Genomic DNA, 56,165 nt, shown 5'->3' on the forward strand with positions numbered 1-56,165 from the left:
GACGCCTCGCACGCACCGTCTTCAACCACCTCACCAACGACCATCACAGCCGACCTACAACCAGCCTCCCGGCTGCGGCTTGACATAGGAGAAACCCATGGACAACCCTCTCGGTGAGTTTCTCCGCGCCCGCCGTGAACAGGTCCAGCCGGAGGAGGTCGGAATCCGGCGCGTCGGGCTGCGGCGGGTGCCGGGGCTGCGGCGCGAAGAGGTCGCAATGCTGGCCGGTATCAGCTCGGACTACTACCTGCGGCTGGAGCAGGGCCGCGACCGCAACCCCTCGGTCCAGGTCCTCGACGCGCTGGCCGAGGTACTGCGCCTGGACGCGGACACCACGGACTACCTGATCGGACTGGCCCAGGAGCGGTCGCACAACGCGCCGAAGCCCAAGCCGGCCGAGGTGCCGGACAGCATCCTGGAGCTGATCGACGGCTGGCCGAACAACCCGGCGTACGTGCAGAACAAGTACACCGACGTACTCGCGGTCAACGCCCTGGCGACGGCACTGACGCCGAACTACCGGGTCGGGGCGAACCTGCTCCGCGCGATCTTCCTCGATCCAGCCGAACGGCAGCTCCGCCGTGACTGGGAGAACCTCACCGAGGACGGCGTCGCGGCCCTTCGTGCCGAGGTCGGAGCGGACGTCGACGACCCGCGGCTGATGGAGCTGGTCGGAGAGCTGTCCGTCCGGAGTGCGCGGTTCCGGCAGTTGTGGGCGCGGCACGACGTACGGCCGCGGCGTGGTCGCCTCAAACCGCTCAACCACCCGGAGGTCGGCAACATCGACCTCCGGTCCGACAAGCTGCCGATTCCTGGCACGGACGGCCTGACGCTGGTCGTCTTCCACGCGGTTCCCGGAAGCCCCGATGCGGAGAAGCTGGCCCTGCTGGGCAGCCTGACAGCGCCTCAGCCGACCAGAGAGTTGTAGAGCTTCACGGTGCGGTCGGCGACCGCGTCCCAGCCGAACTGGGAGACGGCACGTTCGCGACCGGCCTTGCCCATCGCCTCGGCCTTGGCCGGGTTGTCGACCAGGTCATTGATCCCCGCGGCCAGGTCGCGCTCGAACGTGTCGATGTCGTTCTCGTCATACCGGACCAGCGTCCCGGTCACGCCGTCGTCGACCACCTCGGGGATACCGCCGACCGCGCTGGCGACGACGGCGGTCTCGCACGCCATCGCCTCCAGGTTGACGATGCCGAGCGGCTCGTAGATCGACGGGCAGCAGAACGCGAGCGCGTGCGTCAGCACCTGCCGGACCTCCTCGCGCGGCAGCATCTCGGAGACCACGAACACGCCGTCACGGGCGGCCTTGAGGTCGTCGATGAGCGCGTCGGTCTCCGCCTTCAGCTCGACCGTGTCGGCCGCGCCGGCGAGCAGGACCAATTGGACCGATGGGTCCAGTCGCAGCCCGGCCCGCAGCAGGTGCGGGACGCCCTTCTGCCGGGTGATCCGGCCGACGAAGGTCACGTACGGGCGGTTCAGGTCGACCCCGAGGCGCTCGAGTACGTGCGTACCCGGGTCCGGGCGGTAGAAGTCGGCGTCGATCCCGTTCGAGATCACGTGAACCTTGGCCGGGTCGATGGACGGGTAGCAGTCCAGTACGTCGTCTCGCATCCCGCGGCTCACCGCGACCACGGCGTCGGCCGCCTCGTACGCCGTACGCTCGGCCCAACTGGAGAGCCGGTAGCCGCCGCCGAGCTGCTCCGCCTTCCACGGGCGGCGCGGCTCCAGCGAGTGGGCCGTCACGACGTGCGGGACGTCGTACAGGAGCTTGGCCCAGTGGCCGGCCATGTTGGCGTACCAGGTGTGGGAGTGGACGACCTGCGCGTCGCCGACCGCGGCGGTCATGGTGAGGTCGGTGGAGAGGATCCGCAGCGCCGCGTTGGCCGTCGGGATGCGTGGATCGTCCTCGGAGTGTGCGGTCGCGCCGAGGCGTGGCTCGCCCATGCAGTGCACGTCCACGTCGATCAGCCGGCGCAGCTCGCCGACCAGGAAGTCCACGTGCACCCCCGCCCCGCCGTACACGTCCGGAGGAAACTCACGCGTCAGGATGGCGACCTTCATAGCTCCCGACCCTAGGACATTACGCCACGTGTGTCGGTACCCAGAAGCGGAGCTTTCCGTGTCGTTCGTCCTCCAGTTCGCCGCCGGCGGACTCGATCACGCGGCGGGAGGCGACGTTGTCGGTGTCGCAGGTGAGCAGGGCCGGGTCGATGCCCAGGCCGGCCGCGACCGGGAGGGACTGGGCCAGCATCTGGGTCGCGTAACCCCGCCGCCGCGCCGACGGGCGTACGACGTACCCGATGTGGCCGCCGAGCTCCGTGAGGGCCGGGGTGAGCCGGTGGCGGATCGCCAGCCGGCCGAGCCACTCGTCTCCGTCGACGAACCAGAGCGTGGTCTGGTGCACGATGTCCGGCGGCAGGGCGGTGTCCGGCTCCGCATCCCGCTTGACCGCCTCGACCAGCCGGGCGAACTCGGCCGGGTCCTCCGCCTGCTCGCGGCTCCAGTTCTGCTCGCCGTCGCCGTACGCGTGCACCCCCATCCAGTGGTCGTCGTCCGGCCCCAGTTCGTCCCAGGCAGCAAGGAACGAACGGTGAACGGCAACGGTAGGTTCAGTGAGCATCGGCATCTTTACAGTGTCGCGACACCCGCAACGGCTTATGCAGCGGGGCGTCCCGGACTAAGGTGCGGACATGGCAAAGGCGCCCAGAGTTCTCGGAATCGTGCTGGCCGGTGGCGAGGGCAAGCGGTTGATGCCGCTGACGGCGGACCGGGCCAAACCGGCCGTGCCGTTCGGGGGCAGTTATCGCTTGATCGACTTCGTGCTGTCCAACCTGGTCAATGCCGGGTATCGCAACCTGTTCGTGCTGACGCAGTACAAGTCGCACTCGCTGGACCGGCACGTCACCATCACCTGGCGGATGTCCACCCTGCTCGGCAACTTCGTCAGTTGCGTGCCCGCCCAGCAGCGGCTCGGCCCGCAGTGGTACCAGGGCAGCGCGGACGCGATCTACCAGTCGATGAACCTGATCGACGACTTCAAGCCCGACATCATCGTGGTGTTCGGTGCCGACCACGTGTACCGGATGGACGCCTCCCAGATGGTCGCGGCGCATATCGAGCGCGGCAACGGCGTGACCGTGGCCGGGATCCGGGTGCCGCGGGTCGAGGCGACCGAGTTCGGCGTGATCAAGACCGCCGCGAACGGGCACACGATCGAGGAGTTCCTGGAGAAGCCGGCCGACCCGCCGGGGCTGCCCGACTCGCCGGACGAGACGTTCGCCTCGATGGGCAACTACGTCTTCAGCGCCGACGTGCTGGTCGACGCGCTCCGCAAGGACGCGGCCAACCCGGCCTCCCGGCACGACATGGGCGGCGACATCGTCCCGATGCTGGTTGCCGAGGGCAAGGCCGGGGTCTACGACTTCAAGGAGAACGACGTCCCCGGCGCGCTGGACCGCGATCGCTCGTACTGGCGTGACGTCGGCTCGCTGGACTCCTACCACGAGGCGCACATGGACCTGGTGTCGATCCAGCCGGTGTTCAACCTCTACAACAACGACTGGCCGATCTTCACCTCGCACCCGCAGCTGCCGGGCGCGAAGTTCACCGACAACGCGACCGTCGGCGAGTCGATCGTCTGCCAGGGCTCGATCGTCTCCGGCGCCTGTGTGGACCATTCGGTGATCGGCTCGAACGTGATCGTCAGCTCGGGCGCCACGATCGAGCGCTCGGTGATCATGGACAACTGCAAGATCGGCGCGAACGTGGTGCTGAAGAACGTCATCCTGGACAAGAACGTGGTCGTCCCGGACGGCGTCGAGATCGGCGTCGACCCGGACCTCGACCGCGAGCGCGGCTTCACCGTGTCCAAGGGCGGCGTCACCGTGCTCGGCAAGGGTCACCTGATCGAGCCGGGTCGCGGCGAGACGGCCGGCGAGGCCACCAAGGTCGCCGAGTCTGCCGAGGTCGCGGATGCCGGGGCCGCGGGTGCCGGGGTCGCCGAGTCTGCCGAGGCGAAGGGCGAGGTCGCCGAGGCGTGAGCGAGGCCGAGGCTCTGGAGCTCGATGCCGGAGATCCTGGGCATCGGGAGCTCTTCGACGTACCGCCTGCGCAGGGCGGCGACTATCCGGAGGTCGCGTACTTCGCGGGCAACTCGCTCGGGCTGCGGCCGCGCGCGACCCGGACCGAGCTGCTCGAGGACCTCGATGCGTGGGCTGCCCTGGGCGTCGAGGGGCATCTGGACGCCGCGCGCCCGTGGCTGCCGTACCACGAACTGTTGACCGGGCCCGCTGCTCGGCTGGTCGGTGCGCTGCCCAGCGAGACCGTGGTGATGAACTCGCTCACGGTCAATCTGCACCTGCTGATGGTCTCGTTCTACCGCCCGACCCGTTCGCGGCACCGGATCGTGATCGAGGACTCGGCCTTCCCGTCGGACAGTTACGCCGTACGCTCGCAGGCTCGTTTCCACGGGTACGACGCCGAGGACGCGATCATCCGCCTCCGGCCGCGACCGGGCGAGGACTGCCTGCGTACGGCGGACGTGGTCGAGCAGCTCGGTGGTGACGTCGCGTTGGTTCTCCTCGGCGGCGTCAACTACCTGACCGGTGAGCTGATGGACATCCCGACGATCACCGCGGCCGGGCATGCGGCGGGTGCTGTGGTGGGCTGGGATCTCGCGCACGCGGCCGGGAACGTGCCGCTGTCGTTGCATGACTGGGACGTCGATTTCGCCGCTTGGTGCTCTTACAAGTACCTGAACTCGGGGCCGGGTGCGCTGGCCGGGGCCTTCGTTCACGAGCGGCATCTGGGTGGCGATGTGCCGCGGTTCGAGGGGTGGTGGAGCACGGAGGCGGCGACGCGGTTCGAGATGCGGCCGGAGTCGCGGCCGCCGGTGTCGGCGGACGCGTGGCAGGTGTCGAATCCGCCGATCTTCTCGATGAGCCCGGTGCGGACGTCGCTGGAGATCTTCGACAAGATCGGCATCGGGGTGTTGCGCGAGCGCAGTGTGCGGCTGACGTCGTACCTGGCTGGTTTGCTGTCCGCGCTTCCGCTGCGGGTGATCACGCCGTCGGATCCTGCGCGGCGGGGTGCGCAGTTGTCGCTGCGGATCGAGGGCTTGAAGGCCGGGGAGCTGGCTTCGCGACTGCGGTTCGAGTACGGCGTGATCGCCGACGCCCGGGAACCCGACGTACTGCGGCTCGCGCCGGTGCCGCTGTATTCGACGTACCACGACTGCTGGCGTGCGGCGACCGCGCTGGCCGAGGCGGTGCCGGCGTCATGAAGGTCGCGATCGTCGGAGCAGGGCTGACCGGGAGCCTGCTCGCGTGTTTCCTGGCCCGTCGTGGGCTGTCGGTTTCGGTGTACGAGCGGCGGGCGGATCCGCGGGTCGGGCAGGTCGAGCGCGGGCGGTCGATCAACCTGGCGATCTCGGAGCGCGGGCTGGACGCGTTGCGGCGGATCGGGCTGGTCGACCAGGTGATGGCGGACGCGCTGCCGATGAAGGGGCGGATGATCCATCCGGTCTCGGGGCCGCTGGATTTTCAGCCGTACGCGGCCTCCGGTGATCGGGCGATCAACTCGATCAGCCGGAGTGCGCTGAACAACGCGCTGCTCTCCGCGGCGTCGGCCGCGCCTGGGGTGTCGGTGGTCTTCGAGCATCGGCTGGTGGAGCTGGACTCCGCGTCCGGGCGAATGGTGTTCGCGACGCCGTCGGGGAAGGTGTCGGTGTCGGCGGACGTGGTGCTGGGCGCCGACGGAGCCGGGTCCGCCGTACGGGAGCAATTGCTTGCCGAGGGCATCGTTGCCGAGGACGTCGATTTCCTTGACTACGGCTACAAAGAGCTCTCGATCCCTGCTGTGGATGGGGAATTCGCGTTGGATCCAGGCGCGTTGCACATCTGGCCGCGGGGTACGTCGATGATGATCGCGTTGCCCAACCCGGACAAGTCCTTTACTTGCACGCTTTTCTGGCCTGCCGGATCTTTCGATGCTCTGACAACCGGAGCAGAGGTCTCTGCCTACTTTGCCGAGCACTATCCAGATTTGTTGCCGTTGGCGCCGGATTTGGTGGACGACTACCTGAACAACCCGGTCGGCGTACTGGGCACCGTGCACACGTTGCCGTGGCAGGCGCATGGGCGGACGGCGCTGCTCGGGGACGCCGCCCATGCGATCGTCCCGTTCTACGGGCAGGGCGCGAACTGCGCCTTCGAGGACGTGGTCGAGCTGGATCGATGCCTGGACGACACCGGCGGCTCGTGGGCCCGGGCGCTGCGGCTGTTCGAGGCGCGCCGGCGGGAGAACACCGAGGCGATCGCGGAGATGGCGCTGGCCAACTTCGTCGAGATGCGGGACAAGGTCGCGTCGCCGGTCTTCCGGCTGACCAAGCAGATCGAGCACTTTCTGGAGCGCCTGCTGCCGGGGACCTACGTTTCGCGCTATGAGCTGGTGTCGTTTTCCACGACGCCGTACGCCGAAGTCCAGCGCCGGGTACGTCGCCAGCATCAGGCACTCGGGGCATCGGTAGCGGCCGCGGCCTGCGTACTCGCCGCCGCTTGGCGGGTTTGGAGGCGGCCATGAGCCTTTGGACACCGGAGCTGCTGACCGGGCAACCGCGCTCGGTCGGGTTGTTGCGCAACTTCGTCGACGGCTCGTTCGTCTCGGGCCAGTCGACCTTCGCGAAGCTGAGCCCGGTGACGGGTGAGCAGATCTTCGACGTGTGTGAGGCGTCCGCTGAGACTGTCGACGCGGCGGTGCAGGCTGCTCGGGCGGCGTTGAAGGGCCCGTGGGGCCGGATGAGCGAGCAGGAGCGGGCCGTCGTACTGCGGCGGGTCGCGGACGTGCTCGAGCGGCGGTTCGACGACCTGGTGGCAGCCGAGGTCGGTGACACCGGCAAGTCGATCAGCCAGGCGCGGACGCTCGACATCCCGCGCGGTGCGGCCAACTTCCGGGCTTTCGCGGACTTCGCGACGACCGCGTCGACGGAGTCCTACACGACGGTCCTGCCGGATGGCCGCCGGGCGCTGAACTACGCCGTACGCAAGCCCGTCGGTGTGGTCGCGATCATCGTCCCGTGGAACCTGCCGCTGCTGTTGCTGACCTGGAAAGTCGCCCCGGCGCTTGCCTGCGGCAACGCTGTCGTGGTGAAGCCGTCCGAGGAAACCCCGGCATCGGCGACAGTCTTGGCCGAGGTGATGGCTGAGGCCGGCGTACCGCCTGGGGTCTTCAACCTGGTCCACGGCTTCGGCCCGTCGTCGGCGGGGGAGTACCTCACCCGGCATCCAGGGGTCGACGCGATCACGTTCACGGGCGAATCCGCCACGGGTACGGCGATCGCGAAGGCGGCCGCGGATCGGGTCAAGGCGCTGTCCTTCGAGCTCGGCGGGAAGAACGCCGGTCTGATCTTCGCCGACTGCTCGTTGGACGCCGCGGTCGAGGGATCGGTGCGGTCGGTCTTCACCAACGGTGGGCAGGTCTGCCTGTGCACCGAACGCCTCTACGTCGAGCGGCCGATCTTCGACGAATTCTGCGCTCGCTTGTCCCAGCGCGCCTCGGAGCTGACCTACGGCTGGCCCGCCGACGAGGCGACGATGAACATGCCGCTGATCTCGAAGCAGCACCGCGACAAAGTTCTCTCGTACTACGACCTGGCCCGGCGCGAAGGTGCTGACGTCCTGACCGGTGGCGGCGTACCGTCTTTTGGCGACGCCCGCGACGGCGGTTGCTACGTGCAACCAACCGTGGTGACTGCTCTTGCTGCGGACGCGCGTACGAACACCGAAGAGATCTTCGGCCCGATCTGCCACATTGCCCCCTTCGACACCGAAGAGGAAGCGTTTGCCCTGGCCAACAACTCCGACTACGGCCTCGCCGCCACCGTCTGGACCCGCGACGTCAGCCGAGCCCACCGCGCCGGCACCGCCCTCGACGTAGGCATCGTCTGGATCAACACCTGGTTCCTCCGCGACCTCCGCACCCCCTTCGGCGGCATGAAACTCTCCGGCGTAGGCCGCGAAGGCGGCAGACACTCCCTGGACTTCTACTCCGAACCCACCAACGTCTGCGTGGAGCTGACATGACCGTGGTGCCTGGGAAGGCGGTGCCGCGGGGGCGGTTTCCGCATGTGAAGGTGGCGGGTGGGTTTGCGTTTGTGTCGGGGACGTCCAGCCGACGGGTGGACAACTCGATCGCGGGGGCTTCGGTGGATTCGCTGGGGACCGTCTCGTTGGATATTCGGGAGCAGACTCGGGCGGTGCTGGAGAATATTCGGGACATTCTCGGGGCGGTGGGGGCTGGGCTCGAGGATTTGGTCAGTGTGACGACGTACCTGGTGTCGATGAACGACTTCGGGGGCTATAACGAGGTATATGCCGAGTTTTTCGACGAGTCAGGGCCGGCTCGGACGACTGTCGCAGTACATCAGCTGCCGCATCCCCAGCTGCTGATCGAGATACAGGCCGTAGCGGCGATCCCGCAAAGGAGTCAGTGATGGTCAACTTGGAGTCGACGAACTTTCCGGAGTGGATCGAGGAGAACAAGCATCTGCTGAAGCCGCCGGTCGGCAACAAGCAGATGTTCCCGACCGGGGACGACTTCATCACCATGGTGGTCGGCGGGCCGAACCAGCGCACCGACTTCCACGTCGACCCGTACGAGGAGTTCTTCTACCAGATCAAGGGCACCATGCACGTCGACGTGATGACTGACGACGGGCCGGCCCGGGTGGACATCAACGAGGGCGAGATGTGGGTGCTGCCGCGGAACATGCCGCACTCGCCGCAGCGCGACGCCGACTCGATCGGCCTGGTGATCGAACGAGTCCGCGAGCAGGGCACGCTGGAGAAGTTCCGCTGGTACTGCGCCAACTGCAACGGCGTCGTGCACGAGGTCGAGCTCCAGGTGACCGACATCGTCGCCGACCTGCCACCGGTGTTCAACGCCTTCTACGAAAGCGAAGAAGCGCGGACCTGCCCCAAGTGCGGCACGGTGCACCCCGGCAAGGCCTCATGACCGTTGCCATTTGATGGGTTCACCCACCAAATGGTGGGTTCGCCCCCTGCATGCGGGCGGGGAACCCACAACGAGGTGGGTGAACCAACCAAACGGCGCGGTGGTGGGAGGGGTGGCGGATGACGGTTGATGTTCACACGCACCTGGTGCCGAAGGGCTGGCCGGATCTCTCGGTAGCGTGCGGCGGCTCCGGCTGGCCGTGGCTGCGGATCGACTCCGAGCGGTCCGCCATGATCATGGTCGGCGTGGCGGAGTTCCGCCCCATCGGCCCGCAGACGTGGGATCCGGCCGTGCGGCGTGCCGACATGGATGCCGACGGCATCGATCTCCAGGTGGTGTCTCCGACACCGGTGTTCTTTGGGTACGAGCGACCGGCGGACCAGGCGGTGAAGGTCGCGCGCATCTTCAACGATCTCACCCTGGCGACGCTTGCCGGTGACAACCGTTTCGTCCCGTTCTGCCAGGTTCCACTGCAGGATCCGGACGCCGCGTGTGCCGAGCTCGATCGTTGCCTGGCCGCCGGACACGTCGGTGTCGAGATCGGCAACCATGTCGGCGACAAGGACCTCGACGACGCCGGCATCGTTGCTTTCCTCAACCACTGTGCGGAGACCGGTACGCCGGTTCTCGTGCATCCGTGGGACATGCCGGGCGGTCCGCGGCTGGACCGCTGGATGGCCCGCTGGCTGACCGGGATGCCGGCCGAGACGCATTTGTCGCTGCTGGCAATGATCCTCGGCGGTGCGTTCGACGCGCTGCCGCGGTCTTTGCGGATCTGTTTCGCCCATGGAGGCGGGAGTTTCGCGTTCTGGCTGGGCCGGCTGGAGAACGCCTGGCACCGGCGTGGGGACGTCGTACGTGGTTGCTCTGAGCATCCACCGTCGTACTATCTGGATCGGTTCCTCGTCGACACGGTGGTGTTCGGATCTGCATCTTTACGGCTACTTGTGGATACCTTGGGGGAAGACCGCGTTCTGGTCGGCAGTGACTATCCCTATCCACTGGGTGAACGGCCGGTCGGGGAGGTGGTACGGAAGGCCGGCTTCCTGACCGCGGACCAGCAGCACAAGCTGCTGGAGACCAACGCCTTGCATTTTCTTGGTTCGGCGCAGCCTCGGGAGGTCTGATGAAGGAAGACCGATCGGTACTTTCGCGCGAAGCGCGTGAGCCTGACGAGGAACTCCGGTACGGCGACCATCCGGATCAGGTGATCGACTACTGGCACGCCAAGGAGTACCGGCCGCTGGTGGTCTTCATCCACGGCGGGTTCTGGCGGCCGGAGTTCGACCGGATGCACGCCCGGCCGCTCGGTGAGGCACTGTCCGACCTCGGCTGGCCGGTCCTGTCGCTGGAGTACCGCCGCGAGCCCGGCGACCCGGACGCCACCACCGACGACATCCGTACGGCGATCGACCGGCTGCCCGACCTGGCCGACGTCCACGCGGGCTACGTACTGATGGGCCACTCCGCGGGCGGCCAGCTTGCCCTCTGGGCGGCCACGACGCTCAACCCGGTCCGTCTGCGTGGAGTGATCGCGCTGGCGCCGGTCGCCGACCTGCTGATGGCGGACCGGCTGGGTCTCGACGAGGGCGCCGTACAGGACTTCATCGGCAGTGGCGTCCGCAACGACCTGGACCCGGTCCACCTCCCCGCCTCGATCGCCCCGGTGTCTCTCGTCCACGGCACCGCCGACACTCGCGTCCCCATCACCGTCACCGAGTCCTACTTCTCCGCCCACCCCACCGCCCGCCTCCACCGAGTAGAAGGCGCCGCCCACTTCGACCTCATAGACCCCGAATCCGAAGCCTGGCACGACGTCACTGCCGAACTCACCCGCCTGACGAGCTGACCGGGGCTTGGCACACCGACTCGGGGGTTTGACCAGGTAATAGCCTGTGCCGCGTCCCCAGGAGTTGTGTCAGGTCGGACCCGCGGCGCGTTCAGGCCAGGCGTTTGGCGGCGGTGAGGAGGCCTTCGGAGGTGGGGAGGAGGGCGGAGACGAGGTTGTCGTCGTCGCGGACGGCGCGGATGAGGTCGCGCAAGGCGGTGGTGTCGGGGTCGCGGTGGGCCGGGTCGGCGACGCGGCCGCCGGTGAGGATGCCGGCGAAGGCGACGACGCCGCCGGGCCGGAGCAGGCGGAGGGCCTCGTGCAGGTACGCCGTGTTCTCGCGCCGATCGGCGTCGCAGAACACCAGGTCGTAGTGGCCGTCGGTCAGCCGGGTGACGACGTCCAGCCCAGCGCCGGCGATCAGGCGGAACCGGTTCGATGGGACGCCGGCGTCGAGGAACGTCTTGCGGGCCAGCCGCTGGTTCTCCGCGTCGATGTCGACCGTGGTCAGGGTGCCGTCGGCGCGCATGCCGCGCAGCAGCGCCAGCCCGGAGACGCCGGTGCCGGTGCCGATCTCGACCACCGCCTTCGCGCTCGCGCTGGCGGCGAGCAGGCTCAGCGCGGCGGCCGCACCGGGTCCGATCGCGGCGATGCCGCTGTCCTGGGCGCTCGCCCGCGCACCGGTGACGACTTCGTCCTCACCGGTGTAGTCCTCGGCGTACGCCCAGGACGTCGGGTCGATGCCGGTGGCGATGATGCCCTCCCAGGTTTCTGGCCATGGTTGTGCCGCTGCGCTACTCATGCTGATCCGAAGCCTAGCGGCACGAAGTCCCGTTCCCGTGTCTCCCGCGCCGGGACTGCGCACTCTTGCTCATAACTACGCCCCAAGGATCAGATATGATCGTCTTCAGCAGGCAAGACTGATCTCTCGAGAGGAGGTACGCGAATGTGCGGTGCTGCAGGCTCACGCGCGAATGACGTCGATGCCGGCTTCCTTGAAGATGCCCAGCTGGGACTCGTCGGCCTGGGCGTCGGTGACGAGCGTGTCGATCTCGCTCAGCTCGCAGATCCGGGCGAACGCGCGCTGCCCGAGCTTGGACGAGTCGGCGACCACGACGACCTTGGCGGCCCGGCTGACGATCAGCTGGTTGATGTTCGCCTCGCCCTCGTGGTGCGCGGTGGCGCCGGTCTCGTCGATCCCGTCGACGCCGATGAACGCGATGTCCAGCGACAGGTCGGCCAGGATCCGGTGCGACAGGGGCCCGATCATCTCGTACGACTGCGGCCGGGCGACGCCGCCGGTGAGCACCATCTTGACGTGCGGCCGGACGATCAGCTCGTTGGCGATGTTCAGCGCGTTGGTGACGAGGGTGAACGCGGGCTCGCCGTGCTCGGCGGACAGCTCCGGGCGGGTCGCCAGCGTCCGCGCCACCTCGGAGATGGTGGTGCCGCCGTTCATGCCGATCACCATGCCGCGCCGGACCAGGGTGGCCGCGGCCTGCGCGATCCGCTGCTTTTCCGACGCGAAACGCGCAGTCTTGTAGCGCAGCGGCAGGTCGTACGACACCGCGTTGGCGACCGCGCCGCCGCGGGTCCGGGTGAGGAGCTGTTGTTTGCCCAGGTGGTCCAGGTCGCGCCGGATCGTCGCCGCGGACACGTGCAACTGCTCGGCGAGCTCGTCGACGTCGATGGCGCCTTTCTCGGCGAGCGACTCGAGCAAGGTGTTCAGGCGTTCATAACGCTTCACCCGGGGCTCCTCCTTCACACAATCGGTCAGCCGGATGGCGGCTGGTTGGCACCATTCGATCACGTTCGAGCAGTTTCGACCACGACAAGTGCGGAGACGACATGACCCAGACGCCATACGTGAGTACTGAGATCGCCACTCAGCCAGCCCTCTGGCGACAGGTCGCGGACCGTTTCGCGCAGTACGGTGGCGCATTGCCGAAGCCCGGTCAACGGGTCGCGGCGGTGGGCTGCGGCACGTCCTGGTTCATGGCGATGGCGTACGCCGCTCTGCGCGAGGACCTCGGCCAGGGCGAGACCGACGCGTTCGCCGGCTCGGAGTTCCCGGCCGGACGCCCGTACGACGTCGTAGTCGTGATCAGCAGGTCCGGTACGACGACCGAGGTGCTGGAGCTGATCCGCCGTACGGACCTCCCGACCGTCGCGATCACCGCTACGGCGGACTCGCCGATCGTCGAGCTCGCCGACCAGACCATCCTGCTGGACTTCGCCGACGAGCAGTCCGTCGTACAGACGCGCTTCGCCACAACCACCCTGGCGCTGCTCCGCGCGTCGCTGGGGGAGGACCTCCAGCAGGCCGCCGCGGACGCGGAGACCGCGCTGACCATCGACGTAGACGAGCTGTCCAAGCTGGAGCAGGTCACGTACGTCGGCACGCGGTGGACCGTCGGCCTGGCGCACGAGGCGGCCCTCAAGCAGCGTGAGGCCGCGTCAGCGTGGACGGAGGCGTACCCGGCGATGGACTACCGGCACGGCCCGATCGCGATCGCCCAGCCCGGCCGCGGCGTCTGGGTCTTCGGCGAGCCCCCGGCGGGCCTGCTCGACGACGTCACCGCCACCGGCGCCACGATCATCCACCACCCCGCCATCGACCCGATGGCCTCCCTCGTGGTCGCCCAGCGCGTCGCCGTCGCCAAGTCCCTGGCCCTAGGTCTCAACCCCGACCAGCCCCGCAGCCTCACCCGCTCCGTCATCCTCGACTGACTGACGTCTGCTCAGCAGTAGATGGTGCTGAACAGCGAAATGAGGGTGGTGGCTGGGTCGGCGCTCGGCAATGGGTTGTACGACAGGGTGGCCTGGATCTCGCTTCCGTGCAGTGAATAAGTCGTGTAGCCGAGCAATTCGCCGCTGTGACCCTCGACGGTCTTGCCGCACGGCAGATGGAACCGCTGGAGTCCGAGGCCATAGTCGAAGAGCGAGGTCGCTGGGACATAACCCCGCATCTCGGCGAGCGCAGCGGGGCTGATCAATCGGCCGCCCAGGAGGGCGTCGAAGAACTGGTTCAGGTCGCGGGTGGTCGAGATCATCTCACCCGCGGCCCAGTCCAGCGACGGATTCATCAGCGTGGCATCGGCCAGCTTGCCGTCGACTTCCGCGTACCCGCGGGCATGTGGCCTGGGCAGACCGGGGCGGTCGCCGGGGACGCTCGTCTGGCTGAGGCCGAGAGGCAGCAGGATCCGTCGCGCGATCTCGGCGCCGTACGAGTGATCGGTGAGCCGTTCGATCAGGAGTCCCGCGATCACGTAGTTGGTGTTCGAGTAGTGCCATCCCTGACCTGGGGAGAAGTACGGCGGATGGCTGAAGGCGACGGCCAGTAGTTCCCCGGGCTCGAAGTGGCGGAACCGTTCGGTGCCGCGCCAGCGGTTGGTCGAATAGCCGGCGTCGTGCGCGTAGTCGTAGATGCCGCTCTGGTGGTTGAGGACCTGACGGACCGTGATGTTCTCGCCGTTCGGCACCTGGCCTGGAAGGTGGCGATCGATCGGGTCGTCGAGTGACAGCCGTCCCTCATCGACCAACTGGAGCACGACCGTGGCGACGAACGTCTTGGTGACGCTGCCGATCCGGAAGTACCCGGACGGCACGGCGTCGCCCGCGGCATCGCTCTGCCGGCCCTCGGAATCGTCGACGGCGAGCAGAGCGGCGGACGCGGCGCGGTCGCTGACGAGCTGGTCCAGCTGAGCCGACGGGAAATTGGTGCCGGAGGCAAACATCAGGGTGGCGAGGGTGGCGCTCAGAATCTTCATGCGGTGACCGTATGTGCCGGACAAGCCCCACCAACATCAGGTTTTCCACCGAATCCACTTCGGGATAACCCCACCTCCGCAGGTGTCAAAGGCGTGCTGCGGTGATGGGAGCGTCGACGGTCCAGCCCAGGGCTGTGTAGAGGGCGCGCCCGTCCTCCGTTGCCACGAGTACGCCGGTTGTCGCGCCGGCGTGCTGGGCTGCGGCTGACAGGGCGCTCATAACGGTCCTGCCCAACCCGCGGCGGCGGTGCTGCGGGTGGGTCTCGATCTGGTCGAACATGGCGGAGTCACCGGTCAGCGCCGCCTTGCCTCGAGCCGCCACGGTGCCATCGGCGGCTCTCACGGTGGCGTCGATGACGCTGCCTTGTCGCACTATCTCCACTTCACGCGACGAAGGTGTGGCTGGAGTCAGGGCGGCGGTGGTCATGAGGTACTCCAGCTGCTGGACCTGCCAAGGCTTGTCCAGAGGCACCTCGCCTCGGATCTTCAGCCAGGTGTGCGGCTGGTGCTGCCGGCTCACGAGGTCGGCGTCGTACTGGTGGAGGACGTAGCGCACGAGGTGACCCGGGAGGCCTACGTCGATGCGGTAGCCGGCGGGGATCCGCACCGGAGCGGCGGTGTTGCGGGAGATGGTCCAGCCGTGGACCCAGGCTTCAAGCATGTGCGGGAACCTTTGTGGGGATAGCGCCGAGTGCGGCGGCGGTGAGGAGGGTTAGGGCTACGACCAGTAGGGCCTTATCAGTGCCTATCAGCGGGACGAGGAGGCCGGCGGTGGCTTGGGATAGGGCTGAGGTGCCTACTCGGAGGCTGGCGGCGATGGTGCTCACCCGGCCCTGCAGGGACTCGGGGCTGTACTGCTGGCGGGCGGCGAACATGGCGGGGAGCATCGGGCCCTCGGCGAGGCCGGTGGCGGCCGCGAGCAGCAGGAGTACGACGAAGCTTGTGGCGAGCGGCCAGGTGGTCATGGCGAGGCCGGATGCGCCTGCGGCGACGATGACGACGTACTCGGGGCGCCAGCGGGTTTGGAGGCGGCCGAGCAGGAGAGCTGTGGTGACGCTGCCGATCTCCAGGGCAGTCCAGAGGTAGCCGGCTGCGGACTTCGGCATGCCTACCGAGGCCATGTGCAGGGGCAGTGTGATCAGCAGGATGCCGGACGCGCCCATGACCATCGTGGTCGTGACCGTGGATGCCCGCAGCCTCGGCGTACGGGCGAGGTGAGCCAGACCGCCGAGGACCGATGGCAGGAACGGCTCTGCGGCGGCCTGCGTCGGTGGCAGCGCGGGGAGACGAGAGATGGCCAGGACGCTGAGTGTGGCGGCTACGGCGATGACTACCGCGGCCGCTTCCACGGAGACTGTCGCGGCGATGGTCGCCGCGGCAGCTGGGCCAGTGATCGTGGCTGCACCGAAGCTCGCCGCCTCGAAGGAGTTGGCGCGCGCCAACTGAGCCTTAGGCACCAGACTCGGCAGCATGCTCGTGAAGCCGCCGCTCACCATCGGCAGAGTCGCTCCGGCTACGGCGGCGAGCGCTGGAGTCATCCAGTGCGCACTGTGGCCGACCACGGCCAGCAGACTGAGCATGACCACGCCCAGCACCGCCTGGTTGAGTGCGAGCGCGGTACGGCGGTACGGCGTCCTGTCCAGCCAAGCGCCGAGCAACGGTCCGGTGACAACCGCCGGCAGTGCGTACGCGGCTCCGGTGACGCCTGCCAGCGCTGGACTGTCCGTACGCTCCAGCACAAGCAAGACGACCGTGAACGCGACCATCTCGTCAGCAAGTCTGGCCAGGGTCGCTGCCAGGTAATAGCTGAACACCTACGCCTCCCTGTAACGCAAAAAGTCTAGTTACGCGTTACACTAACAAATGCGTTACGCAGAGGAGATGTTGTGGAGATTCAAACGCCAGACCGGCAGGTTCGACTCGCGGTCGACCTGGTCAACACGCGGACGCTCGAGCCCGAGCAGTTGACGACACCCGGTGACGTCCGTGCGTTCCTGCTCGAGCATGGTGAGTCCGAGCCGATCACGCTGGACGAGAACGACCTGGCCGCCGTCCATGCTGTCCGGGAACGGATCCGGCCCGTCTTCCACGCCGACCCTGCCGAGGCTGCACGCCTCCTCAACGAACTGCTCGCCGAGTACGCCGTACGCCCGTACTTGTCTGATCACGACGGGTCGCCGTGGCATCTGCACGTGGCGAAGCCGGGCGCCTCGTGGGCCGACTGGCTGGCGGCGACGACCGCGCTCGGGTTGGCGAGCTTCGCGGCCGGCCATGGCTTCAAAGCCCTCGGCTCTTGTGCGGCCGTGGATTGCGAGCGCGTGTACGTGAATCCGGCCGAGCGGCGGCCGCGGAAGTTCTGTACGCCGACCTGCGCCAGCCGGACCCGGGTGGCGAACTATCGAGCCCGGCGACCCTGAGGTCTAACGGCTCGATCTGGGCCGGTGACAGCCTGCAGATCGGCATGACGGCCGGTGCACCCGGTGAGGCGGCCAGAACGCAGGAGATCGGCGCCGCACTGACCGACGCGGGCACCGTGGACACCTGGCGTTGGTCACCCGTGGACCTTGCCGGTACGCCGCCTGGCGTCCAGGCCAAGGTGGTTCGTGATGCGACTGCCCACACCACGACGTACGAGATCGCCATTCCGTGGACAACGCTGGGTTTGGCGCCGGATGACCGGCTGCTGTCGAGCACTGTGGTGATCAACGAGAACGACGGCACGGGACGCCAGGGCTGGCTGACCTGGGGTACCGGTGTGGCGGAGGCCAAGAACCCAGCCGGATTCAACTGTCCGGCTGGACCCGGTGGCGGCTGCAGCTGCTGTCGCTGCGAAGCCCAGGGCGTGAGCGTCTAGGATCGACCGCGTCCCCGGAAAAGGAGCAGTCGCGTGAGTCACACAGTGGTCGCGGAGCTGGTGGCGAACGTGCTGAAGATCACTGCCAAGGCCGGGGACACGGTCGGTCCGGATGACACGCTGGTCATCCTGGAGTCGATGAAGATGGAGATCCCGGTGCTAGCCGAGGTGGCCGGCACGATCGTGGAGCTGAAGGTCACCGAGGGTGAGGTCGTCCGCGACGGCGATCCCATCGCGGTGATCGAGGAGAAGTAGGAATCAACGAAAGTGGCTGTCAGCGCGTCTAGTCCTTGGGAGGCCCCGTGGAATGTCACGGCCGGGAACTTCAGGTCGGGGCGCCGCGTTGAGCCGTCGTACGAGCAACTCAGGGTAGAACCCGGGTGTTCCCGACGTGCGCAGAGGACGGTGACCGCGGCACCATGGCCTTCACGCTCATTGCCGAGAGGACCCAGGGAGGCGTTGCCGTGAAGCCGGCCGACATCTCCATGGCGCCTGCCCTGCAGCCGGTGCCGGACCCGCTGCCGTCCTGGGACGAGATCGTCCGTACCCATTCCGCCCGCGTCTACCGGCTCGCGTACCGGCTGACCGGCAACAAGCACGACGCCGAGGATCTGACCCAGGAGGTCTTCGTCCGGGTCTTCCGCTCGCTGTCGTCGTACACGCCCGGCACCTTCGAGGGCTGGCTGTACCGGATCACCACCAACCTGTTCCTGGACGGCGCCCGCCGCCGGCAGCGGATCCGGTTCGACGGCCTGCCCGAGGACGCGCACGACCGGCTGCCGGCCAAGGGCGAGGGCCCGGCCGAGAAGCTGGACTCCGACCAGTTCGACCATGACGTGCAGGACGCGCTCGACGCGCTCCCCGAGGACTTCCGCGCCGCCGTGGTCCTCTGCGACATCGAGGGCATGACGTACGACGAGATCGCCGACGTACTGGATGTGAAGCTCGGGACCGTCCGGAGCCGGATCCACCGGGGCCGGTCGATGCTGCGCAAGCACCTCGAGCACCGCGCGCCACGGAGTGGCCAGACCAGGGTCGGTGGTCCGCCGGTCGACGGAGCGTTGGGTGGTGACTTCCGGTGACGCTGCAGCACCCCATGGACAAGCTCAGCGCCGTCGTCGACGGCGAGCTGGACCACGACTCCCGGGACAAGGTGCTGAGCCACCTGGTCGGTTGCGACTCATGCCGGGCCGAGGTGGACGCCCAGCGTCGCCTGAAGGCCCGGATGGCCGCTCTGGAGCCGCAGGAGCCTTCCAGTGACCTGATGCAGCGTCTGATGGGCGTCTCGTCGTTCTCGCCGGAGCCGCGTGAAGAGATCCGCCCGGTGCTCACACCGGCCGTCTCGCTCTTCCCACAGCGATCCGCGTTCCCAGCCGGGCGGACCGGTGCCAGCCGGCCTGGTGCTCCCCGGACCACTCGATCGCGCCGTCGTACCGGCGTACTGGGTGCGGCTGGTTCCGCTGCGGCCGTTGCGTCACTGCTCGGCACTGCCTTCGTCGTGGGCGACCCGTCGCGGCAGGAGCAGCCGCCGGTGCTGCAGCCGCCGGTGGCGAGCTTCTCGTCCGACCACGCCAGTACGACGAGCGGAGCGCCGTTCAGCGACCCGGTCGCGCTGCTGAACTCCTTCAACGGGGCTGGGTACGCCGGGCTGGGCCCGACGCTGCAGCCGGTGGCCCTGACGGGACGCTGACGCGTGAGCCTCTCCCGGCTCGCCGTACTGGTCAGCACAGCACTGATCGGCTTCGGCATGCCCACGCCTGCCTTCGCGGCCCAGCATTTCGCGGTCCAGAACGAGGACTCGCCGTCGGCGATCAGCTGGCTGCAGAAGGCCGCCGCCGCGCCGGACCGGATCTCGTACCACGGCACGCAGATCATCACCGCCTGGGGACCGCAGGGCGCCAGCTCGGCCATGCTCGACATCGTCCACGCGGCTTCACAGGGGTCGGAGATCAGCGTGGTCGGCTCGTCGTCCTCACCAGGCGCTAAGTCGTTTGTGCAGCGGGCTGCGCATTCTGGTGACTCTGTGGACGGTGGGCCGCTGGCGCTGCTGCGGGCGACGTACCAGCTCGTCTACAAGTGCTGCACGGACACCATCGGGCGGGCCGCCGTACTCGTCGAGGCGCTCCGGGACGACCAGACGCTGGCGGCGCGGTTCTGGATCGACAAGGCGACCGGTCTGCTGCTGCAGCGGCAGCTGTTCAGCGCCGACGGCAAGACGATGGTCCGGGCGACAGTCTTCACCGAGCTGGAGATCGAGGACTCGGAGTTCATCGGTCACCTCCCGCCGACGACACCGAGCGCAGTCGAGTCGCTCGGCCTGGGCAAGGTCGACAACCTCCGCTCGGAAGGCTGGGTCTGCAGTCCGCAGCTGCCCGCGTCGCTGAAGCTGTACGACGTCCACCAGGACACCACCAACGGGTCGCTGCAGTTCTCGTACTCCGACGGGTTGTTCAACGTCTCACTGTTCGAACAGCGTGGTGCGCTGGACCCGGCCGCTGTCGCCGGGTTCACCACCACCCAGACGCCGGGTGTCTACCTGCGGTACGGGATGCCGTCGTACGTCGTCTGGTCGTCCGGCGGGATCGTCTACACGCTGATCGGCGACCTGCCGCCGGACATGCTCGGGCAGGTGGTCGGCTCGTTCCCGCACGACATCCCGGTCAAGCTCACCGCGATCCAGCGGATGGGCGCCGGGCTGGCCAAAATCGCGACGTGGCTCACTCCGATGGGTGCGCTGTCCTCGAAGCTGGGATAATCAAAGGTGGCAGTGCCTCCCGGGACCCGTGACGGGCTGCCGACCGACGACCACGACGACGACGTGAGGCGGGCACCGTGACCAGCGACGACGCCGAGCCGACAGTACCGACCCCCCAGGCAGAACCCACCACCCCTCTGCCCACGGCCCCCGGCTCCCCGCCCCCCACCAACGCTGACCCCACAAGCCCCAACCCCCTCGCCCCCTCCGCTGACGCACTGGGCGCTGGCCCAGCCAGCTCGACGGACCCCCTGGGTGCCCCCGGCACCACCTCCTCCAGCCCGGGCGGCACGCTCGACGCTCCCTCCTCTCCCAGCGCCCCCGGCGCAGACTCCTCTCCCGGCGCCGTAGGCGCCGGTTCTTCGCCGTTGACGGCGTTGGTGCCGCCTGCGGTGGGAGCGGGTGCGGCGCCTCTGCCTACGCCGGGGAGTGACGCGGCGTACCGGCAGCAGACGGGTGGGAGGTCGACCAGTCAGCGGAGCTTCGGGAAGCCGGAGGACCCTGGGTTCCGGCCGGTGTACCAAGGACAAGCCTGGCCGACCCAGCGCCCGGCGTACCAGCCGAGCTACACCCCGCCCCCGCCGCTCGACTGGCACCAGCAGCAGGCCCGCGCGTACACCCCGGCCCCGCCGCCGAAGTCCAACCGCATCATCGCCATCGCAGCGGCTGTCGCCCTGATCGTCGGCCTGCTCGCCGGCGTCGGCGCGGCCGTCGGCGTCGTAGCCCTGCACGACGACAACCCGGTCGCCGAACCATCCGGCCCACCGATCGGCAACGGCACCGACCCGCGGATCCGCAGTGGCTCGGTTTCCGCCGTCGCCGCGACTCTGCTGCCGAGCGTCGTACAGCTGAAGGTCGAAGGCGCCGACAACTCGAACGCGACCGGTTCCGGCTTCGTCATCGACACCTCCGGCCACATCCTGACCAACAACCACGTCGTGTCCGCGGCGGCGACCGGCGGTTCGATCCAGGTCGTCACCCAGAAGGGCAAGACTGCGACCGCACGGCTGGTCGGCCGCTCCCCGGTGTACGACCTGGCCGTCGTACAGGTGGTCGGTCTGGACGCGCCCGCGGTGCAGTTCGGGCGCTCGGACCTGGCGGTCGTCGGCCAGGACGTGGTCGCGATCGGTTCGCCGCTCGGCCTTGCCGGCACCGTCACCTCCGGCATCGTGTCGGCCAAGAACCGCCCGGTCATCGCCGGCGGCGAGGGCGAGACGTCGTTCATCAACGCGCTGCAGACCGACGCCGCGATCAACCCGGGCAACTCCGGCGGCCCACTGGTCGACATGAACGCCCGCGTGATCGGCGTGAACTCCGCGATCGCGACCGTCCGCGGCAGCGAGGAAGGCCAGAGCGGCAACATCGGCCTCGGGTTCGCGATCCCGATCGACCAGGCCCGGCGTACGGCGCAGCAGCTGATCGCGACCGGCAAAGCGTCGTACCCGGTGATCGGTGCCGAGGTGGACATGCAGTTCGAGGGCGGCGCCCGGGTCAGCAAGGTGACCACCGGCTCGCCGGCGGCGCGCGCGGGGATCCGGATCGGCGACGTGATCACCTCGATCGACAGCCAGCAGGTGGACTCCGCGGAGGCGCTGATCGTCGCCATCCGCACCCACCAGCCCGGCGAGCATGTCCGCCTCGCCTACGAACGCGGCGGCCGCTCCCGCGAGGTAACCCTCACCCTCGGCCAGCAAATCGGCTAACGCAGTACGCCACCACCCGGCGGCACCAAGCACCACCGCCGCCACCCAGCGGCACCAAGCACCACCGCCGCCACCCAGCACTACCGCCGCCTCGGCGGCAGACGCAGTACGACGGAAGGCTCGCCGGCCGGCGGGCGTCCAGGAATGGCTGACCCGGCAGGCGGGCTGACCACCGGCGGGCTACCCTGGTCGCCGAACGAGGAAAGGTGGGGACATGTTCGGCATCGGGCCACTCGAGCTGGTGGTGATCGCGATCGTCGCCGTGCTCGTCTTCGGTCCGGACCGGTTGCCAGAGTTCGCCCGTACGGCGGGCCGGCTGCTGCGCCAGGTCCGTCAGATGGTCAGCAACGCGCAGAACGACCTGCGCAACGAGCTCGGCCCGGAGTTCGCCGACCTCGAACTGCAGGACCTCAACCCGCGGAACTTCGTCCGCAAACACCTGCTCGAGGGCACCGACGACTACGACGACAAGCCCGTCACCGACCCCGACTTCATGGACTCCACCCCCGAACGCCTCCCCGCCGGCCAGCGAGCCCCCTTCGACCCAGAATCCACCTAACCCCAGCCAAGCCGCAGGTCGATGCGCGTGGCTGGTGGTCGGTGCCGCCGACTCCACCTGACCGCAGCTGTGCTGCGGGTGGAGGTGCGGACTTGGCCCTGCGCGATTGCTGGAGGCTTTTGCGCATGACTTGGGAGGGTTTCTGGCGCTATCCCAGGAAACCCTCCCAGCTGACTCGCAGCACGAGTCCGCGAACTTGTTGGTCGGGCGGGTGGGAGCCGACGAGTGCCTGCGCCCGGCTGGGGGCTCAGGGGGTTAGGTCGGTGGGGAGTAGGTCGTAGGTGACTCGGGCGTCCAGGTGGGTGGCCAGGGGGAAGGCTTCGCGTTCGGTGCCGGCGTGTTGGAAGCCGGCTGATTCGGCGACTCGGCGGGCGGCTTGGTTGGTGGCGGCGGTGCGGATGAGCAGGCGGTGGCCGCCGTACCCGTCGGGCGAGAAGAACCAGTCGGCGACGCGGCGGATGGCTTCCGTCATCAGGCCGCGGCCCTGCGCATCCGGGTGGACCCAGTAGCCGAGTTCGCCCGCTTCGCCGTACCCGAGGTTGAAGAGGGTGAGGTTGCCGAGGCCGAGGTCCGTCTCGGCGTCGGCGAGGCACCAGTTGTAGCGGTGGCCGGCGGCCGCCTGCTCGGCCATGTCCTTCAGCCAGAAGCGGGCGTCCTCGGCCGTGAACGGCTGCGGGATGAACGGCAGGAAGTGCGCGGTCGCCTGATTGGTCCGGGCGGTCGTGATCCGCGAGATCTCGTCGTCCCGCCAGGTCCGTAGCCGGAGCCGCGGAGTCTCCAGCACCGGATGGTCGAACCACGGCCGCCGCGGCTTCCGCTCGTCGTCCGGCCCGATCCAGCCGGTCCAGGCGTCGACCCGGCGGCCATGTTCCTCGCCGAAGCCGGGAATGGCTTCGCCCATCCGGAAGCCGGTAGCCCATGCCACCCGTCTCGACGGCCAGTTGCCGACACGCGCCCACCAGTGCACGACATGGAAACCGCACTCGCCGAACCCGAAGTCGAGCGCCAACCGGACCGCGCGTGAGGCGACGCCCGCGCCACGGGCGCGGGAGGCCAGGCCGTAGTGGATGGAGGCGTTGCCGTGCGGATCCGGCTCGAGGCCGACGGTTCCGGCGTACTGACCCTGGTATTCGATCACGAAGACGAGTCGCGTCCCGATCTTCCAGGCTTCGTGGATTCCGTAGGTGATCCAGCGGCGCGCGTCGTCGGCGTCGAACCTGCGGTCCGGATCCTCGCGATGGCGCTCGAGCTGACCTGGTACGTCGTCGGGCCGTGGGGCGCGCAGCGTCACCACGCCGTCGGTCAGGACCGGATGCTCAGGAGGAATCGGCACCCTGCCAAGTCAACACCAGCTGACGGCCACCTTCAGCCGGTTTACCGGCCGACGGGGGAGAGACCGAGTTGACGGCCGAGGAGGCCGCGGGGGCGGCCGCCGAGCTTCGCCGCGATCTTGTCGAGGACCTGCGCGGCAGGAGTGTCCGGGTCCGTCATGATCAGCGGCGTACCGAGGTCGCCGCCGCTGCGGAGGCGCTCGTCCAGCGGGACCTCGCCCAGCAGCGGGATCTTGTAACCGAGCCGCGCCGACAGCGTCTCCGCCACGCGCGCACCGCCGCCGCTGCCGAAGATCTCGATCCGGTGCTCCGGACCGCAGTGCGGGCACGGCAGGAAGGACATGTTCTCGACCACGCCGGCCACCCGCTGGTGCACCATCTGCGCCATCGTCCCGGCCCGCTCGGCCACCTCGGCGGCGGCCTCCTGCGGAGTCGTCACCACGATCACCTCGGCGCTGGTCAGCCGCTGGCCGACCGAGATCGCGATGTCACCGGTGCCGGGCGGCAGGTCGAGCAGCAGTACGTCGAGGTCGCCCCAGTACACGTCCGCCAGCATCTGCACCAGCGCGCGGTCCAGGATCGGGCCGCGCCAGGCGACCACCTGGTCCCGCTTCGGCTTCAGCATGCCGATCGAGATCACCTTCACGCCGTGCGCGGGCACCGGCATGATCATGTCGTCCACCGCGGTCGGCCGCTGGTCCGCGACGCCGAACATGGCCGGCACCGAGTGCCCGTAGATGTCCGCGTCCAGTACGCCGACCGACAATCCCTGCCGCGCCATCGCGACCGCGAGGTTCACCGTCACCGACGACTTGCCCACACCGCCCTTGCCGGACGCGATCGCGAACACCTTGGTCAGCGAGTCCGGCCGCGAGAACGGGATCTCCTTCTCCGCCACGCCGCCGCGCAACTGCGTCTGCAGGGCAGCCCGCTGCTCGGCCGACATCACGCCGAGGTCGATCTCGACCCCGGTGACGCCGTCCAGCTTGCTGACCGCGGCCGTGGTGTCGCGCCGCAGGGTGTCCTTCATCGGGCAGCCCGCGACGGTCAGCAGAATCCGTACGGCGACCACGCCGTCTTCGCGTACGACGACGGACTCGACCATGCCCAGGTCCGTGATCGGCTTCTTGATCTCCGGATCCAGCACACCACCGAGCGCTGTGGTCACCTGATCAGCAGTGGGAGCCATACCCCAAGGCTACGTGCTCCCGAAGACACCGCCGACCACGGTCCGTGTGACCTACCTCCAGGAAGGCAGGCCTTACCCAGCCCAAGGTCGACAGGAGTGAGTGCTTGAGGAAGAAGTAATTATTGGGAATTTGTTGCTCGGGCTCTATATTTACTCTGTAGATGTTGACTACAGGTGATGAGGAGCCCCGGAGTTCCGCGATGAATGTTGCTCACAGCGCGCCGCACCCTGCCGGCCGCCTCCAGTTTGTCACCTCGACCAATCGTGCGTCGCTGTCCCGGATGCACAAGTCAGGACGAGCGATCCGGCTCGCGCCCGGTCTGTATGCCATCGATGCGACGCTGCCGCCCGAGAAGGTCGCTTATCATCACCGGTTCGCGGTGGCGGCTCACACGTGGCCTGGTGCGGTGATCTGCGACCGATCGGCGCTGAGCGGAGGCGAACCGGTCGAGGGCTGGTTGTTCCTCTGTCATCCCGAGCCACCGCGCACGGCTGACCTGTCACTGCCGGGGCTCACTCTGTCGGTCCGGGTTGGACCTGGCGCCTTGCCGGGCGACATGCCGATGCCCGAAGGTCTATCGCTGTCAGGACCGGCGCGAGGGTTGATCGAGAATGCTGTGACCCGTGGCCGGCCGCGTGAAGGCAAGCCCGCCAGGTACGCCGGACTCCGCATGGTGGAGGACCGGATGGATGAGGAGGCCCGGGTCGGCGGTGCCGGCCGCGTCAGCCGTCTGCTTGCCCAGTTGGATGTCATCTCGGGGCACTTCGGAACGCGTCACGTCGAGGACGTCCGCTCGCGGCTGGCGGCCTTGCTCGGCACGACCGCGAACGCGCCGCTGACATCGTCGCGGCTCGCGGCCCGGTTGGCCGGCGAGCCGTACGACGAACACCGCCTGCATCTGCTCGAACGTCTGGTCGGCTACCTGCAGACTGTCCCGCCGGTGCCCAGGCCTGCCGTCGGTGGCGAGGGTCGCTGGGAGTGGTTGGCCTTCTTCGAGTCCTACTTCTCGAACTTCATCGAGGGCACGCAGTTCGGCGTGGAAGAGGCTCGCCGGATCGCCATCGACGGCGAGGTGCCGGTGGCCAGGCCGCAGGACGCACATGATGTTGCCGCGACGTACCGGATCGCCTCGGATCCGGTTCTCTCACAGACGGCCCCGGTCTCAGGCGACCATCTGCTGGAGTTGTTGGTCGAGAGACACTCGACTCTGATGGCCACCCGCGATGACAAACGTCCGGGTCAGTTCAAGCTGCTACCGAACTACGCCGGTGGATACGCCTTCGTCGCGCCAGAGATGGTGCGGGGCACCCTGTTGCGAGGCTTCGACGCGATTGCGGCCGTGACCGATCCCTTCCAGCGTGCTGTTGCGGTCATGCTGCTCCTGACCGAGGTTCATCCCTTCGACGACGGTAACGGCCGGATTGCCCGGCTGTTTGCGAACGCTGAACTGGCTACGGCTGGGCAGGTGCGGATCGTCATCCCGACGGTTTACCGCAACAACTACCTGGCGGGTCTTGTCGGAGTCAGCAATGGCGCTGGTGACGGTCAGACCCTGGTCTCAGTGCTGGACTTCGCTCAGCGCTGGACGGCATTGATCGACTGGAGTAGCTACGAGGCTGCTGACGCCGATCTGCGTAGCGCCAACGCATACCTCGATTCCGGCGTCGCAGAATCAAGCGGCATCAGGCTCCGTTTGCCTGGCTGATCACAGCCCCGGGGCGCCGTACACCGGGAACCAGCGGCTCAGGTCCGGCTCGAAGCGCAGGTCGGAGCCGATGATCGACTTGATCTGGAGCTCTGTCGCGTTGTCACGGCGTTCGGGGCCTGCGGGGACGAAGGGGTACCAGCTGCCACGCTTGTACAGATAGATGAGCCCGAGGGACTTGCTGCCATTGCTGAAGGCCACCAGTGTGCAGAGCAAGGCGGAGCCGAAGCCGTGGTCGACGAGCGAGGTGTTGACCGCATGCAGGTCGGTCACCAGCTCCTCGAGGTCGGTGTTGTCCCGGACCAGCCAGGTGAAGCCGTAGCTGTCCGTCGTACTGGTGAATTTGCCGTTGTCGAGCGCCAGCAGCTGGTCGACCTCCTCGCGCAGTGCCGAGAAGCCGCCGCCTTCGGCCGCCTTGAAGCAGACCGAGCCGCTGCCGGTTGCGCGGTAGCCCGCGGCTGTCTCCAAGGTGATCGCGGCCGACGGCAGCGAGAAGAGCTGATCGAGGTTCGGCGGGACGGCTTTGCTCCGCCCGAGCAAGATGTCGAGAAGGCCCATGCGTCTAAGCTTGCTCGCCCAGCTCGCGGGAGAGCACACCGAGGCGGTCGAGTCGCTTCTCCAGCGGCGGGTGGGTTGAGAAGAGCGATGAGAGCGAGACGCCCTTGCCCGAGATGGCCGGCGCGAAGAAGAAGGCGTTGAACGCCTCCGCCTGCCGCAGGTCGCGCGACGGTATTCGCGCGATGTCCCCACTGATCTTGGTCAGCGCCGACGCCAACGCCGATGGTCGCCCGGTCAGCATCGCGCCGGCCCGGTCCGCGGCGAGTTCCCGATACCGGGACAGTGCCCGCGTCAGCAGGAACGAGATCGCGTAGACGGCAGCCGACACCAGGACGATCGTCAGCACGATCACCGCGGTGTTCTGATCCCGGCCGCGGCCGCCGCCCAGGCCGCCGTACAGGCCGAAGCGGGTGATCAGTCCGGCGAGGACGCCGAGGAACGACGCGATGGTCATCACGGCGACATCGCGGTGGGCGACGTGGGACAGCTCGTGCGCGAGCACCCCTTCGAGCTCGTCGGTGTCCAGCCGGCGGAGGATCCCGGTCGTCACGCAGACGACCGCCTTGTCGGGGTTACGCCCGGTCGCGAACGCGTTGGGCAGGTCGACGTCGGCGATCGCGACCCTGGGTTTGGGCATGTCGGCCAGCGCGCAGAGCCGGTCGATCACACCGTGGAGCTGTGGCGCCTCTTCCGGACTCACGATGCGGCCGCGCATGGCGTAGAGCGCGATCCGGTCAGAGAACCAGTACTGCGCGAACAGCATGCCGCCGGCAATCACGACGGCCAGTACGGCGCTCTTCGTCAACGCGATCAGCAGCGCGACGAAGCCGACGTACAGCAAGCCCAGCAGGAAGCTCGTGACCACCATCCGGCTGGTCAGCCCGCGGTCCGGCTTGAACCGACTCTTCATGAGCACTCACCTCTGCTAGCGAGAGTAGCTCGGCGCAAAAGGCTTCAGAGGGCGTGTGGGGACTCTGCACACGCCCTCTCAAACCCGGTCGTCTTCACGATCCAGATCGGCCAGCAGCGACCGCAGTTCGGAGCGGAGGAAGTCGCGGGTGGCGACCTCGCCGACGGCCATCCGGAGCGAGGCCATCTCGCGGGCCAGGAACTCCATGTCGGCGCGGGACCGGGCGTCGACGTCGCGGTCGCGCTCGTACTGGACCCGGTCGCGGGCCTCCTGCCGGTTCTGCGCCAGCAGGATGAGAGGAGCGGCGTACGACGCCTGCAGGCTGAGCGCCAGGGTCAGGAAGATGAACGGGTACTCGTCGAACCGCAGGTGCGCCGGCGCGAAAATGTTCCAGCCGACCCAGAACAGGATCGTCGCGGTCATGTAGACCAGGAACTTCCCAGTCCCTAGGAACCGGGCGATCCGCTCGGACAGCCGCCCGAACGCATCCGCGTCGTACGTCGGCCGCAGTACGAACGTCCGGCGCAGATCCCGCGGGATGTCCAGCCGGGCGGCGGTACTGCGGAGCAGCCGGCGCGGATCGGTGGTACTGCGAAGGCGGCGGTCGTCGGAGCTTCGGTCGTCACGGGGCATCGCGATCCACCTCCTGCTGTTCGGATTCGCGCCAGTCTTCGGGGAGCAGGTGGTCGAGCACGTCGTCCACCGTCACCGCACCGAGCAGCCGGCCCTCGTCGTCGAGCACCGGTGCGGCCACCAGGTTGTAGGTGGCCAGGTACTTGCTCACGGCCTGCAGTCCGTCGTCCGGCCGCAGCCCGTCCAGGTCCGTGTCCAGTACGGCGGACACCAGCTCCGATGGCGGCTCTCGCAGCAGCCGCTGGATGTGGCCGACACCGATGAACCGACCGGTCGGAGTCTCCAGCGGCGGTCGGCAGACATAGATCATCGCGGCCAGCGCAGGACTCAGCTCAGCGTTGCGGACATGAGCGAGCGCATCAGCCACGGTGGCGTCGGCCGGCAGGATCACCGGCTCGGACGTCATCAGTCCACCGGCAGTCCGCTCCTCGTACGTCAGCAGGCGCCGTACGTCCTCAGCCTCGTCCGGCTCCATCAGCGTCAGCAGCCGCTCGGCCGTCTCAGTAGGCAGCTCGGCGATCAGGTCGGCCGCGTCGTCCGGTGACATCTCCTCGAGCACGTCAGCCGCGCGCTCGGTGTCGAGAGCGGCCAGGATCTCCACCTGGTCGTCCTCAGGCAGCTCCTCCAGTACGTCGGCCAGTCGCTCGTCGGCCAGCCCAGCAGCGATCTCCTTACGCCGCTTGGGCGACAGGTCATGCAGTACGCCGGCCAGGTCGGCGGGCTTCATCGACTCGAACGCAGCCAGCAGGTGTGCAGCGCCCTGTCCCTCCTCCTGCTGGGCGAAGCCGCTCACGTCGACCCAGTCGAGCACATGCGACTGCCCACGCCGGCGGAACCGCTTGGCGCCCTCACGGACTGCCACCTTCGACAGCACCCAGTCCCGCGTCCGCCACTGCTCCATAGCCATGTCGAACACCACTGCGGTCGCACCTGTCTCCCGGATGGTGACAGTGCGATCCAGCATCTCGCCGAGCACCAGTACCTCGGTGGCCCGCTGCTCGAAGCGGCGCATGTTCACCAGGCCGGTAGTGATCACGTGCCCGGCGTCCACAGACGTCACTCTGGTCATCGGGAGGAAGATCCGCCGCCGAGTGAACACCTCCACGACCAGCCCGAGCACCCGCGGTGGCTGGGTGTCCTGCCGGAGCATCACCACGACGTCACGGACCTTGCCGACCTGATCCCCGTTCGGGTCATACACCGGGAGACCAGCCAGCCGGGCCACATAGACGCGCGACGGTGATCCGCTCATGCTCGAAGGCTAACCCGCCAGCGCACTAACGGTAGGCAGGCACTCAGCTCAGGCGCTTACGGCGGCGGATCGGGCGGTGCAGAGTGATGGGCGGCTTGCCTCGTGTGGTGGCTTTGGTCGGGATCGGCGCTTCGGCCCGCGGAGTCGCGTCGTACCGGCCGGCTGCCTCGGTGATCTCCCCAGTGGGCTCCAGCACGAGCAGGTCCGCCTCTGACTTCCACCGCTCGAGCTGCGTGTCCAGTCCGGCCGCGTTGAGCCGCTCAGTCCGCAGTACCTGGGCTGCGGCCGTCCACTCCTCGCTGTCCGGCTCCAGCCGCCGTACGGTCGCCTTCCAGCTCGCCAGCCGGTTGGTCGCAGGTTTGGCCGGTACGACGACCTCCGCAGCACCAGCAGTGGCCAGACCGGGCAGTGGCTGCTCTGCACTGTCAGCCGCATCCGCGAGTACGACGTACTTGCCGTCAACTGTCGCGAACCAGGCCGGAGCGGGCCGACCGCCGTTCCACGACAGCCAGACCAGTCCGGCCTTCTTCATGACACCGGCGATCCCGTCGGCAGCATCCGCAGCGTCGTTGGTGGTCACGGCTCCAAGACTGTCACACCCAGCGCACGGATCCCGGCCTGTGCACCAGCCTGGAAGCGGGTACGTGCACCCGCGCCTACGGCCTCACCGCCCGCTGACGACCGACCTTGAGAAGCCACCGACCATGTCCGCGGCACCGAAATGGTCGGTGGGCGCTCAAGGTGGTGAATCCGGACACACTTGGTAGGGAAGTGAGCCGGGTCACCGGGGGGTGGAGGGTTTCGCCGTACTCTGCCGAGTGACCGGCCGGTAACCCGAAAGGACACACGTGATGGCGGAGCAGGTCTTGCGGAGCAGGCGGTCTTGTCTGGCTACCCCGGGGTCGAACCCGCGGTTCCTGGCGAAGGCGAAGGGGCTCGACGCGGACCAGGTGTTCCTCGACCTGGAGGACTCGGTCGCCCCGATCGCCAAGGTGGACGCGCGCAAGAACATCGTCGCCGCGCTGAACGAGGGCGGCTGGGGCACCAAGCTCCGGGTCGTCCGGGTGAACGACTGGACCACCGAGTGGACCTACGCCGACGTGATCGAGGTGGTCTCCGGCGCGGGCGCCAACCTCGACTGCATCATGCTGCCGAAGGTGCAGACCGCCGAGCAGGTCGTCGCGCTCGACCTGCTGCTCAGCCAACTGGAGAAGGTGCACGGGCTGGAGCCCGGCCGGATCGGCATCGAGGCGCAGATCGAGAACGCGCTCGGCCTGACCAACGTGAACGCGATCGCCACCGCCTCGCCGCGGGTGGAGACGATCATCTTCGGCCCGGCCGACTTCATGGCATCGATCAACATGAAGTCCCTGGTGGTCGGCGAGCAGCCGCCCGGGTACGACGTCGGCGACGCCTACCACTACATCTTGATGCAGATCCTGATGGCGGCCCGGGCGCACGGCAAGCAGGCGATCGACGGGCCGTACCTGCAGATCAAGGACGTCGACGGCTTCCGCCGCGTCGCCGGCCGGTCGGCGGCGCTCGGCTTCGACGGCAAGTGGGTGCTGCACCCGGACCAGATCGCCGCGGCGAACGAGGTGTACTCGCCGCGCCAGGAGGACTACGACCACTCCGAGAACATCCTCGACGCCTACGACCACTACACGTCCGCGGCCGGCGGCGCCCGCGGCGCGGTGATGCTCGGCGACGAGATGATCGACGAGGCCTCCCGCAAGATGGCCCTCGTCATCTCCGCCAAGGGCCGCGCCGCCGGCATGACCCGTACGGACGTCTGGCAGCCGCCGGCTGAATGAGCAGCTGCCAGCTGACTGAGCTGCCTCGGCTGACTGCGCAGCCGCCGGCTGACTACTCGGGTGGCGGCACCTGCGCCATGATCGCGAGCAGATGACCATCGGGGTCGGGGAAGAACGCCATCCATTCCTCGACCCCGTCGTCATGCTTGTGGATCAGGTGTGGCGCGTTCTCGAACTCCACGCCCCGCCCGCGGAGTTCGTCGTACGCGACGTTGATGTCGTCGACCTTGAAGTACAGGCAGGACGGATCGCCGCCGGCGGACTCCTCCAGGGCGCTCAGGAACAGTCGCGTCCCGCCGCAGTCGAAGAACGCCAGATCCCCGAAGGTGTAGAGATGCGGCAGGCCGAGGACCTTGCCGTAGAAGTCCACCGCGGTCTGGATGTCGCTGACCGACCGGGCGATCTGACCGATCACCCCGAGCTGTACTGCCATCGCCGGACCTCCCTGTCGTCTGAGCAAGCTGTCCGCGGGCACACCACGCCAGGTCCGCAGCTCGGCCCGGCGTTCCAGGCCGAGCTTCAGCAACGCGTTGGCGACGTGGAACTTGACCGCGTCGACGCTGACCCCGCGCCGCTGCGCGATCACCCGGTTCGGCATCCCGTGCCGCACCATGTCGACCACCTGCCACTCGGCCGGCGTCAGTACGTCGGGATGCCGGGGCCGTCCGCGTGTACCCACACCCTCAAGCTAGCGCCGGCAGGCCCGAATTACCCTCCCCCGAGCCCGAGCCTCAGTGCACCCAGACCTTGTAGATGTGGATGGGCTTCGCCGGCGGGCCGTCCTGGTCCGGGTCGGCGATGCCGGCGGCGACCATCCGGTCGAAGGTGGACATCCCGGCGATGACCTGGCCGAGCACGGTGTAGTTCGGCGCGATGTTGGCATGCGAGTGGACGACGAAGAACTCGCTGCCGTTGGTGCCCGGCCCTTGGTTGCCGTAAGCAACCGTCCCGCGCGGATAGGTCTCCTTGCCCGTGACCTCGTCGGGGAACTTGTACCCCGGGCCACCCTCCTCCTGCCGGTAGATGTCACCGCACTGGAGCACGCCCAGCCGGGCGGAGTTCGTCAGCCGGAAGCACTGAGTGAAGTCGTAGAACCGGCTCTTCACCAGGTGCACGAAGTTGTGCACACCACAGGGTGCGTTCGAACGGTCCATCCGTACGACGAACGGGCCGTAGTTGGTGACGAAGTACACGTCGACCGTGCCTTTGGCGCGGGCGACCGGCGACGGGATCCGCACCGGCTTCGCCGCCGGGTTCTCCGGCGTCGGCGTGAACTCGCACCGCACAACCGGCCGGACGGGTGCGGCAGACGCGGTGGTTGTGGTCAGGGGTGTGATGAGCAGGGTGGCCACCATCAGGGCGGTGATTGGTCGCTTCATGCGCTCACCGTAGTACTCCGATCGCGCTGTGCAGAGGTTTGCCAAGTATTTGGGCAGGAACTCGCTCTCAAACGCCTGGATTGCCTAGGGTGGGCCGGTCCAAGCGGAAGGTGTGAGGTGTGAACGGCGAGTTACTCGCAGGTCGCTACCGGCTGTTGACCCTGCTGGGTCGGGGTGGCGCGGGTGAGGTGTGGCAGGCCGAGGACACCGTGCTCGCCCGGCAGGTGGCGGTGAAGCTGCTCCGCCGGATCGAGGGCGACACGCTCGACGCGGTCGAGCGGTTCCGGGCCGAAGCTCAGTCCGCCGCTCGGCTGATGCACCCGAACGTGGTCGCGACGTACGACGTGGGCGCCGAGGGCGAGCACGTGTTCCTGGTGATGGAGCTCGTGAAGGGCCCGGACCTCCAGCAGCTGATGCGCAGCTCCGGCCTGCCGAGCGCCACCCTGGTCGCCGACATCGCCACTCAGAGCGCCCGCGGTCTGGAGGCTGCACACGCGGCCGGCATCATCCACCGCGACGTGAAGCCCGGCAATCTGCTGCTCGCCCCGGACGGGACAGTCAAGATCACTGACTTCGGCATCGCCAAGGGCGTCGACACAGAAGCCACCGCCGTCGGAGTCCTCCTGGGTACGGCGTCCTACGTCTCACCGGAGCAGGTCCGCGGCGAGGCCGCCACCCCGGCCAGCGACTGGTACTCCTTCGGCTGTGTCCTCTACGAACTGCTCACAGGCGCTCCGCCTTTCACGGGCCCGACTACTGAGTCGGTCATGCGCCAGCACCTGGACGCCGTACCGCAGCCGATCCAGCGTGCCGACGTAGGCCCCGCGCTGTCCGGCCTGGTGCTGCAGCTGCTGGCCAAGAACCCTCAGGATCGCCCGTCCTCGGCCGCCGAGGTCTCCGCCCAGCTGATCGAGCCGTCGGTCGACAACAGCACGCAGGTGCTGCCCTTCGTACCGGCTGCAGTCCCAATGGCCGTTGGGAACTGGGAAGAAGAGGAGCCTGCCGAGCAGACCGGCACACACCGAGCTGAGCGGAAGGGGTTCCCGTTCGCGAAGGTGATCGTGGCGATGGCAGTGGTGCTGGCCGCCGTCATCGGTGGCCTCCTGCTCCGGGAGAGCGTGTCGAACGAGCCGCCCGCCCAAGCGGGAGGTACGCCGTCCGCACCGGTTGCCAAGGTGACCGCGACGCCCAAGCCCAAGCCCACTCCCACGCCGTCGAAGACGCCCAAGAAGTCGTCCCCGACACCGACGAAGACCAGTCAGGCCTCGCAGCTGGTCAGCCCGCAGACGCTGCAGGTGCTGGCCCAGCTCGTCCGGCAGACCGGAGGCGATCGCAAAGGCAGCCGAGCTCCCCGTGAAGCTGCCCGCGACCTGGACCAGGCGGCCCAGGCCCTGTCCGAGGGCGACACCGAGTCCGCGGCCGAGAACTTCTACGACGCTCGCAAGCGGCTCGCCGAGGCACAGCAGAACCACCGCTGGCAGAGCACCCCGCAGATCTCCGGCATGTTCGCCGCCATCAGTCAGGTCCTGCCCCGCCCCGACTCAGGGGAGTGAGGCACGCGACCTCCGCCAGGTGGTCGGTGTCACAGCGGGTGTCCCCCTCGTGCGGGGATGCTGAGAACCGCGATACTCGCGGGTAAGGCATCTCGACCCAAGGAGCCGGACGATGAGCAGGTTGCAGCAGACCGAGGGGCTGACCGATATCCAGGAGGAGATCCTGAAGACGGTCCGCGCGTTCGTCGAGTCGGAGATCCTGCCGGTCGCGACCGAGTTGGAGCATCGCGACGAGTACCCGACCGAGATCGTCGAGGGCCTGAAGGAACTCGGCCTGTTCGGCCTGATGATCCCCGAGGAGTACGGCGGTCTGGGCGAGTCGCTGCTCACCTACGCGCTGTGTGTCGAGGAGATCGCCCGCGGCTGGATGAGCGTGTCCGGCATCATCAACACGCACTTCATCGTCGCCTACATGCTCCTGCAGCACGGCACCGACGAGCAGAAGCAGAAGTACCTGCCACGGATGGCGACCGGCGAGGTGCGTGGCGCGTTCTCGATGTCGGAGCCCGGCTGCGGATCCGACGTCGCCGCGATCAAAACGAAGGCAACAAAGGACGGCGACGCCTACGTCATCAACGGCCAGAAGATGTGGCTGACCAACGGCGGCTCCAGCAACCTGGTCGCCGTACTGGTCAAAACCGATGAAGGCGCGGACTCGGTCTACAAGAACATGACGACTTTCCTGGTGGAGAAGGAGCCCGGGTTCGGCGAGGTCGACAAGGGTCTGAGTGTGCCGGGCAAGATCGAGAAGATGGGTTACAAGGGCGTCGACACGACGGAGCTGGTGTTCGACGGTTACCGGATCGACGCGGGCCAGATCCTCGGCGGCGTGCCGGGCAAGGGTTTCTACCAGATGATGGACGGTGTCGAGGTCGGCCGGGTGAACGTGGCCGCGCGCGGGTGCGGGGTGGCGCGGCGGGCGTTCGAGCTGGGCATTTCCTATGCGCAGCAGCGGGAGACGTTCGGGAAGAAGATCGCGGACCATCAGGCGGTGCTGTTCCGGCTGGCCGACATGGCGGTGAAGGTCGAGGCTGCGCACGAGCTGATGGTGAAGGCTGCGCGGAAGAAGGACTCCGGCTCCCGCAACGACTTCGAGGCCGGTGTGGCGAAGTATCTGGCCAGCGAGTACTGCCACCAGGTCGTGGAGGACTCGTTCCGCATCCACGGCGGCTACGGCTTCTCCAAGGAGTACGAGATCGAGCGCCTTTACCGTGAGGCGCCGATGCTGCTGATCGGCGAGGGTACGGCGGACATCCAGCGGATGATCATCGGCCGCCGGCTGCTGGAGGACTACAAGCTCTAGGCCGGCCGGCACACTGTGGCCGACGGGCGGGGCGGTGCCAGTCGGGCCACAGTGTGCGGCGGGGCAGGGGTCTATGAGGCCAAGTACGGCTGCTGCCTGGTAGCACCTGAACCGTGACCGGACAGCAGCCAGATACCCAGCTGGGTGATCTCATGGCGGACCGAGGCGCCGGCGCGACGAGTGGTGATGAGCCCGGCCTCCCGCAGGACGGTCGCCTGATGGCTGGCCGCGGCCGGTGAGATCTTGCAGCGCTTCGCCAGCTCAGTCGTCGTACAGCCGGAGGCAGCGGCTTCCAGAGCGGCTGCACGGGTGGAGCCCAGCAGCGAGCCCAGTGCGTCGCTGGACGGGGCCGCGTCGGCCGACGACTGCCGCAGGATGCCCGGCGCGTGCTGGATCGGGTACACCAGGATCGGCTTCAGCTCCGGATCGGCCAGCTTTGTCGGCGCCTGCCAGCAGAACGCTGACGGCTGCAGCTCGATCCCACGCCCGTCCAGGTAGAAGTCGCGGTCCCTCAGGTCCAGCACCTGCAGCACCGGCGGCACCCAGCGCACGCGCGGGTGCAGCGACGACAACAGCCGGTCCACGCCGTGCCGCGACAGTGTCTCACCGCGGTGCGCGTGGTCGGCGGAGATGTGCGTCCCGATCGACTTCCAGTACGGCGCTATGGCCGCATCGTGGTAGGTCCGGATCGCCCGGCCGAGCTTGTGCAGCGAGGCACGGTCACCTTGAGCCAGCTCCCGCGTCCACGGTGAGGCCGGGCGCTGGTTGCTGAGCAGGTCGAGTTGGCTGCGGATCTCCTGGCGTGGAGTGGCCAGCGTCAGCTCCAGCGCGCTGTCGAAGTCCGGCTCGGCCTCGGCCGGGGTGAGGAAGTCGGGGGAGTAGCCCTTGGCGGGAGTCAGCTCCAGCAGCAGCCGCATCTGGTCGGGAGCGACCTTGGCCCCGACGTGGCGGCGCCAGTCCTCGAAGACCAATCGCCCTTCCGAGTGCTGCAGCATGTGCAGGCTGAGCAGCACTTCCCAGAGCGGTGCGGGCTTCGTAGCGACGGTGACGCGTGCGACATCACGCGGCGTGAAATGAATGCGGAGCACTGGGCGGGCCCTCCCTGGTACCAACTGTCACGACATCCCCCGATGCCGTCGGTCGCTGAATGTGTTTGACCGCTGACCGAATGCGATGACGGCATTGAATCAAGAGTCACAATTGGTCCACAACCGTTTGAACATTCCAAAACGGTGGTACTCGCGGCCATGGCACAAGGCTGCCAGCTCCGCCTCAAAGCCAGTGGTTGCGCTTGAACAGCCGGTACAGCACCGTGCAGGCGGCCGCCATCACGCCGAGGACCACGAAGTACGCGTACTTCAGCCGCAGCTCCGGCATGTCGTCGAAGTTCATGCCATAAATGCCGGCGATCATCGTCGGCACTGCCAGGATCGCCACGTAGGCCGCGATCCGGCGCATGTCCTCGTTCTCGGCCACCTGGACCTGTGCGAGCCCGGCCTGCAGGATCGAGCTGAGCAGCTCGTCGAACGAGATCACCTGCTCCTTCACGCGCAGCAGGTGGTCGTCCACGTCGCGGAAGTAGTTCCTGGTCTCGTCGGCGATCAGCGGGTGGCGCAGCGTCGACAGCGCCCGCATCGGCCCGGTCAGTGGCGCCACTGCCCGCTTCAGCTCCAGCACCTCGCGCTTGAGCTGGTAGACCCGGTCGATGCTCCGCCAGCCGCGCGGCGTGAACATCTCGCTCTCGATCACGTCGATGTCGGCCTGTACAGCGTCCGCGACCTCCAGGTACCGGTCCACGACGTGGTCCGCGATCGCATGCAGTACGGCGCCCGGCCCGGTCGCCAGCCGCGCCGGCTCCTGCTCCAGTGCCTGCCGCAGACCAGTCAGCTCACTGTGCTCACCATGGCGGACAGTGACGACGAACCCAGGCCCGCAGAACACCATCACCTCACCCGATTCCACCACCTCGCTGGTGGCCGTCAGGTCCCCGTGCGGCACGTACCTGACCGTCTTCAGTACGGCGAACAACGTGTCGTCGTACCGCTCGAGCTTGGGGCGCTGGTGGGCCTCGGTGGCGTCCTCCACCGCGAGAGCGTGCAGGCCGAACTCCTGACCGATGATGGCGAGCTGCCGCTCGTTCGGCTGGAACAGGCCGATCCAGACGAACCCCTGCCCCTTGCGGGCCCGCGTCAGCGCCTCGACGTAGGAGCTGATCTTGGTGTCCCGGCGGCCCTCGCGGTAAAAGGCCCAGTCGACCAGAGCGCCGTCCAGCGTGCCGCTGGCGACCAGGTCGATCGGGGGCGGGTCGCCCGGAGCGCGGCGGGCGAAGACCCGTCCGACGGCGCGTGACGCGCCCAAGTCCCACCTTCGCCCGGTCATCACCGGCGAGGCTATCAAGGCGTGGTAACCAGGCATCGGCAATGATGGGGTGGAAGCACGCGGAGAGGAACGACGATGACCACGCAGGGCATGCCCTCGATGGACCCCCGGCCGAGCGGCCTGACCATCGGCACGTACGACACGTACCGGGAGGCGCAGCGGGCGGTCGACTATCTGTCGGACGAGAAGTTCCCGGTCGAGCACACGACCATCGTCGGCAACAACCTGCGCCAGGTGGAGAAGATCACCGGCCGGCTCACCTGGGGCCGGGCGCTCGCCGCCGGGCTGGCCAGCGGCGCCTGGTTCGGCCTGTTCGTCGGCCTGCTGCTGGGGCTGTTCACCACCGGCAACTGGCTGGCGGCGCTGCTTACCGGTGTGGTGCTGGGTGCCTTCTTCGGGCTGGTGTTCGGCGGCCTCAGCTACGCGCAGTCGGCCGGCCGCCGCGACTTCACCTCCCGCACCGCGGTGGTGGCGACGACGTACGACGTCCTGTGCGACTTCAAGCACGCCGAAGAGGCCCGCAACCACCTGGCCAAGCTGGCACTCAAGGGTGAGGTCCACCCGGTCCTCCCACAACAGCAGCAGTCCTTGCAGCAGCAGACGCCTCTCCAGCAGCCCCACGACTGACTCCGGCTGCACTTCCGGGTGACGAACGTCTCGCCGGGATGAGAGCTGGACCACGGACCCGCCGCGCCCGGATTCGGCAGCATGGGGTGACCAACCCCGGATAAGGAGCCGAAAGATGCAGTTCGGGCGTAGTTACGAGGAGTTCGAGGTCGGGGCGGTCTACAAGCACTGGCCGGGCAAGACGGTGACCGAGTACGACGACCACCTGTTCTGCCTGCTCACCATGAACCACCACCCGCTGCACCTGGACGCGAACTACGCGGTGGAGACCACCCAGTTCGGCAAGAACGTTGTGGTCGGCAACTACATCTACTCGATCCTGCTCGGCATGTCGGTGCCGGACGTGAGCGGCAAGGCGATCGCGAATCTCGAGATCGAGTCGCTCCGGCACGTAGCCCCGACGTTCCACGGCGACACCATCTACGGCGAGACCGTCGTACTGGACAAGTGGGAGTCGAAGTCCAAGGACGACCGGGGCGTCGTCTACGTCGAGACCAAGGGCTACAAGCAGGACGGCACCGTCGTCTGCCTCTTCCGCCGCAAGGTGATGGTCCCGAAGAACGCCTACCTCGAGGCCCGCGGCGGCGAACAACCCGCCCGCCCCACCCCCATCGACCGCGACTGACCCACCCGCCATTTGATGGGTTCACCCGCCAAATGGCGGGTTCCCCGCTCGTATCCGGGCGGGGAACCCACAACGGCATGGGTGGACCCACCAAGCCGACCGCGACCACCCCACCCGCATTTGATGGGGTGCACCCACCAAGTCGACCGCGCCCACCCCACCCGCATTTGATGGGTACACCTACCAAATTGTGGGTTCGCCCCCCGGATGCGGGCGGGGAACCCACAACGGCGTTGGTGAACCCATCAAACGGGAACAGACGAGCGGCCCGGCCGGGGGAGGGGTACCCCGGGCGAGCCGCTCGCCAACCGCGGACCAAACGTTTAGAGGAACAGCTCGATCACCGGGACCACGGCGTCCGGTTTCTGGGTCGGGAGGTCCAGCGTCAGGATGTCCGCGGACACGCCGCCCATCCGGGTGTTCTGTGCGGTCTGCTCAGGGTCGTTGACGATCCGCTTGATCTCGGAGGCGTCGTTCAGCAGCTGGGCGTACTTCACCTTGCCGGCCAGGCCGGGCAGGTGGATGTGACCCATCGGCCAGGAGAAGAAGTGCAGGTACAGGCGGTCACCCTTCTGGGTGAAACGGCAGTCGACCGGCGCGGTGTACTCCGACGGCCGGGCGCCACGGATCGACCGCTCGTGCAGCCGCATCCACTCGCCGATCGTCGCCAGCGTGTCCAGGGCGCGCGGGTCGAACTCGCCCCGGCCCGTCGGGCCGACGTTCAGCAGCAGGTTGCCGTCCTTGGAGACCGAGTCGACCAGCATCTTGACCAGCATTTCCGGTGACTTCCAGTCCAGGTTGTCCCGGTCGTAGCCCCAGCTGCCGTTCAACGTCTGGCAGGCCTCCCACAGCACCGGCTGCCCGTCGCGCATCATCGGGCCGTCCGGCTGGTACTGCTCCGGCGTCACGAAGTCACCGGGGATGTCGAGCCGGTCGTTGATCAGGATGTCCGGCTGTAGCTCCCGGCACATCGCCATCAGTTCCTCGGACCGCCACTCGTCCTTGCCCTTGCCGTTGCCCGGTCCGGGCAGACCGTCCTCGCGCAGCCGGTTCGGGTAGGAGAAGTCGAACCACATGATGTCGATCGGCCCGTACCGCGTCAGCAGCTCCCGCGTCTGCGCGTGCAGGTAATCGGCGTACACCTGGACGTCCCGCCCGGCCGCCTTGGCCTGCGCCTCCTCGTCGTACCGCTGCGGGTGTACGACGTCGATCGGGAACTCCGGGTGGTGCCAGTCGATCAGCGAGTGGTAGAACCCGACCCCGAGCCCTTCGGCCCGGCAGGCCTCGACGAACGGGCCGACCAGGTCCTTGCCCCACGGCGTCTTCGCGACCGTGTAGTCCGACACCGACGAGTCCCAGAGGCAGAAGCCTTCGTGGTGCTTGGTCGTCAGTACGGCGTACCGCATGCCAGCCTCGCGGGCCGCCTTGGCCCACTTGCGCGGGTCGTAGAGGTCGGGCTCGAAGTGGTCGAAGTACGGCTGGTAGTCCTCGTCGGTCAGCCGCTCGCGGTTCTTCACCCATTCATGCCGGGCCGGCAGCGAGTACAGCCCCCAGTGGATGAAGAGCCCGAACCGCCAGTCGCGGAACTTCTCGACAGAGGCTGTGCTTGCTTTATTTGGGGGAGGCGCGTCGGTCATCACAACACTCCTTGAGCTAGAGAATTCATCGGCCACCGAGCCCGGTGACGAGCAGGCCGCGGACAAGGTGTTTCTGCAGCAGGATCACGAGCAGGACGGTCGGCAGCATCGCCATCACCGACGCTGCCATCATCAGGTTCCACTGGGTGCCCTGCTGGCCGATGAACTGCGCCAGCCCGAGCGGCACGGTGCCCTTGTCCTCGACGCTGTTGATGATGATCAGCGGCCACAGGAAGCTGCCCCAGAAACTGATGAAGGTGAACACGGTCAGTACGGCGATGGCCGGCCGGGCCAGCGGCAGCATGATCCGCAGGAACGAGCCGAACGGCCCGCACCCGTCGACCCGGGCCGCCTCTTCCAGCTCGGCCGGGACGGTGAGGAAGAACTGCCGCAGCAGGAAGGTGCCGAAGGCGGTGAACGCCCACGGCAGGATCAGCGCCCAGTAGGAGTCCACCCAGCCGAGCGATTGCATCAGCCAGTACATCGGCACGATCAGTACTTCCTGCGGCACCATCAGCGTGCCCAGGAACAGCACGAACAGTTGCTCACGGCCCCTGAATCGCAACCGGGCGAACGCGTACGCCGACATACTCGAGGCGACGACCACGACCGCCGTACCGGCGACGGCGACGAACAGGCTGTTCAGGAAGTACCGGTCGAACGGCGCGAAGGTGAACGCGTCGGCGTAGTTCTGCCAGCGGATCTCCGAGCCGAACAGGTGCGGCGTCGGGGTGAACACCTCGTCGGCCGGCTTCAGCGACGTGGACAGCGCGTACACCAGCGGGCCCATGAAGAAGATCGCCACGATCACCAGGAAGAAGTGCGAGAACCCGCTGCGGACCTTGCGGCCGGCGCTGTTGGTGTCAGACGTCATAAGTCACCCACCGCTTCTGCCCGATGAACTGGATCGCGGTGATGCCCATGATGATCACGAACAGGATCCAGCCGGCGGCCGACGCGAGTCCCATGCTGAGGAACTGCCAGCCCTGGTTGTAGACGAACATGACGAGTGTCTGGGTGGAGACGCCCGGACCGCCCTGGGTCAGGATGAACGGCTGGGCGAACACCTGGAAGGACGTGATCAGCGTCATCGTGGTGGCGAAGAAGATGGACGGCGTGATCATCGGCCAGGTCACGTACCGGAACCGCTGGAAGACTCCGGCCCCGTCGATCTGCGCCGACTCCAGCTGGGACTGCGGCACCTGGTCGAGCGCGGCGGAGAAGACCAGGAAGTTGTAACCGAAGCCCTGCCAGATCGACATCGCCACAATCGCCGGCATGGCCCAGTCCGACGAGCCGAGGAAGTTCGGTGCGTCGACGCCGAACCAGCTCTGCAACCCGGCGTCCAGCAGACCGCCCGGCTGGAACAGCAGCCGCCAGACCATCACGTTGGCCACCATCGGCGTCATCACCGGGATGAAGAACAGCACCCGGAACGCCTGCCGGCCCTTGATCTTCGGCCCAAGCCAGACCGCGAGCCCGAGCGACACCACCACGTTCAGCGGTACGTACAGCACCACGAACAGTGCGGTGTTCAGCACCACCCGCCGGAACACCGGATCGTGCAGCAGGTGGCTGTAGTTCTCGATGCCGAGGAACTTGCGTTCGCCGAACACCGGCCAGTCGAACAGGCTGATGGCCAGCGCCATCGCGGTCGGGAACAGTGTGAACAGAGCCAGCCCGCCCAGGCTCGGCGCCAGGAAGACCCCGGCGTACCGGCCGTCCCTTCGCAGCGCGGGCCGCCGCCCCGCCCGGACAGTTCGTCCAGGCGGAGCAACGGTCGTGGTATCCGTTGCCATTAGGAGCCAGCGCCTGCCTGGTCCTGGATGGTCTTCAGCGCTTGATCGGGCGGGATCTCGCCGTTCAGCGCCTGGGTGCCGAACCGGGTGAGCAGGTCGGCGACCTGGACCCAGTTCTTCGACGTGACCAGCGCGATCGAGTTCTCGGAGGCGTAGTCGATCACCTCTTTGGCTTCCGGGATCTTCGCGGCGGTGAACCAGGCCGGGTGCGCGGCGGTCCGTGCCGGGTACGCGCGGCCGGCCGCGGCCAGCGTGGTCAGCGGTTTGTCACTGGTCATCGACATGATCGCCTGGAAGGCCGCGTCCGGCGTCTTGCAGGACCGGGAGATGCCGAAGCCGGAGCCGGCCGTGTAGGTCTTGGAGCCGTCCGGACCGGCCGGGATCGGCGCGATGCCGAGGTTGAACTTGACCTTGCCCATGGTGTCGATCAGCGACCACGGCCCGTTCAGCGACATCGCCGCCTTGCCCGAGACGAACTGTGTGGTCTCGAAGTCGGTGTTACCCGACGGCACCTGCGGCGCGATCTTGTCGGTGCGGACGAAGTCGGCGTACCCCGCGAACCCCTGCTCGAACTTCGGGTCGGTGAAGTTGAGCTTGCCGTCGGCAAGTGGTTCCGCGCCGGTCTGGGTCCGGACCCAGGACATCACGCCCAGGTCGCCGGGCGTCGTCACCAGGCCGGTCTTTCCGCCGGTGGTGAGCTTCTTCGCCGCGGCCTTGAACTCGTCCATCGTCCAGCCCGGCTTCGGGTCGGGTACGCCGGCGGCCTTGAACGCGTCCTTGTTGTAGAAGATCACCATCGGACCGGAGTCGTAGGGGATCGCGATCTGCTTCCCGTCGGCCTTCAGGCCGTCCATGATCGGCTTGTCGAAGTCCTCGGCCTTCAGGCCGTACTTCGCCATCAGGTCGTCGAGCGGGAGCATGGCGTTCGCGTACGACGCCAGCCGCAGGCTCTGCATGCCGATGATGCAAGGGGCTTTCCCGCTGGCCAGCAGGGTGCCGATCTTGGACCAGTAGTTGTTCCAGTCGGTGCCCTGGAGCTTGACCGTGATCCCGGAATGATCGGCGTGGGCCTGGTCGGCCACCTTCTGCCAGGCGGCCTGGTCCTCGGTGCCACCGACCCAGAACTGCCAGGTCAGATCGGCCTTGTCGGCCGAACCGGAGCTGCCGCTGCTGCCGTCATTACCGCCCCCACAGGCGGCCACGGCCGCAAGAGCCAGCGCTGACACTGCAGCGGTGGCCCAGCGGCGCGCCCGCGCTGGTGTTCCGAACATCTCGACCTCCAGGTCCAGGGGAGAAAATGCGATTCATCCGATCTATATGTCGTCCTCTTGACATGAGTCAACAGTTCGTGTCCTTAATTCAGGGACGAAAGCTGCCTTCAAGCGGTGGAAAATGGGCCAGACATCCGATGTGTCTGACCCTGACATCGGATGTTTGTGCTGTTCATGGCACGAGTTGTCATCCCGGCGTGAGTGAGGAGGTGGAGGTGCGGGTCACCGACGAGGCGATCGACCGGATCAAGGCGATGATCGTGTCGGGCGAGCTGCGGCCCGGCGACCGGTTGCCGCGTGAGCCCGACCTGGCCGCGCGCCTCGGCCTGTCCCGCAGCTCGCTCCGCGAAGCGGTCAAGGCGCTCGCGCTGATCCGGGTGCTCGAGGTCCGGCAGGGCGACGGCACGTTCGTCACCAGCCTCGACCCGGCGCTGCTGATGGAGACGATGGGCTTCGTCCTCGACCTGCACCAGGACGCGTCGGTGCTGGAGTTCTTCGAGGTACGCCGGATCCTGGAGCCGGCCGCCGCCGCCCGGGCGGCGCTACGGATGCCGGACGCGGACATCGCCGCCCTGCGCAAACTCCTGGACGACCTCGGCCCCGAGCCGTCCGTGGAAGACCTGCTCGCCAGTGACGTTGAGTTCCACCGGCTGCTCGCGGTCGGCAGCGGGAACCGCGCGCTGGCCTCGATCATCGACAGCCTGCGCCAGCCGACCTACCGGGCCCGGATCTGGCGCGGCCTGACCCAGACCGACGCCGTCGCCCGGACGCTGGCCGAGCATCGCGCGATCCTCGATGCGATCGAAGGGCGCGAGCCCGAGGTGGCCAGGGCCTGGGCAACGGTGCATATTGCTGGGGTCGAGCGGTGGATCCAGGAGGCGGTCAACCTCGACGGGGAGCCTCAATTTCCAGAAGTACCGCCGACGGCATCGGCAGGGTCAGGTCGACGCCTGATCCGTTCCACTCCACCGGAGTACTGACCAGCTTGCTCCGCTCGGCCAGCTCGGCGAGTTCTTCGTGACCCGGCCAATCGTCGAGGCCGTGCGCGGCCGTCGCGAGGTCACCGACGCCGATCGCCAGCGTGGTCGCTGTCGCCTGCCAGGACGGATCCACGCCGGGCAGCTCGACGTGGACCGTCCTGGTCAGTTCTGGTGCCCCGCGGGCCTTGGTCTGGTCGAGGGTGAGATTCCACAGCAGTACGGCGATCCGGTCGCGATCGCGAGACGCCCACGCCTCCACCAAGCTCCCGCCGCCGTCACCGCTCAGCGTCACCGGCAGCTCGACCGGGCCGAGCCGGCTCAGCAGCGACATTGCGTGATAGCGCGGTTTCGCCAGTCCACCAACGGTTTGCAGCCCGAAGCCACCGTGCAGGAACCGCGGTGGCCGGCCCAGTTCCTCGAAGTGGTCCGACGCCACCCAGTAAGCCAGCGCGTCCACCCTTCCGGCCGCCGATCGCATACCGCGCAGCAGGAACACCCCGGCGAACACCGAGTCGTTGATTGGATTGAAGTGCGTCGGCGTGACACCCCACTCGGTCCACAGGATCCGCGCGTCACTGAACCCGTGCCGATCCAGTGAGGCCTGTACGTCGAGCGGCGGGCTGCCATAAGTGTGGGTCGACACGAAGTCCACGGGCGTCCCCTGAGCCGCCGCGTGTGCGAGTAGGTCGTCGACCCACCCGGCCGCGGCCGACGACGGCCCGCCGATCGCGAGGCGTGGATCGACCGACTTCACGGCTGCCGCGGTCGCGTCGTACAGGTGGAGGTACTCGGTCTTGGTGCCGGACCAGAAGACCTCGAGGTTGGCTTCGTTCCAGACCTCGAAGTCCCAGGTGAGCACCTCGTCGAGGCCGTATCGCTCGACCAGGTGCTGGACCAGTTCCCGGACCAGTTCGTACCAGCGTTCGTACGACTTCGGCGGGGAGATGATCGCGCCGTACGCGAACACGGTCCTGGCCGGGTCGCTGGCCAGGTCGCGCGGCATGAACCCGAGCTCGACCACCGGCCGCAACCCGATCGCGAGCACCTTGTCGTAGATCGCGTCCACTACGGAGAAGTCGTACGACGGTTCGCCGTCGACCTCGGTGTAGACGCGGGTGTCGTCGTGGAAGATCGCGTGCGCCCGGACCGTGCGTACGCCGATCTCGTCATGCATCCGGCGAAGCGCCTGCTCGAGCTCCACACCGATCTCGTGGTCGCCGGACAGATCCTTGCAGAGCAACTGACTGAGCCGCTCGCTGCCGATCATCGGCACCCACGGCTTCGCCAGCTCGATGCCTTCGGCAACCGTATCGACGGTCACCGTGACCTCGGGAAGGGAGCCGTCGGCAACCAACGGTACGGCGCCGACGGTGACACTGGCCCGGCCGGCGACCGTCACCTCCGGCACGCTCGCGACGGCGTACCGGTACGGCGTGCCGGGTGTGCAGGTGGTATCGACGTACGGCGGAGACGGCACCGACAGGACGTCACCGCTGTGGTGATCGACGGGCTCGAGCTTGCCGTGCTCGCCGGTCGCGCGGAGGATCAGGTAGCCGACCGCTCCGTCGACCGGTGTCCAGTCGATCGTCACCTGGCCGACGCCGCCGACCGCCCTGACCTCCTTGGGTGGATCGAGGTCGGGGAAGGCGAACTCACGCTCCTCGTCGCTGCGCCTCGCGATGCGCTCATCCCAGTCGGTCTTGGCGTGGTGCTGCATCAAGAGATCTCCTGTGTGGTTACTCGAGGCCGGACTCGAACTGTTCCATCGCGATCAGCGGCCGGATCCGCTGCTCGACCGTCCGGCTGGCGAAGTTCCGCCGGATCAGGTTGCTGGCGAAGACGTTGCCGATGGCACCCATCACCATCGCCTGGTCGAGGGACAGGTAGCGCCTGGCGATCAAGCCGGACTTCACCGCGACCGAGTCGTAGAAGCCACCACCGCCGTACGCGTGCAGGTTCGTCTCGATCTTGCTCAGGTTGTCGATCGCCTGCTGAGGCGCGTAGGCCATCGCGAGGAACGCCGCGTGCGGGGTGACGACACCGTCGCCGTACGTCGGGTTGGGGTTGGTGCCCTCCCGGCAGCCCTCGAAGCCGGCGTCGTAGTTCGTCGCCTCCAGGTCGGAGGGATAGCCGCCCGGGTCCATCCCGATCGCGTCGACGCCGTACACGGAATAGCCGCCCTTGGGGTTCGAGGCGGGGGAGAAGCCCCAGTAGCCGTACTTGGCGTCGTCCAGGCCGTGCTCGATGTGTGCGCGGACGGTCAGCGGGTGGTTGATGCCCCAGCTGCGCGGCGCCCAGGTCGCCTCCGGGACGAACAGGTCGGGCATCAGCGACTCGAACATGTCGCCGCCCCACGACGGCACGAGCCGCATCCCGCGGTACGAGTAGGTGCCCTCGAAGACATCGAGGCCGAGATAGGTCCGGTGCACACCCTTGGGCTTCTGCTCCACCCAGGACCAGTCGCAGGTGTCCGGGAAAGTGCGGTACGTCGCGAAGTACTGCGTGTGCGGGACCTGGTTCAGCGCGAATCCGACGTACCCGGCGATCCGGGCCTCGGTGTTGCAGGTGTCGTAGTGGAACTTGCGGTAGTACACGTCCGGACCGACGCCGGCGTGGTTGCCCTTGTCGGTCTCCTCGTCCGGCGGTGGGGTCTCGAAGAAGCCGCCGCGCATCAGCCCGCCGGGCCGGGCCGCGGGGTTGTAGTAGAAGGCGAAGTTCATCTTGTTCAGCAGCTCGTCGGCGAGGGCCTGGGCGCCGGGTTCGGCGTTGCGGACCACCATCAACGCGCAGGCGAACCAGCCGTTGTCGACGCTCGACACGAACGGCGTGATCGGTTTCGTCCCGTCCGGGTCGGTGGTCAGGACCGCACCGGTCGCTTCGTCGTACCAGTTGAAGTACATGCCGCTCGGGTCGTGGTGGTCGACGTTCTTCATCGTGGTGAGCGTCTGCCTGATCCGGCGCAGGGACTCGCCGGGGGAGATGATGCCGAGCTCACGGGCGACGATCGTGCTCCACAGGTAGCCGCCGATGTTCGTGGGGGAGGTGTACTTGTTGCGGACCGGGTTCGTGACGGACTCGCCGATGTTGTCGGCGGGCAGCCCGGTCTTCTCGTCGGTCATCGCGACCAGGCTGCGCCAGGTGTCCCTGGCCCACCGGCCGACCAACGCCCGATCGGCACGTGTCGGGGCCCAGTTCCCTCTGAGCAGCTGGGCCGGCGTCGAGCTGCTGCCGGCGTACGTCGTACCAGAGCTGCTGCCGGCGTACGTCGTACCAGGTAAGGAGGTGGCCACAGCGGCCGTGCCGGCGGCGGTGAGCAGGGTGCGGCGACTGATGTTGGCGGTCATCTTGTCTCCAGAAGAGTTATTTGAGGCCGGTGATGGCGATTCCGCGGGTGACGTGGCGCTGGAAGAGCAGGAACATCACCAGCACGGGGATGACGACCACGACCGCGCCGGCCATCAGCAGGCCGAAGTTCTGCGCGTTCTGGCCGGTCGAGTACAGCGCCAGGGCGACCGGAAGGGTGTATTTGTCCTCGGTCTGGGCGATCACCAGCGGCCAGAGGAAGTTGTTCCAGGAGCCGAGGAAGGTCAGGATGCCGAGCGTCGCGAGCGCCGGTTTGGTCAGCGGCAGCATGATCCGGGCGAAGATGCCCAGCTCGCTGCTGCCGTCCACCCGGCCGGCGTCCATCAGATCGTCCGGCAGCCCGGAGAAGAACTGCCGCATCAGGAACACGCCGAACGGCGAGACCAGGAACGGCAGGATCAGGCCGGGGTAGCTGTTCGCCAGCCCGGCGTTGGTGACGAGCACGAACAACGGCACGAACGTGACCATGCCGGGGATCATCAGCGTCGCCATCACCAGGATGAAGAGCGCGTTGCGGCCCTTGAACCGCAGCTTGGCCAGCGCGTAGCCGATCATCGAGCAGAAGGTCAGGTTCCCGGCCGTGACCGCGACGGCGACGAGCGCCGAGTTGAGGAAGTAGCGCGGGAAGTTGGCCTTGTTGAACAGGTCGTCGTAGTTCTGCGTGGTCGGCTGCTGCGGCCACCACGTCGGCGGGACGCGGAGCAGTTCGCCCTGCGTCTTGAAGCTGCCCAGCACCATCCAGGCGAACGGCGCCGCCACGGCGATCAGGCCGAGCACGCCGATCAGGTAGATCCACCAGGTACGGCGCATCATTTCTCCCTCAGCAACCGGAACTGGATGAACGTGACCACGGCGATCACGACGAACAGCAGGTAGGCCATCGACGTGGCCAGGCCGTAGTTGCCGAAGCCGAACTGCTGGTAGGTGTACATCGACACCGACAGCGTGCTGTTCAGCGGACCGCCCTGCGTCATCACGAACGGCTCCTCGAAGAACTGCAGGTAGCCGATGCCCGAGGTGACGCTGGTGAACAGGATCGTTGGCCTGAGCAACGGCAGGATCAGGTAGCGGAATCGTTGCCATGGGCTCGCACCGTCGATCTGACCGGCCTCTTCGACCGAGTCCGGAATGCTCTGCAGACCGGCCAGAAAGATGATCATCGCGGACCCGAAGTTCCGCCAGACCGCCATCGCGATCAGCGACGGCATCGCCAGCGTCTTCGACGCCAGCCAGTTCGGACCGTCGATGCCGACCAGGCCGAGCGCCGAGTTCAGCAGGCCGGCATCCGGTGACAACACGAACCGCCAGATCACCGCGATCGCGACGATCGAGGTCACCACCGGGAGGTAGTAGGCCACCTTGAACAGGCTCTGGAACTTCTTCACACCCCGGTCGAGCAGGACCGCGGCCGCGAGCGCGACCAGCAGTGTCAGCGGTACGCCGACGACGACGAAGTACGCCGTATTGAACGCCGCCTTCCGGAACGTCTCGTCCTGGAAAGCCTTCACGTAGTTGCCGAACCCGACCCCGTTGACGGCGAACGGCGTCCGCAGATCCCGCTGGCGCATGTCGGTGAAGCTCGTCGCCAGCGACCCGAGCACCGGCCCGGCGGTGAACGCGAGGAACAGCACCGCGAACGGCAACACCAAGATCCACGCCGCCGCCGTCTGATGGTCGAGTCGTCGCCGGGGGCGGCGCCCGGGTGGCGGCGTACTGGATGCCACCCGGGGCGACTCCGTAACAGTGGACATCCGAATCAGCTACCAGTGCCGATCGACGATGCCTTGGTTTGGATGGCCTTGGCCGTGTCCGCGGGGGACTGGTTCGCCTTCACCATCTTCTCGATCTCGGTGTCGAAGGCGGTCGCGACCTGCTCCCAGTTCACGATCGCAGGCGGCGCCTTGGCCGACTCGAGCTGCTTGCCGAACACCGGCAGCAGCGGGTCACTCGCGATGCTCGGATCCTGCCAGGCGCTCTTCACCGACGGCAGGTCGGACGACAGCTTGAACCACGCGGCCTGCGTCTTCGGGTCGGACAGCCACTTGACGAGCTTCCAGGCGCTGTCCTTGTTCTTCGAGTTCTTGAACACGACGAAGTTGGAGCCACCGACGAACGACGTCGAGGTCTTGTTCTTCGGGATCTCGAACACCCCGATGTTCGGCTTGATCGCGTCACCGCCGACCTTGGCCACCGACCCGGCCATCCACGGTCCGGAGATGAACATCGGCACCTGGCCGTTCACGAACTGCGCCTCGGTCTGGTTCGGCGGCAGGTCGGCGCCGGCCAACTTCTCGGTGAAGAAGCTCTGGTAGTACTTCAGCCCTTCCTGCATCTCCGGCGTGTCGAAGGTGAACTGCTTCTGGTCGTCGGTGGTGAGGTTCGCACCGGCGGACCAGGCGAACGGCATCACCGTCTGCCAGGAGCCTTGACCGCCCGGCTGCAGGTTGATCCCGTACTTGGCTCCGGCCTTCTCCTTCATCGCCTTCGCCATCGCCTTCAGGCCGTCCCAGTCCGTCGGCGGTGTGCTGAACCCGGCCTTGGCCGCCAGGTCCTTGCGGTAGTAGACCAGCCGCGTCTCGACGTACCAGGGAACGCCGTACTGGGTGTCGCCGACCTTCGTGGTGTCGAGCGCACCGGGGTAGAAGCCGGCGTTGTCGAAGCCCTGTGGGGTCGGGTCGAGCGCGCCGAGGTCGGCGAACTCACCCATCCAGGTCGTGCCGACCATCGCGGCGTCCGGCACAGTCTGCGCGGTGATCGCGGTGGTGAACTTGTTGTGCGCCGAGTCCCACGGGATCGGGGTGACGGTCACCTTCACACCCGGGTTGGCTTGCTTGAACTGCTCCATCAGCTTGGGCAGGTTCTCGCCCTCGGTGCCCATCGCCCAGACCGTCAGGTTGCCGGTCGCAGGACCTTCGCTGACCGTGGTCGTTGCCTGTGGCGCCGATCCGGAATCCTCCGCGGACCGGCCACAACCGGCCACTGCCAAGGCCGTGGCGGTGATTGCAGCGCTGCCGATCACCAGCCGGCGGCGGATGCTGTGGGTGATCATCTGTTCTCCTCAGTCGATTACTGCTGCATCCCCCGGACCCGTGCCACAGCTGTCCCGCAGCACGAGTTGTGTCCCCAGTACGTCGTTGCGCGCGCGGGTGCGTTCCCCGGTCACCCGCTCATGCAGTCTCTGCGCGGCCAGTCGCCCAAGCTCAGCCATCGGCTGCCGAACCGTAGTCAACCCAGGCGACACATACCGAGCCGCCATCACGTCATCCCACCCCGTCACCACAATCTCGTCCGGCACGTCGACCCCACCGGCGCACAACGTGGCAAGCGCAGCCAGCGCCAACTCATCGTTCGCACACACCAACCCATCGGGAGTCTTCGCTTTCCCACCCGTTGCCTGCAGCACCTTTTCGGCGACCTCTCGGCCGGCCTCCTCGGTGAGTGGAACACGCTCGGGCTTCGGCACCTGCAGGCCGCGACTCTCGTGGGACTTGGCGAAGCCGGCGTAGCGTTCTGAGACGTCGTACGAGCTGGCTGGGTCGCCGACGAAGAGGAGGTTGGTGCGGCCGTGGTCGAGCAGTCGTGTGGTGAGCTGCTCGGCGCTCGCCGCGCTCTCGCTCCGGACCGAGTCACAGCCGGTGACCGGGGGATGGGCGATGAGGACGAGCGGCACCCCGGCCTTGCGCAGGCCCTGGATCGTGGGCAGGTCCAGGGCGTTGCCGTGGACAACGATCCCGTCGACGCGGCCGGCCAGGTCGCGGACGGTCCGTTCCGGATCCGGGTTTCCGTGCGTCACCGTCATGATCACGCTCTGGCCGTGTGCACCGGCCCAGCGCTCGTACCCCATCAGCAGGTCGCCGTAGAACGGGCCCGCCAGGTCGGGCAGCACGAGCCCGTGCGCCTCATGTCGTTGTACCGCGAGGCTGCGGGCGGCGCGCAGCGGTACGTAGTTGAGCTCGCGTGCCGCCTGGTCGACCCTCGCGCGTGCCTTCTCCGACACCGGCCCGGTCCCTTGCAGCACACGCGAAACCGTCGCGATCGACAGCTTCGCGTGGGCCGCGACGTCGTAGATCGTCGCCGGCCGGCCGGTGGGTCCGGAAGGCACTGGAACACTCCTGGGGGTCAGAGTGGAAGCGCTTACAGTTTCGACCCTGCCGTGTCCGGGGTGGTTGGGTCAAGAGCTGGCGTGTCATCTGCGAGGATTGATCGGTGACCTCAGGCGAACGACAGGACCAGCTGTTTCTGGTTCGGCACGGCGAGACCGAGTGGAGCAAGTCCGGCCGGCACACGTCGACCACCGACCTGCCGCTGACCGCCGACGGCGAACGCATCGCCAAGTCGTTGAAGGAACGGCTGGCCGCGGAGACCTTCGACCTCGTCCTCACCTCGCCACGGCAGCGAGCCCGTCGTACGGCGGAACTCGCCGGCTTCCCGGACGCCGAGGTCGACGAGGACCTGGTCGAGTGGGATTACGGGGACTACGAAGGCATCACCACCGCGGAGATCCGCAAGACCGTGCCAGGCTGGACGGTCTGGTCCCACCCGGTGCCCAATGGCGAAACCCCGGCTCAGGTCGCCGCTCGCCTGGACCGCGTCAACGCCCGCATCGCCGCTATCCCCGGCGACGTCCTCGTCTTCGGCCACTCGCACTGCCTGCGCGGGCTGACCGCCCGCTGGCTGGAACTCGACGTCACCGAAGGCCGCCACTTCGTCCTCAACACGGCCACCATCTCAGTCCTCGGCTGGGAACGAGGCTCCCCCGCCATCCACCACTGGAACAACTGACACCCCGCGCCGACCACCCCATCGGCCACGCGCACGCCCCAGCCCGGCGTCGCTTCCTGAGTGGCGACTTTGTGCATGAGATCCGTACGGCGACATGCCTGGAGTACGGATCTCGTGCACAAAGTGGTGACCCCGACCACGGCTGCGCCGGGGTCGGTGGTCAGGTGGTGAGGAGGGTGACGAGGATGTCGGCTCGGGCTTGCAGGTGGTCGGGGCGGAGCCGGGCGGTGTGGTTCAGGGTTGCCTGGCCGTGGAGCGCACTCCAGAAGACCTCGGTGAGCGTCTCGACGTCCACGCCGTCGCGGGCGAACGGTTCCACGGCCTGCCGGATCTCCCCGAATGCCGCGATCAGCGCAGCCGGAGTTTCGTCGCTGCCGAAGCTCAGGTCGGTACGGCGTACGAACATCGCCTCGTACAGCGCCGGATGCTCCTCGGCGAACCGCAGGTAGGCGGCCGCGACCTCGCGCAACCCCTCGGCCTCACCCAGCGCGACCGTCAGCTCCTCGACGCCTTCGAGAGCGACGGCGGTGGTGATGGCGGTCATGTTGGGGAAGTGGGAGTAGAGGACGGGCTGGCTGTAGTCGACCTTCTCGGCGAGACGGCGGGTGGTGACGGCCTCCCAGCCCTCGGCCTCGGCGAGTTCACGCGCGGTCTGGACGATCAGCCGGCGGCGCTCCTCGCGCGCCCGCTCCCGGCGTCCCTGGCTTGGCATGACTGAATCCTAGCATCGCTAGACAATCTAGCGACGGCAATGTTAGCGTCGCTAGGAAAATTAGCGCTGCTAGTCAATAGGAGTTCACATGCGTCGCTTCACCACGGTCCTCACCGTCCTGCTCGGACTGTTTCCGGTCTCGTTCGGCCTGCAATACGTGCTCGATGGGCCCGGCGCCGCGGCCGGCTTCGGCATCGACCCCTGGCCGACCGGCGTCGCGGCCGGCTACTTCGCCGTCAAAGGCATCCGCGACATGGTCCTCGGCCTCAACTTCCTGGTCCTGCTCGCTCTCGGCCAGCGCCGCGCCGCCGGGATCCTGATGGCTGTCGCCGTACCGATCGCCTTCACCGACGCGATCGTCGTACTCACCCACGGCGGCAGCCTCGCCACCGCCCTCGGCATCCACGTCCTCACCGGCCTCATCGTCCTCGCCGACGCCTGGCTCCTCCTCCGCGAACGCCCCGCCGCGGAGACCTCTCACCCGACCCCGGTGCCGGCCCACTCATAAAGCTCGATCAGCCGGGGAGGGCGTTCCACTGGGCGAGGGTGGAGGCGAGGAGGGTTGCTGTTGGGAGGTTGTCGAACTCGTCGCGGCTGACGAACTTCGCGTCGCTGGCGTCGTCACCGGCCTTCAGTTCGCCGCTGACCGCGAGCGCTTCGTAGTCGCGGATCACGTAGAGCTGACCCTTCGGGCCTTCACGTTCGACCTCGCCGACCAGCGCACCGACCTCGACGACGAGCCCGGTTTCCTCGGCGACCTCGCGGGCGACCGCGGTCGGATCGTCCTCACCCGGCTCGACCCGGCCGCCGGGCAGAGACCACAGTCCGCGACTGGGTTCGTTGGCCCGGCGAACCACGAGCAGCCGGCGCTGGTCGTCGTACACGAGAGCCCCGACACAGTCGACGCGGTGCGCATTCATGCCACCACACGATAAGCGCGCCCGACCCAACCACAGTGCGGTTTCCGGAAGAAAATCGTCGCCTGGTGCAAATTTTCTCCGGAAACCGACCGAGGTGGGGAAGGGCTGGGGACAACCGGCCGGGTTCTGGGGGTGGACGCGGATAGCATCAGCGGTGAGAGATCACCTTCGAAGGGACCCGGACCGCTCGTGCGCATCGACCTGCACACCCACTCGAACCGCTCGGACGGCACCGACCCGGTGGACGTCCTGCTGGCGCAGGCCAAGCGGGCGGGCTTGGACGTGATCGCGCTCACAGATCACGACACGGCCGACGGGTGGGCCGACGGACGGCGTGCCGCGGAGGAGCTCGGCATCGGATTCGTCCCCGGCCTCGAGATCTCGTGCAAGCTCAACGGCATCAGCGTGCATCTGCTCGGCTACCTGCCGGATCCGTCGTACGGGCCGCTCGCCGAGGAGCTGCGGATCGTCCGCGACGGCCGCACCGACCGGATCCCCTCGATCGTCGCCCGGCTGAACAGCCTCGACGTACCACTGACCGTTGATGAGGTCCTGGCCCAAGCCACCGGTACGCCGTCCGTCGGCCGTCCGCACGTGGCCGACGCGCTGGTCGCCAACGGAACGGTCGCCAACCGGAGCGAGGCATTCGACCGCTTCCTTGCCGACGGCAAGCCGGGCCACGTGTCGCACTACGCGATAGAGCCGAGCCGCGCGATCGATCTCGTCCGCGAGGCCGGCGGCGTACCGATCATCGCCCACCCGTGGGGCCGGTCGAGCTACCGGGTGATGACCAAGGGCACGATCGCCAAGCTGGTCGAGGAGCACGGCCTGGCCGGCATCGAGGTCGACCACCAGGACCACTCCGAAGAATCCCGTACGGCGTTACGCGGCATCGCGGAGGATCTCGGCATCATCTACACCGGCTCCAGCGATCACCACGGCGTCGGCAAGATCGACCACG

The 56,165-nt window shown here is 67.7% G+C and carries 57 protein-coding genes and 1 pseudogene (1 of these 58 running past the window's edge); 28 read left to right on the plus strand and 30 right to left on the minus strand.

The features are described 5' to 3' along the window. Nucleotides 1-97 precede the first annotated feature (97 nt). Nucleotides 98-928, plus strand: coding sequence for a helix-turn-helix domain-containing protein (locus tag EV646_RS22285; RefSeq protein WP_132151611.1), 831 nt, complete (start codon nt 98-100; stop codon nt 926-928). Here the strand turns inward: EV646_RS22285 and glgA are convergent. Beyond that, the gene (glgA, locus tag EV646_RS22290) at nt 907-2,064 is read right to left on the minus strand and encodes a glycogen synthase (protein ID WP_132151613.1); all 1,158 of its coding nucleotides are present in this window, start codon (nt 2,062-2,064) and stop codon (nt 907-909) included. The two genes, EV646_RS22285 and glgA, sit on opposite strands and share 22 nt — an antisense overlap. A gap of 19 nt (nt 2,065-2,083) precedes the next feature. Continuing rightward, nucleotides 2,084-2,623 (minus strand): GNAT family N-acetyltransferase, encoded by a 540-nt coding sequence (locus EV646_RS22295; protein WP_241996251.1) that lies wholly within the window; start codon nt 2,621-2,623, stop codon nt 2,084-2,086. 70 nt (nt 2,624-2,693) lie between these two features. Here EV646_RS22295 and glgC point away from each other — a divergent pair. The 8 genes and pseudogenes from glgC to EV646_RS22335 form a co-directional block, all read left to right on the plus strand. Beyond that, nucleotides 2,694-3,902 (plus strand): annotated as a pseudogene (glgC, locus tag EV646_RS22300) (glucose-1-phosphate adenylyltransferase); the annotation flags it as partial. A gap of 137 nt (nt 3,903-4,039) precedes the next feature. Next, nucleotides 4,040-5,284: a kynureninase gene (gene kynU / locus EV646_RS22305; RefSeq protein ID WP_132151617.1), complete on the plus strand. Its 1,245-nt coding sequence runs from the start codon at nt 4,040-4,042 to the stop codon at nt 5,282-5,284. Beyond that, nucleotides 5,281-6,582 (plus strand): FAD-dependent oxidoreductase, encoded by a 1,302-nt coding sequence (locus EV646_RS22310; protein WP_132151619.1) that lies wholly within the window; start codon nt 5,281-5,283, stop codon nt 6,580-6,582. The genes kynU and EV646_RS22310 overlap by 4 nt, the downstream gene beginning before the upstream one ends. After that, a complete protein-coding gene (locus EV646_RS22315) occupies nt 6,579-8,081 on the plus strand; it encodes a 2-hydroxymuconic semialdehyde dehydrogenase (RefSeq protein WP_132151621.1) in 1,503 nt (500 codons plus the stop codon). The genes EV646_RS22310 and EV646_RS22315 overlap by 4 nt, the downstream gene beginning before the upstream one ends. Further along, nucleotides 8,078-8,491: a RidA family protein gene (locus EV646_RS22320; protein ID WP_132151623.1), complete on the plus strand. Its 414-nt coding sequence runs from the start codon at nt 8,078-8,080 to the stop codon at nt 8,489-8,491. Before EV646_RS22315 ends, EV646_RS22320 begins: the two co-directional genes overlap by 4 nt. After that, the gene (locus tag EV646_RS22325) at nt 8,491-9,012 is read left to right on the plus strand and encodes a 3-hydroxyanthranilate 3,4-dioxygenase (RefSeq protein ID WP_132151625.1); all 522 of its coding nucleotides are present in this window, start codon (nt 8,491-8,493) and stop codon (nt 9,010-9,012) included. The genes EV646_RS22320 and EV646_RS22325 overlap by 1 nt, the downstream gene beginning before the upstream one ends. Nucleotides 9,013-9,131: 119 nt before the next feature. Continuing rightward, nucleotides 9,132-10,139 (plus strand): amidohydrolase family protein, encoded by a 1,008-nt coding sequence (locus EV646_RS22330; RefSeq protein ID WP_132151627.1) that lies wholly within the window; start codon nt 9,132-9,134, stop codon nt 10,137-10,139. After that, the gene (locus EV646_RS22335; RefSeq protein WP_132151629.1) at nt 10,139-10,861 is read left to right on the plus strand and encodes an alpha/beta hydrolase family protein; all 723 of its coding nucleotides are present in this window, start codon (nt 10,139-10,141) and stop codon (nt 10,859-10,861) included. The genes EV646_RS22330 and EV646_RS22335 overlap by 1 nt, the downstream gene beginning before the upstream one ends. Before the next feature lie 91 nt (nt 10,862-10,952). Here EV646_RS22335 and EV646_RS22340 read toward each other — a convergent pair whose 3' ends face one another. Together EV646_RS22340 and EV646_RS22345 are read right to left on the minus strand one after the other, a co-directional pair. After that, a complete protein-coding gene (locus tag EV646_RS22340; RefSeq protein ID WP_132151631.1) occupies nt 10,953-11,642 on the minus strand; it encodes an O-methyltransferase in 690 nt (229 codons plus the stop codon). A 162-nt stretch (nt 11,643-11,804) separates the two neighbouring features. Further along, nucleotides 11,805-12,587, minus strand: a complete 783-nt coding sequence (locus EV646_RS22345) for a DeoR/GlpR family DNA-binding transcription regulator (protein ID WP_132151633.1) — start codon at nt 12,585-12,587, stop codon at nt 11,805-11,807. A gap of 101 nt (nt 12,588-12,688) precedes the next feature. Here EV646_RS22345 and EV646_RS22350 point away from each other — a divergent pair, with 101 nt between their 5' ends. Next, nucleotides 12,689-13,570 (plus strand): SIS domain-containing protein, encoded by an 882-nt coding sequence (locus EV646_RS22350; protein WP_132151635.1) that lies wholly within the window; start codon nt 12,689-12,691, stop codon nt 13,568-13,570. An 11-nt stretch (nt 13,571-13,581) separates the two neighbouring features. On the opposite strand, the gene EV646_RS22355 is transcribed toward EV646_RS22350, so the two are convergent. The 3 genes from EV646_RS22355 to EV646_RS22365 form a co-directional block, all read right to left on the minus strand. After that, nucleotides 13,582-14,610, minus strand: a complete 1,029-nt coding sequence (locus EV646_RS22355) for a serine hydrolase domain-containing protein (RefSeq protein WP_132151637.1) — start codon at nt 14,608-14,610, stop codon at nt 13,582-13,584. 85 nt (nt 14,611-14,695) lie between these two features. After that, on the minus strand, nt 14,696-15,271 hold the full coding sequence (locus EV646_RS22360; RefSeq protein ID WP_132151639.1) for a GNAT family N-acetyltransferase: 576 nt from the start codon (nt 15,269-15,271) through the stop codon (nt 14,696-14,698). After that, nucleotides 15,264-16,424, minus strand: a complete 1,161-nt coding sequence (locus EV646_RS22365; protein ID WP_241996252.1) for an MFS transporter — start codon at nt 16,422-16,424, stop codon at nt 15,264-15,266. Before EV646_RS22365 ends, EV646_RS22360 begins: the two co-directional genes overlap by 8 nt. 72 nt (nt 16,425-16,496) lie before the next feature. Between EV646_RS22365 and EV646_RS22370 the strand changes: the two genes are divergently transcribed. The 8 genes from EV646_RS22370 to EV646_RS22405 all read left to right on the plus strand — a co-directional run bounded on the left by EV646_RS22370 (nt 16,497) and on the right by EV646_RS22405 (nt 22,481). After that, nucleotides 16,497-17,027, plus strand: coding sequence for an ABATE domain-containing protein (locus EV646_RS22370; RefSeq protein ID WP_132151641.1), 531 nt, complete (start codon nt 16,497-16,499; stop codon nt 17,025-17,027). 44 nt (nt 17,028-17,071) lie between these two features. Beyond that, nucleotides 17,072-17,464: a DOMON domain-containing protein gene (locus tag EV646_RS22375; protein ID WP_132151643.1), complete on the plus strand. Its 393-nt coding sequence runs from the start codon at nt 17,072-17,074 to the stop codon at nt 17,462-17,464. A gap of 33 nt (nt 17,465-17,497) precedes the next feature. After that, entirely contained in the window at nt 17,498-17,719 is a 222-nt protein-coding gene (locus EV646_RS22380; RefSeq protein ID WP_132151645.1) for a biotin/lipoyl-binding carrier protein, read from the plus strand. Nucleotides 17,720-17,949: 230 nt separating this feature from the next. Then, on the plus strand, nt 17,950-18,546 hold the full coding sequence (sigE, locus tag EV646_RS22385) for an RNA polymerase sigma factor SigE (protein WP_132152369.1): 597 nt from the start codon (nt 17,950-17,952) through the stop codon (nt 18,544-18,546). Next, complete coding sequence (locus EV646_RS22390) at nt 18,543-19,154, plus strand: anti-sigma factor family protein (protein WP_132151647.1); 612 nt, start codon at nt 18,543-18,545, stop codon at nt 19,152-19,154. Before sigE ends, EV646_RS22390 begins: the two co-directional genes overlap by 4 nt. A gap of 3 nt (nt 19,155-19,157) precedes the next feature. After that, on the plus strand, nt 19,158-20,219 hold the full coding sequence (locus EV646_RS22395) for a sigma-E factor regulatory protein RseB domain-containing protein (protein ID WP_132151649.1): 1,062 nt from the start codon (nt 19,158-19,160) through the stop codon (nt 20,217-20,219). A 515-nt stretch (nt 20,220-20,734) separates the two neighbouring features. Continuing rightward, on the plus strand, nt 20,735-21,922 hold the full coding sequence (locus EV646_RS22400) for a S1C family serine protease (RefSeq protein WP_241996253.1): 1,188 nt from the start codon (nt 20,735-20,737) through the stop codon (nt 21,920-21,922). A 214-nt stretch (nt 21,923-22,136) separates the two neighbouring features. Further along, nucleotides 22,137-22,481, plus strand: a complete 345-nt coding sequence (locus EV646_RS22405; RefSeq protein ID WP_132151651.1) for a sec-independent translocase — start codon at nt 22,137-22,139, stop codon at nt 22,479-22,481. A 247-nt stretch (nt 22,482-22,728) separates the two neighbouring features. Here EV646_RS22405 and EV646_RS22410 read toward each other — a convergent pair whose 3' ends face one another. Next, nucleotides 22,729-23,814, minus strand: coding sequence for a GNAT family N-acetyltransferase (locus tag EV646_RS22410; protein WP_241996254.1), 1,086 nt, complete (start codon nt 23,812-23,814; stop codon nt 22,729-22,731). A gap of 41 nt (nt 23,815-23,855) precedes the next feature. Beyond that, nucleotides 23,856-25,001, minus strand: coding sequence for an Mrp/NBP35 family ATP-binding protein (locus tag EV646_RS22415; RefSeq protein WP_132151653.1), 1,146 nt, complete (start codon nt 24,999-25,001; stop codon nt 23,856-23,858). A 200-nt stretch (nt 25,002-25,201) separates the two neighbouring features. On the opposite strand from EV646_RS22415, the gene EV646_RS22420 reads away from it, so the two are divergent. Next, entirely contained in the window at nt 25,202-26,707 is a 1,506-nt protein-coding gene (locus EV646_RS22420; RefSeq protein WP_158291000.1) for a Fic family protein, read from the plus strand. Here the strand turns inward: EV646_RS22420 and pspAB are convergent, their stop codons facing one another. The 5 genes from pspAB to EV646_RS22445 all read right to left on the minus strand — a co-directional run bounded on the left by pspAB (nt 26,708) and on the right by EV646_RS22445 (nt 30,640). Next, nucleotides 26,708-27,265 carry a PspA-associated protein PspAB gene (pspAB, locus tag EV646_RS22425; RefSeq protein ID WP_132151657.1) on the minus strand — a complete coding sequence of 186 codons (558 nt, stop codon included), beginning with the start codon at nt 27,263-27,265 and terminating at the stop codon, nt 26,708-26,710. A gap of 4 nt (nt 27,266-27,269) precedes the next feature. Beyond that, nucleotides 27,270-28,175 (minus strand): zinc metalloprotease HtpX, encoded by a 906-nt coding sequence (gene htpX / locus EV646_RS22430; RefSeq protein WP_132151659.1) that lies wholly within the window; start codon nt 28,173-28,175, stop codon nt 27,270-27,272. A gap of 78 nt (nt 28,176-28,253) precedes the next feature. Further along, nucleotides 28,254-28,808, minus strand: coding sequence for a DUF1003 domain-containing protein (locus EV646_RS22435; RefSeq protein ID WP_132151661.1), 555 nt, complete (start codon nt 28,806-28,808; stop codon nt 28,254-28,256). Beyond that, nucleotides 28,798-30,060 carry a magnesium transporter MgtE N-terminal domain-containing protein gene (locus EV646_RS22440; protein ID WP_132151663.1) on the minus strand — a complete coding sequence of 421 codons (1,263 nt, stop codon included), beginning with the start codon at nt 30,058-30,060 and terminating at the stop codon, nt 28,798-28,800. Before EV646_RS22440 ends, EV646_RS22435 begins: the two co-directional genes overlap by 11 nt. Nucleotides 30,061-30,103: 43 nt before the next feature. Then, on the minus strand, nt 30,104-30,640 hold the full coding sequence (locus EV646_RS22445) for a hypothetical protein (protein ID WP_132151665.1): 537 nt from the start codon (nt 30,638-30,640) through the stop codon (nt 30,104-30,106). A gap of 271 nt (nt 30,641-30,911) precedes the next feature. Between EV646_RS22445 and EV646_RS22450 the strand changes: the two genes are divergently transcribed. Continuing rightward, complete coding sequence (locus EV646_RS22450) at nt 30,912-31,874, plus strand: HpcH/HpaI aldolase/citrate lyase family protein (protein WP_132151667.1); 963 nt, start codon at nt 30,912-30,914, stop codon at nt 31,872-31,874. Between the two features lie 52 nt (nt 31,875-31,926). Here EV646_RS22450 and EV646_RS22455 read toward each other — a convergent pair whose 3' ends face one another. Together EV646_RS22455 and EV646_RS22460 are read right to left on the minus strand one after the other, a co-directional pair. Then, a complete protein-coding gene (locus EV646_RS22455) occupies nt 31,927-32,553 on the minus strand; it encodes a VOC family protein (RefSeq protein ID WP_132151668.1) in 627 nt (208 codons plus the stop codon). A gap of 52 nt (nt 32,554-32,605) precedes the next feature. Next, complete coding sequence (locus EV646_RS22460; protein ID WP_132151670.1) at nt 32,606-33,253, minus strand: peptidylprolyl isomerase; 648 nt, start codon at nt 33,251-33,253, stop codon at nt 32,606-32,608. A gap of 119 nt (nt 33,254-33,372) precedes the next feature. Between EV646_RS22460 and EV646_RS22465 the strand changes: the two genes are divergently transcribed. Then, nucleotides 33,373-34,806, plus strand: coding sequence for a serine/threonine-protein kinase (locus EV646_RS22465; RefSeq protein WP_132151672.1), 1,434 nt, complete (start codon nt 33,373-33,375; stop codon nt 34,804-34,806). A gap of 112 nt (nt 34,807-34,918) precedes the next feature. Continuing rightward, nucleotides 34,919-36,109: an acyl-CoA dehydrogenase family protein gene (locus EV646_RS22470; RefSeq protein WP_132151674.1), complete on the plus strand. Its 1,191-nt coding sequence runs from the start codon at nt 34,919-34,921 to the stop codon at nt 36,107-36,109. Nucleotides 36,110-36,180: 71 nt separating this feature from the next. Here the strand turns inward: EV646_RS22470 and EV646_RS22475 are convergent, their stop codons facing one another. Both EV646_RS22475 and EV646_RS22480 read right to left on the minus strand, forming a co-directional pair. Beyond that, on the minus strand, nt 36,181-37,197 hold the full coding sequence (locus tag EV646_RS22475; protein WP_132151676.1) for a helix-turn-helix domain-containing protein: 1,017 nt from the start codon (nt 37,195-37,197) through the stop codon (nt 36,181-36,183). A 184-nt stretch (nt 37,198-37,381) separates the two neighbouring features. Then, the gene (locus tag EV646_RS22480) at nt 37,382-38,488 is read right to left on the minus strand and encodes a magnesium and cobalt transport protein CorA (RefSeq protein WP_132151678.1); all 1,107 of its coding nucleotides are present in this window, start codon (nt 38,486-38,488) and stop codon (nt 37,382-37,384) included. Nucleotides 38,489-38,563: 75 nt separating this feature from the next. Between EV646_RS22480 and EV646_RS22485 the strand changes: the two genes are divergently transcribed. Together EV646_RS22485 and EV646_RS22490 are read left to right on the plus strand one after the other, a co-directional pair. After that, complete coding sequence (locus EV646_RS22485) at nt 38,564-39,115, plus strand: YflT domain-containing protein (RefSeq protein ID WP_132151680.1); 552 nt, start codon at nt 38,564-38,566, stop codon at nt 39,113-39,115. A 115-nt stretch (nt 39,116-39,230) separates the two neighbouring features. Beyond that, nucleotides 39,231-39,740 (plus strand): MaoC family dehydratase, encoded by a 510-nt coding sequence (locus EV646_RS22490; protein WP_132151682.1) that lies wholly within the window; start codon nt 39,231-39,233, stop codon nt 39,738-39,740. Nucleotides 39,741-40,063: 323 nt separating this feature from the next. Here the strand turns inward: EV646_RS22490 and EV646_RS22495 are convergent, their stop codons facing one another. The 4 genes from EV646_RS22495 to EV646_RS22510 are packed head-to-tail and all read right to left on the minus strand — an operon-like array spanning nt 40,064 to nt 44,447. Then, nucleotides 40,064-41,377, minus strand: a complete 1,314-nt coding sequence (locus tag EV646_RS22495; RefSeq protein ID WP_132151684.1) for an alpha-L-fucosidase — start codon at nt 41,375-41,377, stop codon at nt 40,064-40,066. Between the two features lie 25 nt (nt 41,378-41,402). Continuing rightward, entirely contained in the window at nt 41,403-42,251 is an 849-nt protein-coding gene (locus tag EV646_RS22500; RefSeq protein WP_132151686.1) for a carbohydrate ABC transporter permease, read from the minus strand. Then, nucleotides 42,241-43,176 carry a carbohydrate ABC transporter permease gene (locus EV646_RS22505; RefSeq protein ID WP_132151688.1) on the minus strand — a complete coding sequence of 312 codons (936 nt, stop codon included), beginning with the start codon at nt 43,174-43,176 and terminating at the stop codon, nt 42,241-42,243. Before EV646_RS22505 ends, EV646_RS22500 begins: the two co-directional genes overlap by 11 nt. Beyond that, nucleotides 43,176-44,447 carry an ABC transporter substrate-binding protein gene (locus EV646_RS22510; protein ID WP_132151690.1) on the minus strand — a complete coding sequence of 424 codons (1,272 nt, stop codon included), beginning with the start codon at nt 44,445-44,447 and terminating at the stop codon, nt 43,176-43,178. The genes EV646_RS22505 and EV646_RS22510 overlap by 1 nt, the downstream gene beginning before the upstream one ends. 197 nt (nt 44,448-44,644) lie before the next feature. Here EV646_RS22510 and EV646_RS22515 point away from each other — a divergent pair, with 197 nt between their 5' ends. Then, a complete protein-coding gene (locus EV646_RS22515; RefSeq protein WP_241996255.1) occupies nt 44,645-45,427 on the plus strand; it encodes a FadR/GntR family transcriptional regulator in 783 nt (260 codons plus the stop codon). On the opposite strand, the gene EV646_RS22520 is transcribed toward EV646_RS22515, so the two are convergent. Genes EV646_RS22520 through EV646_RS22545 form a run of 6 tightly spaced genes read right to left on the minus strand, consistent with a single transcriptional unit; the run spans nt 45,330 to nt 52,892 of the window. After that, the gene (locus EV646_RS22520) at nt 45,330-47,144 is read right to left on the minus strand and encodes a GH39 family glycosyl hydrolase (protein WP_132151692.1); all 1,815 of its coding nucleotides are present in this window, start codon (nt 47,142-47,144) and stop codon (nt 45,330-45,332) included. The two genes, EV646_RS22515 and EV646_RS22520, sit on opposite strands and share 98 nt — an antisense overlap. A 19-nt stretch (nt 47,145-47,163) precedes the next feature. Further along, nucleotides 47,164-48,771, minus strand: coding sequence for a glucoamylase family protein (locus EV646_RS22525; protein WP_132151694.1), 1,608 nt, complete (start codon nt 48,769-48,771; stop codon nt 47,164-47,166). A 16-nt stretch (nt 48,772-48,787) separates the two neighbouring features. Continuing rightward, nucleotides 48,788-49,603, minus strand: a complete 816-nt coding sequence (locus tag EV646_RS22530) for a carbohydrate ABC transporter permease (RefSeq protein ID WP_241996256.1) — start codon at nt 49,601-49,603, stop codon at nt 48,788-48,790. Then, complete coding sequence (locus EV646_RS22535; RefSeq protein WP_132151696.1) at nt 49,600-50,541, minus strand: carbohydrate ABC transporter permease; 942 nt, start codon at nt 50,539-50,541, stop codon at nt 49,600-49,602. Before EV646_RS22535 ends, EV646_RS22530 begins: the two co-directional genes overlap by 4 nt. 5 nt (nt 50,542-50,546) lie before the next feature. Further along, nucleotides 50,547-51,839: a sugar ABC transporter substrate-binding protein gene (locus EV646_RS22540; RefSeq protein ID WP_132151698.1), complete on the minus strand. Its 1,293-nt coding sequence runs from the start codon at nt 51,837-51,839 to the stop codon at nt 50,547-50,549. 9 nt (nt 51,840-51,848) lie between these two features. Then, entirely contained in the window at nt 51,849-52,892 is a 1,044-nt protein-coding gene (locus EV646_RS22545) for a LacI family DNA-binding transcriptional regulator (protein WP_132151700.1), read from the minus strand. A gap of 104 nt (nt 52,893-52,996) precedes the next feature. On the opposite strand from EV646_RS22545, the gene EV646_RS22550 reads away from it, so the two are divergent. After that, entirely contained in the window at nt 52,997-53,572 is a 576-nt protein-coding gene (locus EV646_RS22550) for a histidine phosphatase family protein (RefSeq protein WP_132151702.1), read from the plus strand. A 160-nt stretch (nt 53,573-53,732) separates the two neighbouring features. Here EV646_RS22550 and EV646_RS22555 read toward each other — a convergent pair whose 3' ends face one another. Next, on the minus strand, nt 53,733-54,284 hold the full coding sequence (locus EV646_RS22555; RefSeq protein WP_132151704.1) for a TetR/AcrR family transcriptional regulator: 552 nt from the start codon (nt 54,282-54,284) through the stop codon (nt 53,733-53,735). A gap of 88 nt (nt 54,285-54,372) precedes the next feature. Between EV646_RS22555 and EV646_RS22560 the strand changes: the two genes are divergently transcribed. Next, nucleotides 54,373-54,792, plus strand: coding sequence for a DUF4267 domain-containing protein (locus EV646_RS22560; protein WP_132151706.1), 420 nt, complete (start codon nt 54,373-54,375; stop codon nt 54,790-54,792). Between the two features lie 7 nt (nt 54,793-54,799). On the opposite strand, the gene EV646_RS22565 is transcribed toward EV646_RS22560, so the two are convergent. Then, entirely contained in the window at nt 54,800-55,204 is a 405-nt protein-coding gene (locus tag EV646_RS22565; RefSeq protein WP_132151708.1) for an NUDIX hydrolase, read from the minus strand. A gap of 189 nt (nt 55,205-55,393) precedes the next feature. Here EV646_RS22565 and EV646_RS22570 point away from each other — a divergent pair, with 189 nt between their 5' ends. Beyond that, nucleotides 55,394-56,165 carry the 5' portion of a PHP domain-containing protein gene (locus EV646_RS22570; protein ID WP_132151710.1) on the plus strand. Its footprint extends 110 nt past the window's final position, so only the first 772 of its 882 coding nucleotides appear in the window; its start codon is at nt 55,394-55,396; the stop codon falls past the right edge of the window.

It is taken from the genome of Kribbella antiqua (genome assembly GCF_004345665.1).
GTDB lineage: Bacteria > Actinomycetota > Actinomycetes > Propionibacteriales > Kribbellaceae > Kribbella > Kribbella antiqua.

Coding starts and splice junctions, on each gene's coding strand:
- EV646_RS22495 (WP_132151684.1), bottom strand. CDS start 41,377: ATGACCGACGCGCCTCCCCCAAATAAAGCAAGCACAGCCTCTGTCGAG.
- EV646_RS22530 (WP_241996256.1), bottom strand. CDS start 49,603: ATGATGCGCCGTACCTGGTGGATCTACCTGATCGGCGTGCTCGGCCTG.
- EV646_RS22535 (WP_132151696.1), bottom strand. CDS start 50,541: ATGTCCACTGTTACGGAGTCGCCCCGGGTGGCATCCAGTACGCCGCCA.
- EV646_RS22500 (WP_132151686.1), bottom strand. CDS start 42,251: ATGACGTCTGACACCAACAGCGCCGGCCGCAAGGTCCGCAGCGGGTTC.
- EV646_RS22565 (WP_132151708.1), bottom strand. CDS start 55,204: ATGAATGCGCACCGCGTCGACTGTGTCGGGGCTCTCGTGTACGACGAC.
- EV646_RS22325 (WP_132151625.1), top strand. CDS start 8,491: ATGGTCAACTTGGAGTCGACGAACTTTCCGGAGTGGATCGAGGAGAAC.
- EV646_RS22560 (WP_132151706.1), top strand. CDS start 54,373: ATGCGTCGCTTCACCACGGTCCTCACCGTCCTGCTCGGACTGTTTCCG.
- EV646_RS22285 (WP_132151611.1), top strand. CDS start 98: ATGGACAACCCTCTCGGTGAGTTTCTCCGCGCCCGCCGTGAACAGGTC.
- pspAB (WP_132151657.1), bottom strand. CDS start 27,265: ATGGGCCTTCTCGACATCTTGCTCGGGCGGAGCAAAGCCGTCCCGCCG.
- EV646_RS22525 (WP_132151694.1), bottom strand. CDS start 48,771: ATGACCGCCAACATCAGTCGCCGCACCCTGCTCACCGCCGCCGGCACG.
- EV646_RS22505 (WP_132151688.1), bottom strand. CDS start 43,176: ATGGCAACGGATACCACGACCGTTGCTCCGCCTGGACGAACTGTCCGG.
- EV646_RS22415 (WP_132151653.1), bottom strand. CDS start 25,001: ATGGCTCCCACTGCTGATCAGGTGACCACAGCGCTCGGTGGTGTGCTG.
- EV646_RS22520 (WP_132151692.1), bottom strand. CDS start 47,144: ATGCAGCACCACGCCAAGACCGACTGGGATGAGCGCATCGCGAGGCGC.
- htpX (WP_132151659.1), bottom strand. CDS start 28,175: ATGAAGAGTCGGTTCAAGCCGGACCGCGGGCTGACCAGCCGGATGGTG.
- EV646_RS22435 (WP_132151661.1), bottom strand. CDS start 28,808: ATGCCCCGTGACGACCGAAGCTCCGACGACCGCCGCCTTCGCAGTACC.
- EV646_RS22355 (WP_132151637.1), bottom strand. CDS start 14,610: ATGAAGATTCTGAGCGCCACCCTCGCCACCCTGATGTTTGCCTCCGGC.
- EV646_RS22460 (WP_132151670.1), bottom strand. CDS start 33,253: ATGAAGCGACCAATCACCGCCCTGATGGTGGCCACCCTGCTCATCACA.
- EV646_RS22360 (WP_132151639.1), bottom strand. CDS start 15,271: ATGCTTGAAGCCTGGGTCCACGGCTGGACCATCTCCCGCAACACCGCC.
- EV646_RS22510 (WP_132151690.1), bottom strand. CDS start 44,447: ATGTTCGGAACACCAGCGCGGGCGCGCCGCTGGGCCACCGCTGCAGTG.
- EV646_RS22310 (WP_132151619.1), top strand. CDS start 5,281: ATGAAGGTCGCGATCGTCGGAGCAGGGCTGACCGGGAGCCTGCTCGCG.
- EV646_RS22330 (WP_132151627.1), top strand. CDS start 9,132: ATGACGGTTGATGTTCACACGCACCTGGTGCCGAAGGGCTGGCCGGAT.
- EV646_RS22555 (WP_132151704.1), bottom strand. CDS start 54,284: ATGCCAAGCCAGGGACGCCGGGAGCGGGCGCGCGAGGAGCGCCGCCGG.
- EV646_RS22315 (WP_132151621.1), top strand. CDS start 6,579: ATGAGCCTTTGGACACCGGAGCTGCTGACCGGGCAACCGCGCTCGGTC.
- sigE (WP_132152369.1), top strand. CDS start 17,950: ATGGCGCCTGCCCTGCAGCCGGTGCCGGACCCGCTGCCGTCCTGGGAC.
- EV646_RS22350 (WP_132151635.1), top strand. CDS start 12,689: ATGACCCAGACGCCATACGTGAGTACTGAGATCGCCACTCAGCCAGCC.
- EV646_RS22540 (WP_132151698.1), bottom strand. CDS start 51,839: ATGATCACCCACAGCATCCGCCGCCGGCTGGTGATCGGCAGCGCTGCA.
- EV646_RS22470 (WP_132151674.1), top strand. CDS start 34,919: ATGAGCAGGTTGCAGCAGACCGAGGGGCTGACCGATATCCAGGAGGAG.
- glgA (WP_132151613.1), bottom strand. CDS start 2,064: ATGAAGGTCGCCATCCTGACGCGTGAGTTTCCTCCGGACGTGTACGGC.
- EV646_RS22405 (WP_132151651.1), top strand. CDS start 22,137: ATGTTCGGCATCGGGCCACTCGAGCTGGTGGTGATCGCGATCGTCGCC.
- EV646_RS22295 (WP_241996251.1), bottom strand. CDS start 2,623: ATGCTCACTGAACCTACCGTTGCCGTTCACCGTTCGTTCCTTGCTGCC.
- EV646_RS22420 (WP_158291000.1), top strand. CDS start 25,202: ATGAATGTTGCTCACAGCGCGCCGCACCCTGCCGGCCGCCTCCAGTTT.
- EV646_RS22450 (WP_132151667.1), top strand. CDS start 30,912: ATGGCGGAGCAGGTCTTGCGGAGCAGGCGGTCTTGTCTGGCTACCCCG.
- EV646_RS22340 (WP_132151631.1), bottom strand. CDS start 11,642: ATGAGTAGCGCAGCGGCACAACCATGGCCAGAAACCTGGGAGGGCATC.
- EV646_RS22480 (WP_132151678.1), bottom strand. CDS start 38,488: ATGACCGGGCGAAGGTGGGACTTGGGCGCGTCACGCGCCGTCGGACGG.
- EV646_RS22485 (WP_132151680.1), top strand. CDS start 38,564: ATGACCACGCAGGGCATGCCCTCGATGGACCCCCGGCCGAGCGGCCTG.
- EV646_RS22440 (WP_132151663.1), bottom strand. CDS start 30,060: ATGAGCGGATCACCGTCGCGCGTCTATGTGGCCCGGCTGGCTGGTCTC.
- EV646_RS22320 (WP_132151623.1), top strand. CDS start 8,078: ATGACCGTGGTGCCTGGGAAGGCGGTGCCGCGGGGGCGGTTTCCGCAT.
- EV646_RS22490 (WP_132151682.1), top strand. CDS start 39,231: ATGCAGTTCGGGCGTAGTTACGAGGAGTTCGAGGTCGGGGCGGTCTAC.
- EV646_RS22335 (WP_132151629.1), top strand. CDS start 10,139: ATGAAGGAAGACCGATCGGTACTTTCGCGCGAAGCGCGTGAGCCTGAC.
- EV646_RS22375 (WP_132151643.1), top strand. CDS start 17,072: ATGACGGCCGGTGCACCCGGTGAGGCGGCCAGAACGCAGGAGATCGGC.